Source organism: Pseudomonas sp. S37 (genome assembly GCF_016658545.1).
Lineage (GTDB): Bacteria > Pseudomonadota > Gammaproteobacteria > Pseudomonadales > Pseudomonadaceae > Aquipseudomonas.
The window spans coordinates 1-55637 of sequence record NZ_JACVZC010000027.1 but is presented as its reverse complement, the minus strand read 5'-3'; the positions used below and the strand labels follow the sequence as shown (position 1 = coordinate 55637).

Annotated in this window: 53 protein-coding genes; 31 read left to right on the top strand and 22 right to left on the bottom strand. The window is 62.2% G+C overall.

Features of this window, described 5'->3' with window-relative positions:
- Positions 1–55: 55 nt before the first annotated feature.
- The 5 genes from IAE39_RS11800 (at position 56) to IAE39_RS11780 (ending at position 6282) form a co-directional block, all read left to right on the top strand.
- On the top strand, positions 56–1372 hold the full coding sequence (locus tag IAE39_RS11800) for an MFS transporter (protein ID WP_201202483.1): 1317 nt from the start codon (positions 56–58) through the stop codon (positions 1370–1372).
- 14 nt (positions 1373–1386) lie between these two features.
- Positions 1387–2778, top strand: coding sequence for an FAD-dependent oxidoreductase (locus IAE39_RS11795; protein ID WP_201202482.1), 1392 nt, complete (start codon positions 1387–1389; stop codon positions 2776–2778).
- 98 nt (positions 2779–2876) lie between these two features.
- Complete coding sequence (locus tag IAE39_RS11790) at positions 2877–3587, top strand: YebC/PmpR family DNA-binding transcriptional regulator (RefSeq protein WP_201202481.1); 711 nt, start codon at positions 2877–2879, stop codon at positions 3585–3587.
- A gap of 153 nt (positions 3588–3740) precedes the next feature.
- Positions 3741–4685, top strand: a complete 945-nt coding sequence (locus IAE39_RS11785) for a LysR family transcriptional regulator (RefSeq protein ID WP_201202480.1) — start codon at positions 3741–3743, stop codon at positions 4683–4685.
- Between the two features lie 184 nt (positions 4686–4869).
- A complete protein-coding gene (locus IAE39_RS11780) occupies positions 4870–6282 on the top strand; it encodes a DOPA decarboxylase (protein ID WP_201202479.1) in 1413 nt (470 codons plus the stop codon).
- A gap of 138 nt (positions 6283–6420) precedes the next feature.
- Here IAE39_RS11780 and IAE39_RS11775 read toward each other — a convergent pair whose 3' ends face one another.
- A complete protein-coding gene (locus IAE39_RS11775; protein ID WP_201202477.1) occupies positions 6421–7794 on the bottom strand; it encodes an MFS transporter in 1374 nt (457 codons plus the stop codon).
- Positions 7795–8084: 290 nt separating this feature from the next.
- On the opposite strand from IAE39_RS11775, the gene quiC reads away from it, so the two are divergent.
- Entirely contained in the window at positions 8085–9992 is a 1908-nt protein-coding gene (gene quiC, locus IAE39_RS11770) for a 3-dehydroshikimate dehydratase QuiC (RefSeq protein WP_201202475.1), read from the top strand.
- 143 nt (positions 9993–10135) lie between these two features.
- Here quiC and IAE39_RS11765 read toward each other — a convergent pair whose 3' ends face one another.
- Positions 10136–10804 (bottom strand): class I SAM-dependent methyltransferase, encoded by a 669-nt coding sequence (locus tag IAE39_RS11765; RefSeq protein ID WP_201202473.1) that lies wholly within the window; start codon positions 10802–10804, stop codon positions 10136–10138.
- 90 nt (positions 10805–10894) lie between these two features.
- Here IAE39_RS11765 and IAE39_RS11760 point away from each other — a divergent pair, with 90 nt between their 5' ends.
- The 15 genes from IAE39_RS11760 to IAE39_RS11690 all read left to right on the top strand — a co-directional run bounded on the left by IAE39_RS11760 (position 10895) and on the right by IAE39_RS11690 (position 28776).
- Positions 10895–11407 carry a sigma-70 family RNA polymerase sigma factor gene (locus IAE39_RS11760; RefSeq protein WP_201202471.1) on the top strand — a complete coding sequence of 171 codons (513 nt, stop codon included), beginning with the start codon at positions 10895–10897 and terminating at the stop codon, positions 11405–11407.
- A complete protein-coding gene (locus IAE39_RS11755) occupies positions 11407–12384 on the top strand; it encodes a FecR domain-containing protein (RefSeq protein WP_442968437.1) in 978 nt (325 codons plus the stop codon). Before IAE39_RS11760 ends, IAE39_RS11755 begins: the two co-directional genes overlap by 1 nt.
- 99 nt (positions 12385–12483) lie before the next feature.
- Complete coding sequence (gene vgrG, locus IAE39_RS11750; RefSeq protein ID WP_236548530.1) at positions 12484–15084, top strand: type VI secretion system tip protein VgrG; 2601 nt, start codon at positions 12484–12486, stop codon at positions 15082–15084.
- Positions 14966–15601, top strand: a complete 636-nt coding sequence (locus tag IAE39_RS29650) for a DUF2345 domain-containing protein (RefSeq protein ID WP_236548535.1) — start codon at positions 14966–14968, stop codon at positions 15599–15601. Before vgrG ends, IAE39_RS29650 begins: the two co-directional genes overlap by 119 nt.
- Before the next feature lie 215 nt (positions 15602–15816).
- Entirely contained in the window at positions 15817–16794 is a 978-nt protein-coding gene (locus IAE39_RS11740; RefSeq protein WP_201202466.1) for a hypothetical protein, read from the top strand.
- Positions 16688–17338, top strand: a complete 651-nt coding sequence (locus tag IAE39_RS11735; protein WP_201202495.1) for a hypothetical protein — start codon at positions 16688–16690, stop codon at positions 17336–17338. Before IAE39_RS11740 ends, IAE39_RS11735 begins: the two co-directional genes overlap by 107 nt.
- Before the next feature lie 32 nt (positions 17339–17370).
- Entirely contained in the window at positions 17371–17637 is a 267-nt protein-coding gene (locus tag IAE39_RS11730) for a PAAR domain-containing protein (protein ID WP_201202464.1), read from the top strand.
- A complete protein-coding gene (locus IAE39_RS11725) occupies positions 17592–18857 on the top strand; it encodes a hypothetical protein (RefSeq protein ID WP_201202462.1) in 1266 nt (421 codons plus the stop codon). The genes IAE39_RS11730 and IAE39_RS11725 overlap by 46 nt, the downstream gene beginning before the upstream one ends.
- A gap of 305 nt (positions 18858–19162) precedes the next feature.
- Positions 19163–22195: an ImcF-related family protein gene (locus tag IAE39_RS11720; protein WP_236548533.1), complete on the top strand. Its 3033-nt coding sequence runs from the start codon at positions 19163–19165 to the stop codon at positions 22193–22195.
- On the top strand, positions 22192–23778 hold the full coding sequence (gene tssA / locus IAE39_RS11715; protein WP_201202458.1) for a type VI secretion system protein TssA: 1587 nt from the start codon (positions 22192–22194) through the stop codon (positions 23776–23778). The genes IAE39_RS11720 and tssA overlap by 4 nt, the downstream gene beginning before the upstream one ends.
- 23 nt (positions 23779–23801) lie before the next feature.
- Entirely contained in the window at positions 23802–25571 is a 1770-nt protein-coding gene (tssF, locus tag IAE39_RS11710; protein ID WP_201202453.1) for a type VI secretion system baseplate subunit TssF, read from the top strand.
- Positions 25535–26626 carry a type VI secretion system baseplate subunit TssG gene (gene tssG / locus IAE39_RS11705; protein ID WP_201202449.1) on the top strand — a complete coding sequence of 364 codons (1092 nt, stop codon included), beginning with the start codon at positions 25535–25537 and terminating at the stop codon, positions 26624–26626. Before tssF ends, tssG begins: the two co-directional genes overlap by 37 nt.
- On the top strand, positions 26607–27143 hold the full coding sequence (gene tssJ, locus IAE39_RS11700; RefSeq protein WP_201202445.1) for a type VI secretion system lipoprotein TssJ: 537 nt from the start codon (positions 26607–26609) through the stop codon (positions 27141–27143). Before tssG ends, tssJ begins: the two co-directional genes overlap by 20 nt.
- Before the next feature lie 4 nt (positions 27144–27147).
- Entirely contained in the window at positions 27148–27588 is a 441-nt protein-coding gene (gene tssE, locus IAE39_RS11695) for a type VI secretion system baseplate subunit TssE (protein WP_201202444.1), read from the top strand.
- Positions 27589–27609: 21 nt separating this feature from the next.
- On the top strand, positions 27610–28776 hold the full coding sequence (locus IAE39_RS11690; RefSeq protein ID WP_201202436.1) for an OmpA family protein: 1167 nt from the start codon (positions 27610–27612) through the stop codon (positions 28774–28776).
- A 242-nt stretch (positions 28777–29018) separates the two neighbouring features.
- Here IAE39_RS11690 and IAE39_RS11685 read toward each other — a convergent pair whose 3' ends face one another.
- The 7 genes from IAE39_RS11685 to purU all read right to left on the bottom strand — a co-directional run bounded on the left by IAE39_RS11685 (position 29019) and on the right by purU (position 36876).
- Positions 29019–29882 (bottom strand): sensor domain-containing diguanylate cyclase, encoded by an 864-nt coding sequence (locus IAE39_RS11685; RefSeq protein ID WP_201202434.1) that lies wholly within the window; start codon positions 29880–29882, stop codon positions 29019–29021.
- Between the two features lie 172 nt (positions 29883–30054).
- Positions 30055–30657 carry a sarcosine oxidase subunit gamma gene (locus tag IAE39_RS11680; RefSeq protein ID WP_201202430.1) on the bottom strand — a complete coding sequence of 201 codons (603 nt, stop codon included), beginning with the start codon at positions 30655–30657 and terminating at the stop codon, positions 30055–30057.
- A gap of 3 nt (positions 30658–30660) precedes the next feature.
- Positions 30661–33564: a 2Fe-2S iron-sulfur cluster-binding protein gene (locus tag IAE39_RS11675; protein ID WP_201202429.1), complete on the bottom strand. Its 2904-nt coding sequence runs from the start codon at positions 33562–33564 to the stop codon at positions 30661–30663.
- Positions 33561–33866, bottom strand: coding sequence for a sarcosine oxidase subunit delta (locus IAE39_RS11670; RefSeq protein WP_201202428.1), 306 nt, complete (start codon positions 33864–33866; stop codon positions 33561–33563). The genes IAE39_RS11675 and IAE39_RS11670 overlap by 4 nt, the downstream gene beginning before the upstream one ends.
- Before the next feature lie 12 nt (positions 33867–33878).
- Positions 33879–35120, bottom strand: a complete 1242-nt coding sequence (locus IAE39_RS11665; RefSeq protein WP_201202427.1) for an FAD-dependent oxidoreductase — start codon at positions 35118–35120, stop codon at positions 33879–33881.
- Complete coding sequence (folD, locus tag IAE39_RS11660) at positions 35102–36013, bottom strand: bifunctional methylenetetrahydrofolate dehydrogenase/methenyltetrahydrofolate cyclohydrolase FolD (protein WP_201202425.1); 912 nt, start codon at positions 36011–36013, stop codon at positions 35102–35104. Before folD ends, IAE39_RS11665 begins: the two co-directional genes overlap by 19 nt.
- Entirely contained in the window at positions 36010–36876 is an 867-nt protein-coding gene (gene purU, locus IAE39_RS11655; protein ID WP_201202423.1) for a formyltetrahydrofolate deformylase, read from the bottom strand. Before purU ends, folD begins: the two co-directional genes overlap by 4 nt.
- Before the next feature lie 237 nt (positions 36877–37113).
- Between purU and IAE39_RS11650 the strand changes: the two genes are divergently transcribed.
- The 7 genes from IAE39_RS11650 (at position 37114) to IAE39_RS11620 (ending at position 42779) form a co-directional block, all read left to right on the top strand.
- Positions 37114–37515, top strand: a complete 402-nt coding sequence (locus IAE39_RS11650) for a hypothetical protein (protein WP_201202409.1) — start codon at positions 37114–37116, stop codon at positions 37513–37515.
- Between the two features lie 294 nt (positions 37516–37809).
- Positions 37810–38031, top strand: coding sequence for an MbtH family protein (locus tag IAE39_RS11645; protein WP_003256222.1), 222 nt, complete (start codon positions 37810–37812; stop codon positions 38029–38031).
- Positions 38028–38771 carry a thioesterase II family protein gene (locus tag IAE39_RS11640; RefSeq protein WP_201202407.1) on the top strand — a complete coding sequence of 248 codons (744 nt, stop codon included), beginning with the start codon at positions 38028–38030 and terminating at the stop codon, positions 38769–38771. The genes IAE39_RS11645 and IAE39_RS11640 overlap by 4 nt, the downstream gene beginning before the upstream one ends.
- Positions 38772–38840: 69 nt before the next feature.
- The gene (locus IAE39_RS11635) at positions 38841–39710 is read left to right on the top strand and encodes a hypothetical protein (protein WP_201202405.1); all 870 of its coding nucleotides are present in this window, start codon (positions 38841–38843) and stop codon (positions 39708–39710) included.
- 27 nt (positions 39711–39737) lie between these two features.
- Entirely contained in the window at positions 39738–41072 is a 1335-nt protein-coding gene (locus IAE39_RS11630; RefSeq protein WP_201202403.1) for an endonuclease/exonuclease/phosphatase family protein, read from the top strand.
- 76 nt (positions 41073–41148) lie between these two features.
- Positions 41149–41700 carry a hydrolase gene (locus IAE39_RS11625; protein ID WP_201202402.1) on the top strand — a complete coding sequence of 184 codons (552 nt, stop codon included), beginning with the start codon at positions 41149–41151 and terminating at the stop codon, positions 41698–41700.
- Positions 41701–41726: 26 nt separating this feature from the next.
- Positions 41727–42779, top strand: coding sequence for a DUF1615 domain-containing protein (locus IAE39_RS11620; protein ID WP_201202399.1), 1053 nt, complete (start codon positions 41727–41729; stop codon positions 42777–42779).
- Positions 42780–42954: 175 nt separating this feature from the next.
- Here the strand turns inward: IAE39_RS11620 and IAE39_RS11615 are convergent, their stop codons facing one another.
- The 9 genes from IAE39_RS11615 to IAE39_RS11575 all read right to left on the bottom strand — a co-directional run bounded on the left by IAE39_RS11615 (position 42955) and on the right by IAE39_RS11575 (position 50499).
- A complete protein-coding gene (locus tag IAE39_RS11615; RefSeq protein ID WP_201202398.1) occupies positions 42955–43818 on the bottom strand; it encodes a metal ABC transporter substrate-binding protein in 864 nt (287 codons plus the stop codon).
- Positions 43815–44714, bottom strand: coding sequence for a metal ABC transporter permease (locus IAE39_RS11610; protein ID WP_201202391.1), 900 nt, complete (start codon positions 44712–44714; stop codon positions 43815–43817). The genes IAE39_RS11615 and IAE39_RS11610 overlap by 4 nt, the downstream gene beginning before the upstream one ends.
- Positions 44711–45460, bottom strand: coding sequence for a metal ABC transporter ATP-binding protein (locus IAE39_RS11605; RefSeq protein ID WP_201202390.1), 750 nt, complete (start codon positions 45458–45460; stop codon positions 44711–44713). Before IAE39_RS11605 ends, IAE39_RS11610 begins: the two co-directional genes overlap by 4 nt.
- Positions 45457–46359, bottom strand: a complete 903-nt coding sequence (locus IAE39_RS11600; RefSeq protein ID WP_201202389.1) for a metal ABC transporter substrate-binding protein — start codon at positions 46357–46359, stop codon at positions 45457–45459. The genes IAE39_RS11605 and IAE39_RS11600 overlap by 4 nt, the downstream gene beginning before the upstream one ends.
- A gap of 16 nt (positions 46360–46375) precedes the next feature.
- Positions 46376–46945 carry a DUF6162 family protein gene (locus IAE39_RS11595; protein ID WP_201202388.1) on the bottom strand — a complete coding sequence of 190 codons (570 nt, stop codon included), beginning with the start codon at positions 46943–46945 and terminating at the stop codon, positions 46376–46378.
- Entirely contained in the window at positions 46942–47262 is a 321-nt protein-coding gene (locus tag IAE39_RS11590) for a hypothetical protein (protein WP_201202387.1), read from the bottom strand. The genes IAE39_RS11595 and IAE39_RS11590 overlap by 4 nt, the downstream gene beginning before the upstream one ends.
- Positions 47259–47798, bottom strand: coding sequence for a thiamine pyrophosphate-binding protein (locus tag IAE39_RS11585; RefSeq protein ID WP_201202386.1), 540 nt, complete (start codon positions 47796–47798; stop codon positions 47259–47261). The genes IAE39_RS11590 and IAE39_RS11585 overlap by 4 nt, the downstream gene beginning before the upstream one ends.
- Entirely contained in the window at positions 47795–48988 is a 1194-nt protein-coding gene (locus IAE39_RS11580) for a PepSY-associated TM helix domain-containing protein (RefSeq protein ID WP_201202384.1), read from the bottom strand. The genes IAE39_RS11585 and IAE39_RS11580 overlap by 4 nt, the downstream gene beginning before the upstream one ends.
- A 176-nt stretch (positions 48989–49164) precedes the next feature.
- Complete coding sequence (locus tag IAE39_RS11575) at positions 49165–50499, bottom strand: lysine N(6)-hydroxylase/L-ornithine N(5)-oxygenase family protein (RefSeq protein ID WP_201202382.1); 1335 nt, start codon at positions 50497–50499, stop codon at positions 49165–49167.
- 172 nt (positions 50500–50671) lie between these two features.
- Between IAE39_RS11575 and IAE39_RS11570 the strand changes: the two genes are divergently transcribed.
- Positions 50672–51115 (top strand): hypothetical protein, encoded by a 444-nt coding sequence (locus tag IAE39_RS11570; protein WP_201202380.1) that lies wholly within the window; start codon positions 50672–50674, stop codon positions 51113–51115.
- A gap of 258 nt (positions 51116–51373) precedes the next feature.
- Here IAE39_RS11570 and pbpG read toward each other — a convergent pair whose 3' ends face one another.
- Both pbpG and IAE39_RS11560 read right to left on the bottom strand, forming a co-directional pair.
- Positions 51374–52300: a D-alanyl-D-alanine endopeptidase gene (pbpG, locus tag IAE39_RS11565; protein WP_201202378.1), complete on the bottom strand. Its 927-nt coding sequence runs from the start codon at positions 52298–52300 to the stop codon at positions 51374–51376.
- 457 nt (positions 52301–52757) lie between these two features.
- A complete protein-coding gene (locus IAE39_RS11560; RefSeq protein ID WP_201202374.1) occupies positions 52758–52994 on the bottom strand; it encodes a hypothetical protein in 237 nt (78 codons plus the stop codon).
- Positions 52995–53353: 359 nt separating this feature from the next.
- Here IAE39_RS11560 and IAE39_RS11555 point away from each other — a divergent pair, with 359 nt between their 5' ends.
- On the top strand, positions 53354–53716 hold the full coding sequence (locus IAE39_RS11555) for a chemotaxis protein (protein WP_201202373.1): 363 nt from the start codon (positions 53354–53356) through the stop codon (positions 53714–53716).
- A gap of 199 nt (positions 53717–53915) precedes the next feature.
- Here IAE39_RS11555 and IAE39_RS11550 read toward each other — a convergent pair whose 3' ends face one another.
- Positions 53916–54098, bottom strand: a complete 183-nt coding sequence (locus IAE39_RS11550; RefSeq protein WP_201202372.1) for a hypothetical protein — start codon at positions 54096–54098, stop codon at positions 53916–53918.
- Positions 54099–54192: 94 nt separating this feature from the next.
- On the bottom strand, positions 54193–54540 hold the full coding sequence (locus tag IAE39_RS11545) for a hypothetical protein (RefSeq protein ID WP_201202370.1): 348 nt from the start codon (positions 54538–54540) through the stop codon (positions 54193–54195).
- Positions 54541–54701: 161 nt separating this feature from the next.
- On the opposite strand from IAE39_RS11545, the gene IAE39_RS11540 reads away from it, so the two are divergent.
- Positions 54702–55523 carry a shikimate 5-dehydrogenase gene (locus IAE39_RS11540; protein ID WP_201202369.1) on the top strand — a complete coding sequence of 274 codons (822 nt, stop codon included), beginning with the start codon at positions 54702–54704 and terminating at the stop codon, positions 55521–55523.
- Positions 55524–55637: the final 114 nt, after the last annotated feature.

The window sequence follows — 55637 nt, the reverse complement described above, 5'->3', positions numbered from 1 at the left end:
AGACAGGCGTTTCTTCACATTCTGCCGGCACACTCAAGCAAGAGGTCAGACTTAAATGAATCAATCCCTAGCCGCGTTCAAACGTTGGCGCATGCAGATTTTCGCCATCACCTGGCTGGCCTACGCCGCCTTCTACTTCACCCGCAAAGCCTTTTCGGTGGCCAAGCTGGGCATCGCCGAAGACCCGGCCTTCATGCTCGACAAAGCCGCCATGGCCAACCTCGACGCCATCTACCTGGCCGCCTATGCCGTGGGCCAGTTCACCTGGGGCATGCTGGCCGACCGCTTCGGCCCGCGCGTGGTGGTGCTTGGCGGGTTGCTGATATCTGCCGTGGCGGCAGTGGTGATGGGCAGTTACGCCACCTTCCCGATCTTTGCCACCTGCATGCTGGTGCAGGGCCTGGCGCAATCCACCGGCTGGGCCGGCCTGTGCAAGAACATCGGCAGCTTCTTCCCGGCCTCGCAGCGCGGGCGGGTGTTGGGCCTGTGGAGTTCCTGCTATGCCTTCGGCGGCCTGGTGGCTTCGCCGTTCGCCGGCTGGTGGGCCTACACCCTGGTCGGCAGTTGGCACGCGGCGTTTTTCTCCAGCGCCGCAGTGGTGCTGCTGGTGGCGGTGCTGTTCTTCTTCCTGCAGCGCAACAAGCCCGAAGACGTCGGCCTGCCGGCGGTGGAGCCCGAACCGCAGAGCATGGCCCCGGCCGACAACCTGTGCAGCGTGTGGGCACCGCTGAAAGAAATCTTGCGCAACCGCACGGTGCTGACCCTGGGCCTGGCGTACTTCCTACTCAAACCGGCGCGCTACGCCATCCTGTTGTGGGGGCCGGTGATCGTCTTCGAGCAGATGCCCTCGGTGGGCAAGGTCGGCGCGGCGATCATCCCGACCGCTTTCGAACTGGCCGGGTTGCTGGGCCCGATCATGATCGGCCTGGCCTCCGACAAACTGTTTGGCGCCCGGCGCATGCCGGCCTGTGTGATCAGCCTGGTGCTGCTGACCGTGACCCTGGCGGCGTTCATGGCGGCCATGCACACCGGCAGCGTCATGCTTGTGGTAGGCCTGCTGTTTGTCATGGGCCTGACCCTGTACGGGCCGGATTCGATGATCAGCGGCGCCGCCGCCATTGACTTCGGCACGGCCAAGGCCGGTGCCACCGCAGCGGGCTTCGTCAACGGCTGCGGTTCGGTAGGCGCGGTGCTGGGCGGGTTGTTGCCCGGTTATTTTGATGGCGTCACGGTATTCATCGTGTTTGCCGGCTGCGCGCTGTTCTCCGCGTTGGTACTGCTGCCGCACTGGAACAGCCGCCCGGCCAGCAGCCCGCAGAGCAGCGACGTGGCACCGAACACCAGCATGGCAATCAAGCCACTGCGTACCTAAAGGAAAGCGAGCGAATGAGACCCTTCTGGCTGCAACAGGCCCTGGAATCGACCCAGGAGGCGGTGTGCCCGCCGCTGCAAGGCGACGCCCGTTGCGATGTGTGCATCGTCGGCGGTGGCTATACCGGCCTGTGGACAGCGTTGATGCTCAAGGAGGCGGTACCGGCGCTGGATGTGGTGCTGATCGAGGCCGACATCTGCGGTGCCGGTGCCAGCGGCCGCAATGGCGGGTGCGCGTTGTCCTGGTCGGCCAAGTACTTCACCCTGGAGCGCCTGTTTGGTGCGGCCGAGGCGGTGCGCCTGGTGCGTGAGTCGGAGCGCAGCATCGCTGAGATCGGCGCGTTCTGTGTGGCCAATGGCATCGACTGTGACTACCGCCTGGACGGCACGCTGTACACCGCGACCAATGCCGCCCAGGTAGGCGCCACCGATGCGGTGATCGCCGCGCTGGAACACCAGGGCATCAACTCGTTCCGCCGCCTGCCGCTGCAGCAGGTGCAGCGCCTGGCCGGTTCGGCGCGGCACCTGGAAGGCTGGTTCTCGCCGGCCGCCGCCACCGTGCAGCCGGGCAAGCTGGTGCGCGGCTTGCGCCGGGTGGCGTTGCAGCGCGGTGTGCGCATCTTCGAGGGCACCGCCATGACTGGCCTGGAGCATGGCACCCCGGTGCAGGTGCGCACGGCCACCGGTAGCGTGCGCGCCGACCGCGTGGTGCTGGGCCTCAACGCCTGGATGGCGCGTGCCTTCCCGCAGTTCGAGCGCAGCGTGGCGATTGTTTCCAGCGATATGGTGATTACCGAACCGTGCCCCGAACTGCTGCGCCAGATTGGCCTGGACAGCGGCATCAGCGTGCTCGACTCGCGCATCTTCGTGCATTACTACCACAACACCTCCGATGGCCGGCTGATGCTGGGCAAGGGTGGCAACACCTTTGCCTATGGCGGGCGCATGCTGCCGGTGTTCGATCAGCCTTCACCGTACCGGCCATTGCTGCGCGAAAGCCTGGGCGGGTTCTTCCCGGCGCTGGCCGAGGTGCCGCTGGCGGCCAGCTGGAACGGGCCGTCGGACCGCTCGGTGACCGGGTTGCCGTTCTTTGGCAAGCTGGACGGGCAGGGCAACGTGTTCTACGGCTTTGGTTATTCCGGCAGTGGTGTGGGGCCGTGCCACATGGGCGGGCAGATCCTCTCGTCGCTGGCGCTGGGCCTGGACAACCCGTGGACCCGTTCACCGCTGGTCAAGGGCCCGCTGGGGCTGTTCCCGCCGGAGCCGATCCGCTACCTGGGCTCGTTGATGGTACGCAATGCCATCCGTCGCAAGGAACGCGCCGAGGACCACGGCTTGCGCCCGCGCCGGCTGGATGTGCGCCTGGCGCGGTTTGCCGCGGCGGCAGGTAAAGCCGATAAAGGCTGATGAGATTTCTTGTCGATCCCATGCCTGAGGGCGTATAAACTGCACCCACTTTTGGCCGGTCGCTTCCTGAACCGGCCGCTGAAACAAAGAGAGTCGACATGGGCGCACAGTGGAAAGCCAAACATAGAGAAACAGCGGCCAATGCCAAAGGCAAGGTGATGGGCAAGCTGGCCAAGGAAATTCAGATTGCGGCCAAGTCTGGCGCCGACCCGGACATGAACCCGCGCTTGCGCCTGGCCATTGTCCAGGCCAAGAAAGCCTCGATGACCCGTGAAACCCTGGAACGTGCCATCAAGAAAGGCGCTGGCCTGGACGGCGAAGCCGTGCAGTACCATGCCGTCAGCTACGAAGGCTTCGCCCCGCACCAGGTGCCACTGATCGTCGAATGCCTGACCGACAACATCAACCGCACCGTCGCGCAGATCCGCGTGCTGTTCCGCAAGGGCCAACTGGGTGCCAGCGGTTCGGTGACCTGGGACTTCAACCACGTCGGCCTGATCGAAGCCACCCCGGAAGGCGACGCCGACCCGGAAATGGCCGCCATCGAAGCCGGTGCCCAGGACTTTGAAGAAGGTGAAGAAGAGGGCTCGACCCTGTTCATCACCGACACCACCGACCTCGACGCGGTACAGAAAGCCCTGCCGGAGCACGGCTTCACCGTGACTTCGGCGAAGATCGGCTACACCCCGAAAAACCCGGTGAGCGCGGCCAGCCTGAGTGCTGAAGCGCTGGCTGAGGTTGAAGCGTTCCTCGAAGCGATCGACGAGAACGATGATGTGCAGAACGTTTATGTTGGTCTGACTGACTGATCTGTGTAATTGGGGCCGCTGTGCGGCCCATCGCGACGCAAGGCCGCTCCTACAGGGACCGCGCAAGCCTCAGGCAGATGCGGTCCCTGTAGGAGCGGCCTTGTGTCGCGAAACGAGGGCGAAGCCCTCGCAGCGGTCCGGAGCCGAACCCCGATGAACCCCACCTTCGCCTCCCTCAGCCTCGCCCACCTGCGCACCCTCGACCACCTGCTGCAGCTGAAAAACCTCAGCCACGCCGCCGAGCGCCTGGGCGTCAGCCAGTCGGCGCTGAGCCGCCAGTTGGCCCACCTGCGCGAAGCCTTCGACGACCCCTTGCTGGTGCGCCAAGGCCGCGGATACGTGCTTAGCGAACACGCCGAAACCCTGGTCGAACCCCTGCGCCAAGTCCTGGAAGAACTGCAAGCCCTGCGTCAGCCCGCAGTCTTCGACCCGGCCCGCTGTGAGCGGCGCTTCTGCCTGGCTGCTTCGGACTATGTGGCCGAACACATGTTGCCGTTGCTGGTCGCTGCGCTGGAACAGGAAGCACCGGGCGTTTCGCTGGAGTACCGCACCTGGCAGGCCGGCCAGTATGCCTTGCTGGCCAGCGGCGAGATCGACCTGGCGACCACGCTGTTCGACGAGTCGCCGCCCAACCTGCACGGGCGCCTGCTGGGCGAGGACCGCGCGGTGTGCCTGATGCGCCGTGACCACCCGCTGACCGTACATGCCGCGCTCAGCCAGGCCGATTACCTGGCGCACAAGCACGTGCGCATCTCCGGCGGCGGCGACAAGGACAGCTTCATCGACCGCCACCTGCGCGCCCAGGGCCTGCAGCGGCGGGTCAGCCTGGAGGTGCCGTTCTTCAGCGCCACGGTCAAGGTCATTGCCAACAGCCAGGCCGTGGCCACCGTTCCCGAACACATTGCCCGGCAATTGAGCCGCTTGCATGATCTGGCCTGGCGGCCGCTGGGCTTCATCGACCACAGCCAGCGCTACTGGGTGGTGTGGCACCAGCGTTTGCAGGCCTCGGCCGAACACCGCTGGTTGCGCAACCGGGTGTTCGAGTTATGGCGCCAGTCGCAGTTCGGCGTGCAGGGTGGGCATGCGGGTTTGCCATAGCAGCTATGCGTGATGTGGGGTTATTCGTCTGGGGATAGCGGCCTAGACTGGGGCATTGTGTTGCCTGTGCCGGCCTATTCGCGGGTAAACCCGCTCCTACAAGGGCTTACGCTAGCCTGTGTAGGAGCGGGTTCACCCGCGAATAGGCCGGCACAGGCAACGGACAACCCACAGGAGAGCCAGCGTGACCCCCGAACAATTCCGCCAATACGGCCACCAGCTGATCGACCTGATCGCCGACTACCGCCAGACCGTCGGCGAACGCCCGGTCATGGCCCAGGTCGAGCCCGGCTACCTCAAGGCCGCCTTGCCAGATCAGGCTCCTCAGCAAGGCGAACCCTTCGCGGCCATCCTCGACGACGTCAACAAACTGGTCATGCCCGGCCTGTCCCACTGGCAGCACCCGGACTTCTACGGCTATTTCCCTTCCAATGGCACCCTGTCTTCGGTACTGGGTGATTTCCTCAGCACCGGCCTGGGCGTGCTGGGCCTGTCGTGGCAGTCCAGCCCGGCACTGAGCGAACTGGAAGAAACCACCCTCGACTGGCTGCGCCAGCTGCTAGGCCTGTCTGGCCAATGGAGCGGGGTGATCCAGGACACCGCCTCGACCAGCACCCTGGTGGCACTGATCAGTGCCCGTGAGCGTGCTACTGACTACGCCCTGGTGCGCGGTGGCCTGCAGGCCGAAGCCAAGCCGTTGGTCGTGTATGTCAGCGCCCACGCCCACAGCTCGGTAGACAAGGCCGCGCTGCTGGCCGGTTTTGGTCGCGACAACATTCGCCTGATCCCCACCGACGAGCGTTACGCCCTGCGCCCGGAGGCGTTGCAGGCGGCAATCGAACAAGACCTGGCGGCCGGCAACCAGCCGTGCGCCGTGGTGGCCACCACCGGCACCACTACCACCACCGCCCTTGACCCGCTGCGCCCGATCGGCGAAATCGCCCAGGCCCATGGCCTGTGGCTGCACGTGGACTCGGCCATGGCCGGTTCGGCGATGATCCTGCCCGAATGCCGCTGGATGTGGGACGGCATCGAGCTGGCCGACTCGGTGGTAGTCAACGCGCACAAATGGCTGGGTGTGGCCTTTGACTGTTCGATCTACTACGTGCGTGATCCGCAGCACCTGATCCGGGTGATGAGCACTAACCCGAGCTACCTGCAGTCGGCGGTGGATGGCGAGGTGAAGAACCTGCGTGACTGGGGCATCCCGCTGGGCCGCCGGTTCCGCGCGCTGAAACTGTGGTTCATGTTGCGCAGCGAAGGGGTTGAGGTGTTGCAGGCACGGCTGCGGCGCGACCTGGACAATGCCCAGTGGTTGGCGGCGCAGGTTGCGGCTGCGCCAGGCTGGGAAGTGTTGGCGCCGGTGCAGTTGCAGACCTTGTGCATTCGCCATCAGCCGGCAGGGCTGGAAGGGGAGGCGCTGGATGAGCATACCAAGGCGTGGGCTGAGCGGCTGAATGCGTCCGGGGATGCCTATGTGACACCGGCGACGCTGGATGGGCGGTGGATGGTGCGGGTGTCGATCGGCGCCTTGCCGACTGAGCGGGGGGATGTGGAGCGGTTGTGGGCGCGCCTGCGGGAAGTGGTTACAGGCTGAAATTGCCGGGGCCGCTTTGCGGCCCTTTCGCGACACAAGGCCGCTCCTACAGGGGTTCGCGTCGGTGCGGCCTTGCGCGGATCCCTGTAGGAGCGGCCTTGTGTCGCGAAAGGGCTGCAGAGCAGCCCCAGCGGGCTATCAGTGGCTCACCGCCTGAAAGCTACCTTTACGGTTAGCCTCATACGCTTCCTTTTCCATCGGCTTGGCCTCTGGGTTCCCCAGGTCTTCCATCGCCAGGCGGTGGGTTTCCGGGGCAATGTAGGCCGCCAGGGCGCACACGCAGGTGATGAAGAATGCCAGCCCGCCAATCACCAGCGGGATGTTCTCCGAGCCAGGTGGGGCAACCAGGGCGAACAGCGCTGGCAGCATGGCGGTCAGCATGGTGCCGATGTTCTGCGCAATGGCCATGGCCGAAACGCGGTAGCGGGTGTGGAACAGCTCTGGGTAGAAGCTTGGGAATACCGCGTTGTAACCCTGGTAGACCATGCCCCACATCACGATCGAGGCGGTGAAGGCCAACGGCACGTTCTGGATGCTGATCGCATACAGGTAGACAAAGGCCAGCAGGCCCGAGCCCAGGCAACCGGCAATCATGGTCGGGCGACGGCCGATCTTGTCAGACAGGTTGCCGACAAACGGAATCACCAGCACCGCGACGATGTTGCCGACCACCGGGATCCACAGGTACACGCTCTTGTCGAAGCCGATGCCATAGGCCGGCTGCACCGCGTAGGCCGCACCAAAAATGGTGGCCACTACCGGGATCACGTTCATCAGCGCCATGAACATCACCAGCACCATGTGCTTCCAGCTGTGGCGGAACGCTTCGCTGATCGGCGACTTGGCTACCTTGTCCTGTTTCTCTTCCTTCACGAACGCCGGGGTTTCGTGCACTTCCTTACGGATGATGAAACCGGCAATCAGTACGATGGCGCTCATCAGGAACGGAATGCGCCATCCCCATTCGGTGAAGGCTTCGCTAGGCATGAAGTAGGCCAGTGGCAGGAATACGGCTGCTGCCATGACCTGGCCGGCCTGTACGCCCTGCAAGGTGAAGCTGGCGTAGTAGCCTCTTCGACCGAACGGTGCGTGCTCCATGATCATGGAACTGGCCCCGGAGATTTCCCCGGCCACCGCAAAGCCCTGGATCAGGCGCAGTACCACCAGCAGGGCCGGTGCGAGGTAGCCGATGTCGTGGTAGGTCGGCAGCAGGCCGACGGCCATGGTCGACAGGCCCATCAGGAACATGCACAGCAGCAGGACGTTCTTGCGCCCGCGGGTATCACCCCAGTGGCCCAGCACGAAGGCGCCGACCGGGCGCGCCAGGTAGCCCACGCCATACGTGGCCAGCGAGGCAATGATGGCCATTTTCGGGTCGGTATTGGGGAAGAAGATCTGCGGGAAAATCAGTGCAGCGGCCTGGGCATAGATGAAGAAGTCGTAGTACTCGAGTGCCGAGCCTATCCATCCACTGGCGGTCGCTTTTTTCGCTTGCGAGCTGGAGTGAGCCATCGTTGTCTCCGTTGTTATTGTTGTTTGCGCAGGTTCCGCCAGGGGTTTTTGCCAAGGCAGGAGGCAGCGGTCGGTGTGCCTGCGTCTGTGGTTCATGTTGACCACGGGCCAGTGGACTGGCAATTCGCTAAATCGGGTTTTGTGCGATAATCGAACGCAAAACTAACCATTCCGTACAAAGAGATTGAAGCGACGACTTTACCTGCGAATAATCGATCGTGCCATAAACTGTGACAGTGGTTTTTTACCTGACTGGCACCGTACTCCTCTAACAAAAAGGAACTCCCGCCATGCAGCGTTCGATCGCTACCGTGTCCTTGAGCGGCACCCTGCCGGAAAAGCTCGAAGCCATCGCCGCCGCCGGTTTTGACGGCGTCGAGATCTTCGAAAACGACCTGCTCTATTACGCCGGCAGCCCGCGCCAGGTGCGTCAGATGTGCGCTGACCTGGGTATCGCCATTACCCTGTTCCAGCCGTTTCGCGACTTTGAAGGCTGCCGCCGCGACCGCCTGCAGAAAAACCTCGACCGCGCCGAGCGCAAGTTCGACCTGATGCAGGAACTGGGCACCGACCTGGTGCTGGTGTGCAGCAACGTCCAGGCCGATGCCCTGGGCGATGAACAGCTGCTGGTCGACGACCTGCGCCTGCTGGGCGAGCATGCCGGCAAGCGTGGCCTGCGCATTGGTTACGAAGCCCTGGCCTGGGGCCGCCACGTCAACACCTACCAGCAAGTGTGGAACCTGGTACGCCAGGCCGACCACCCGGCCCTCGGGGTGATCCTCGACAGCTTCCACACCCTGTCGCTGAAGGGCGACCCCAGCGCGATCCGCGACATTCCCGGCGACAAGATCTTCTTCGTGCAGATGGCCGACGCGCCAATCCTGGCCATGGACGTGCTGGAGTGGAGCCGCCACTTCCGCTGCTTCCCGGGGCAGGGCGAAATGGACATGGCCGGTTTCCTCGCGCCGATCCTCGCCACTGGCTACCGTGGCCCGCTGTCGCTGGAAATCTTCAATGACGGCTTCCGCGCCGCGCCACCCCGGCAAAATGCCGCCGACGGCCTGCGTTCGCTGCTGTACCTTGAAGAGCAGACCCGGCTGCGCCTGGAGCAGGAAAACACAGCGATCGAGCCTGGCGTGCTGTTCACCCCGCCAGCGGCCAGTGCCTATGACGGCGTGGAGTTCCTCGAGTTTGCGGTCGACGAAGCCGTCGGCGCGCGCCTGGGCAGCTGGCTGAAGCGCCTGGGCTTTGCCGAAGCCGGCAAGCACCGCAGCAAAGAGGTGCAGCTGCTGCGCCAGGGCGATATCAACATTGTGCTGAACGCCGAACCGTACTCCTTCGGCCACAACTTCTTCGAGGCCCATGGCCCGTCGCTGTGCGCCACCGCCCTGCGGGTCAAGGACCAGCAGGCTGCGCTGAAGCGCGCCACCGCCTACCGTGGCCAGCCGTTCCGCGGCCTGGTCGGCCCCAACGAATGCGAAGTGCCGGCGGTACGTGCGCCGGACGGCAGCCTGCTGTACCTGGTAGAGCAGGGCACCGCTGGCGCTACCCTTTACGACACCGACTTCAGCCTGGACCCGAATGCCAGCGCCACCGGCGGCCTGCGCCGCATCGACCACATGGCCTTGGCGCTGCCAGCCGAGTCGCTGGACAGCTGGGTGCTGTTCTACAAGAGCCTGTTCGACTTCGCCGCCGACGACGAAGTGGTGCTGCCCGACCCCTATGGCCTGGTCAAGAGCCGCGCCCTGCGCAGCCAGTGCGGCACCTTGCGCCTGCCGCTGAACATTTCGGAAAACCGCAACACCGCCATTGCCCATGCGTTGTCCAGCTACCGGGGCTCGGGTGTGCATCACATCGCCTTCGATTGTGACGACATCTTCCGCGAAGTGGCGCGGGCCAAGCTGGCCGGCGTGCCGCTGCTGGAAATCCCGTTGAACTACTACGACGACCTGGCGGCGCGCTTCGATTTCGACGACGAGTTCCTCAGCGAGCTGGCGTACTACAACGTGCTGTACGACCGCGACGCCCAGGGGGGCGAGCTGTTCCACGTGTACACCGAGCCGTTCGAAGAGCGCTTCTTCTTCGAGATCATCCAGCGCAAGGGTGGCTACGCCGGCTACGGCGCGGCCAACGTCGCGGTCCGCCTGGCCGCCATGGCCAAGGCCCGCAGCGGTGCGGCGCGCAAGCCGGTCCTCTGATCTCGACGCGGTCGGTGTAGGAGCGGCCTTGTGTCGCGATGGGCCGCCTAGCGGCCCCAAAATTCGATGTCGCGACGCAGAACCTGGGGCCGATTCGCGCCCCTTTGCGACACAAGGCCGCTCCTACACCGATCGCATATGGGTCAAGGGCGCTCCGCCACCAGCAACAACGACTGCGGCACCGAACTCTGCGGATGCTGCGGCTCCTGCAACCCGACCAGCCGCAACCCCGCCATGTCCAGCGCATTCAGCCAGCTGCTCAACGTCCGGAAGTACCAGGGCATCACCTGCCAATCCCCGGCGAACCCGGCAAATGATTCCTCCCGCCAACCATCCTGATAATCCCCGCCCGCGACACTCCATGGGTGCAAGGTCTGGATCACCAGTGCACCACCAGGCACCAGCAACGCATTCATCGCCGCCAGTAATGGAATGATGTCCTGCTGCAACAGGGCGAAGTTGGCGCAGACCAGCCCATAGCCTTTACCGACATCCACCTGCGCATCAGCCAGTTGCGCATAACTGGCCAGGTGCACCTCGGCAGACCCGCCAGCCCTTGCAGCCTCCACCAGCGCCCGGTCACCATCAACGCCCACCGCTTCGATACCCCGGTCGTCCAGCGCGCGCAACAACCAGCCCTCACCACAGCCAAGGTCGAGTACCCGTTCGGGCTGGCGCCCCAGGATGGCCAGTAAAATGGCTTGGTCAGTCACCTGTCGGCGGCTCTCGATGGCGCCGCTGCGCACCGCGTCAATCCAGGCCTGGGCGTTGTGCTGCCAGCTGTCGAGCAAGCGTTGTTCTGGAGTAGGCATGGCGATATCCCGGTCGTTGAACTTGCTTTGTATCGAAACGCTAACTTAGTATTGAAAACAGTTCTCACTTGCGTAAGCAGAACCGCCCCCATGAGCGACGTGCTACCCGCCCCCGACAATCACATACGCAATGTAGAGGCACTCTACAACGGCCATCAAGGCTGGCTGCATGCCAGGCTGCGCAGGCGGCTGGGCAATGCGGTCGATGCGGCCGACCTGGTGCAGGATACCTTTGCGCGCACTCTGGCCTCCAGGGCCGTGGTGTTCGAAGAGCCTCGCGCCTACCTCAGCTGCGTCGCAGGCGGCATCCTCGCCAACTGGTGCCAGCGTAAATCGCTGGAGCGTGCCTACCTCAAGGCCCTGCAAGGCTTGCCTGAGTCTCTGGTACCGTCGCCAGAAGCCCGCTACCTGATTCTGGAAACCCTGCACGAGATAGACGCGATGCTCGACACCTTGCCACCGTTGGTGCGGCGGGCATTTTTGCTGTCCCAGCTGGCGGGCATGAAGTACGAAGCCATTGCCGAACAGCTGGGGGTGTCGCTGATCACCGTCAAGCGCTACATGAAACAGGCGTTTCTGCAGTGCCTTAGGCTTGTGCAATAGTGTTGGGCATGCAGCGCGCCAGCCCGGCCGATAACGAAGCGCTTGAAGAGGCCGCCGAGTGGTTGGTGGCCCTGAGCGCCGGTGATGTCACCGATGAACAGAAGGCCCAGTGGTCTGCCTGGCGCACCAGCAACCCTGAGCGTGCGCAGGCCTGGGCGCGGGACGAACTGCTGCAGGGCAAGCTGGGTGGCCTGCCAACGGCGGTTTCGATGGCCGCACTGGACCGCCCGGCGGACCCGAGCCGTCGGGCCTTGGTCAGCCGCCTGGCATTGCTGCTGGCCGTGCTGCCGGCCAGTTGGGCAAGCTGGAAACTGGCTGAGCAACAAGGCTGGGCTGCGGATTATCACTCGGACATAGGCGAGTGCCGCCAGCTTACCTTGGCTGACGGTACGCAAGTCTTCCTCAATACCGACTCTGCCATTGATGTCCGTTTCGATGGCACCCAGCGTCTTATCCAGCTGCTACGCGGCGAAGTCCTGGTCCAGACCGCACCCGACATCGTCGTGCCTGCGCGGCCTTTGCAGGTGGCGACACAGGAGGGCCGCATGCAAGCCTTGGGCACACGGTTTACCGTGCGTGAGCTGGGTGGGCGAACCTGCCTGGCAGTGATCGAGGGCGCTGTGCGCATCCAGCCCGCGCATGCCGCCGCCGGTGCCGGCAGTGTCGTACTGGCCGGTGAACGTGCCGATTTCGATAACCGCACAGTGGGCAGGCCGCAGCCCGTCGACAGTACCGCAACAGCCTGGACCCAGGGCATGCTTCTGGCAGACAGCATGCGGCTGGCGGAGCTGGTTGCCGAACTGGCGCGCTACCAGCGCGGTTTCATTCGGTGCGACCCGCGCATTGCCGGCCTGCGCGTGTCCGGTGCGTTTCCGGTCAGCGACACCCGGCGCTGCCTGAGCATGCTGGAGGCGACCTACGCCTTGCGGGTTTCAACGCACATCAATGGCTATTGGACACTGCTTGCCCCCGCGTGAGCCCGAGGCAAAAAAATGCTGTCCGGGTGATACTTTTTTCAGCCTCGGCTGGCAATAGGGATGAACGCCTCCATTCCCAGCCAGAAGGACCCACCTGTCATGCCTGTTGCAAGCCGTCCATACCGTGAGCGTGCCTTAGCTGTTGCTGTGCGCAGCACTCTGTTCAGTGCTGTGATGCTGGCAGGGGCCGGCTACGTGGTATCAGCAGTCGCGCAGCCGCTGGATGCCGTGGCCACCCGCAATTATGAAATCGCCCCAGGCCCTTTGGGGCGAGTGTTGTCCAGTTTTGCCCTGGCATCGGGTGTTGCGCTCTCGTTCGAGCCAGCATTGACCAGCGGCATGCACAGCCCCGGCCTCAGCGGTGCCTGGTCGACCCGCGCGGGCATGGCACGCTTGCTTGCCGGCACCGGCCTTGAACTGGTGGCATTGGGCAATGGCAACTACACACTGGTCAGGCCGGCCAGCGGTGGCGATGGCGTTACGCTGGACGCCACCACCATCGATGCCAGCAGCCTGCGCGCCGACACGCTGCCTGAAGCCTACGCAGGCGGCCAGGTCGCCCGGGGCGGGCGGCTAGGCATGCTGGGCAACAAGGACGTGATGGATACGCCCTTCAATGTCACCAGCTACACGGCAAAAACACTCGCCGACCTGCAGACGGTCACCGTGGCCGATGCCCTTGAACGTGACCCTTCCGTGCGCTCTACCGGCCAGGCCGGTGGCATTGTCGACTCGTTCTTCATTCGCGGTTTTGCCGTGGGTGAGGGCAACCTTGGCGAACTGGCGTTTGATGGCGTGTACGGTGTGGCACCCAACTACCGGGTGTTCACCGAGTATGCCGAGCGGGTCGAGGTGCTGAAGGGGCCGGGGGCGTTGATGTATGGCATCTCGCCAAACAGCGGCGTGGGCGGCGTGATCAACATCGTGCCCAAGCGTGCGCTGGCCGAAGACCTGACGCGCTTCACGGCCAGCTACAGCTCGGATACCCAGGTGGGCGGGCACCTCGACATCAGCCGCCGTTTCGGCGAACAACGGCAATGGGGCGTGCGGTTCAACGGCAGCCTCGCCCAGGGTGACACGGCCATCGACGACCAGCAGCGCGCGCTGGATATCGGTGCCATCGCCCTGGATTACCAAGGCGATCGGCTGCGCCTGAACCTGGACTTCATCAGCCAGAAGGAGCGTTGGGACGCCGCCTCGCGGCCGTTCACCGTTGCCAGCGGTATCGATGTGCCGTCTGCCGCCAATGGCCGTACCAACCTGCCGCAAGACTGGGGCTGGTCCAATACCCGTGAGCAGTCTGCCTTGCTGGGTGGGGAATATGACCTCAGCGATTCGTTGACAGTGTTTGCCCACGCCGGGGGTGGCCGTGCAGATGTGAAGCGGATGTCCGACCAGGTGCCCCGGATTCTCAACGCGGCAGGCGATACCAGCAACATACCGGGCTATTACAAGTTCAATGTCGACCGCTCCACCGCTGATGTCGGCATGCGCGGGCTGTTCGAAACCGGGCCGGTCAACCACACCCTGACGGTGATGGCTACCCGTTACGAAGATGAGCTGTCACGCGGTATCAACAACGGCACGGAAATCCTCTCGAACATTTACCATCCGGTCGATGTGCCCAAGCAGTACATTGCAGCGCCCAAGGTGGACCGGGTATCTGAAGCCGAGTTGTCTGGTGTGGCGCTGACCGACACCCTGGCTGTACTCGATGACCGGCTGCAGTTGACCTTGGGTGTGCGCCGCCAGGCAATCGAATCGCGCAATTACGCCACGACGGGCGCGGTAACCTCGCGCTACAAGGACAGTGCAACCACGCCCGTGGCAGGGGTGGTGGCGTTGCTCAGCCGTGGCAAGCAAGACCGGATCTACCAGCATCAGTCGGTTCCGGAAATTGTCGAAAGCATCCTGCGCAGCCGCCACCAGTTCGAGGGGCAGCACTTTCTGTTCAACCTGGTACGCGAATACCCCAAACGCGAACAGGTCATGCAATACGGTGAAAGTGACCTTGCCTTCATCAGCCGCCTGTTGGCAGAGGTAGGCATCTGGTACCGCTTCACCCACAACGACAAGCTGTTTATCGATGTTGTCGAGTTTCACGATCACCAACAGCATTACCAGTTCGACGTCAGCCTGCCGCTCCGCCCCCTGTCTGGCCTGGCCAGCAACGGCCAGGATGGCGCCTGGGCGCTGCAGGTCAGCCATGAGGTGGTGGAGCAGCACATCAACGTGCGTGCTTATCACCACCGCGATGCCGGAGCTTTCCTTGACGGGGACGTGGATCACAGCCGGGGTGCGACGACCACCTATGGCGAGGGTTACCACTACGGCGAACCCTACACCGCGCTGGGTGACGCAATTGCCCAGGATGAGGACCTGGAAAGCGAGAGTGGCTACTTCTACGCGCGCCTGAATCATGAACGCTTCCTCAACGGCCAAACCCGCTGCAGCGGCATCAGCAGTAGTGTGGCACTCGCCCCAGCCCGCGGATGTTCAGGCTCAATTGGATCTGCTCAAGCAGGATCTGGAACAACTCAAGTCTTCCGTATTGTTGCTCAGTGCAAGGCAAGGTATCTCGCTGAGCAGTGGCGGGCATCTGCAACTGGCTGCCCAGAAAAACCTGATGCTCAACGCGGGTGCCGAAGCCGATATGAGTGTGGTCAAGCGCTTGTTCGTGGGTGTGGGGCAGGGGCTTAGTGTGTTTGTTCGCAAGTTGGGTATCAAGCTCATAGCCAACCAAGGGCCGGTGAGTGTTCAGGCACAGAACGATGCGTTGTCGCTAATGGCTCGACATGGATTAGAGATCGCTAGCACTGAAGATGAAGTACGAATTATTGCCAAGAAGAAAATTACGCTTAATGCGGGTGGCAGCTACATAGCGATTGATGCCTGCAGTATTGAATCAGGCACAGAAGGCGACTACCTAATCAGATCGGCGCACTTTGAACGGTTGAGCGCAACATCAAAAGATATTGCAGTTGCCAGTTTGCCAATGACGGTGGTCCCGCCGCTGGAATTTGATGAGCAATTTCAAATTTTCGATGAAAAAGGAAAGAATCCATTAGTAGGAATGCCATACAGAGTTGTCAGTGAGTCCGGTAAAATATGGGAAGGTATGACTGATGGGCAGGGGTGTACCGAACGAATAAGAACTTCAAAAGAAGAAGTCTTCTCGCTGGTTTTCGGTAGGGAAATAGTAAACAAAAATAATTAAAGGGGGCGGTTCGTGCTGGCAAGTTAATGGCTTAGGTCCTCTGTTCAATGGTTTGATGGTTTTCTGCGTCTCTTTGAGTCGACGCAAATGGGCGGCGTTAGTGGTTTTAGTTGTGCTCATTGCTCGTGTTGTCCTCCCTGGTTTGAGTGCGTTAAATATATGTGTCTGATTGGGTGGTTTGTCTAGTTCGCAAAATTATAATGTGTGAGGTTGTTATGCAGCAAGTTTCTAATGGTGCGAGCAGTAATGCGCGAGACGGAAGTCGTGTCAGGGTGCTCTCTGCGGGTGAAGGTTTATCTTGGGTGCGCCCTGCGGATAGTTCGATATTCAATCTGACAGATCAGGCCGAACTTCCAGACATTACTTTTGAGGTCAGGGGGAACAACGGAAATGATCTGAGTTGGTCTTGGAGTGTTGAATGGGAGGCGAAAGTTAGCGGTCTCAGAGAGCGGGCGCGTAAGAATAGTATCTTGCAGACGTTTAATCAGTCAGGCTCCTTTGTTACGCGCAATAATGTATGGGTCGCGGAATTTTCGGGAGAAGTTTTAGGTGGGCGACTAACTGTTGGTGTGACAAATGGGCGTGAGAGTATAAGGAGAACCGTTGTCATCAAGGGCGTGAATCCTTCTAAGGAGACGGTCGCTCAGTACGTTGCTGAACTGGAAGATATGGAAGGTTTCGAAAAGCTGTTAGAGCAAGAAACAAATACCAAGCATTTTATCAATTTAGATGGTGAGCCAATCGCCGCTTTTGATAAAGGGTATGGTATCACGCAGATGACTAACCCTGCTCCGAGCTACGAGCAGGTATGGAGCTGGAAAGCAAATATTCTGGGTGGGTCAACTATATACAAAGAAAAGGTCGCGGCAGCAAAAAAATATCTCGGTCAGCAAGGTAGAGAGTACACGGATGACCAATTAATGCATGAGATATTTAGTCGTTGGAATGGTGGCTCATATCATCAGTGGGACCAAGAGGCAGAAGTTTGGATTAGAAAGAAGAACTTATTATGTGACTCTGCGACTGGAAATATTGGTTGGTCTATGAGTAAGGATAAAAATGAAGGGAAGACAGAGGCTGAACTGCATGAGAGAGATAAAGAGAAGTACAAGGATGGCGGTAAGGGGCAGTCAGCGGATCATCCGTGGCAATACAGCGGGGTTTGTTACGCTGATCACGTCCTTAAAGAGTAAAGGAGTAGCAGTCTTTGCAGCTTTTTACTTGGCTGTGGCATGTGTCACTGCCTCCGCAAGCGAACTGCCTTGGTTTGAAGCAAAAAATGGCAAGGTGGTGGTGAAGACGAAGTCGGGCGGTGAGCAAATATTTAAAGTGCCTGTCGAAGTTAGGGGGGTATTCTTTGATGGCGTGCAGCACTATGTCGGTGTGAATGGATATTTTTCTGTTCTTCAGGTTGCAGATTCCAGTCCAGGCAACCCAGAGGGAGGGTGCGGTTCGGGTGCTGAGGTGTGGCTTCAGATAATGAGAAGCAATGGCAAGATGAGTTCCAGAATTTTGGTGAGCAGTTGCTTAGAGTCCATTTCGCTGGCTAGCCAGAACTCAGGGCTAGAGGAGCAAGATAATGACTTCTCCTCTATTGAATGGAATCAAGATGGCTTTTCGATTGAATGGTTTAGCAGGAAAGATACTTATGGTCGTTCGTTGAGCTCTACACTTTATAGAGTGTGTGGGGAGTTATTTTGTGCTTCGGATGTGTTTGAGTGTAGCGAGGCCGAGTAAGTGCGTTTTTAAACAGCTTTAGAGGTATAGCCATGAAAGGGATAATTCGAGTGGGGGATAAAAACACAGGCGGTGGTGTAATTCTATCCTCCTCGTCATCAATGATGTTCAACGGTGTTCAGGTCGCTCGTGAGGGCGATCCCGTATATTGCCCGGTTGTTGGGCATGGGAATGCGGCAGTTGCAGAAGGACGTCAAGATTTTATAGATGATGGCCTCCCGGTTGCTTTTGAGGGACACCGTTGTGGATGTGGATGCACTTTAGTATCGTCCTTGATGAGCGCCGGGGTGAGTGGATAATGGCTGTTGGGCTTGAGGATGTTCCAGGGTTGGCTCTAAGGCCGAAACGCCCCCGTTTATTACTGTGGGCAAGTTTTTTACTTGTGCTCATGCTTGTAGGTTTATTGTTTGATTTTTTATTTGCGAATTATTGGGGTCGAAGGGAAAACCTGTGGGCAGTGTTTGGTGTCTCATTTTTGATCTGGCTAACATCCGTCTGTGTGCGGGGGCTGACTTATATCAATCAGGTCCGCCTTGCTGATGGGTGGGACGACGCGCGTGCTCAAGATTTGAGGCTTAGGTATCAAAAAGGTCGACGCTCGTTACAAGTGCTTGAGGCTCGAATGTGCACGGCCTTTAGTCCACAGGGCGCAATAGACGAACAGCGAATGGCGGGCTTAATGTCAGGTGAGAAAGTGATCAGAACACAACCTTTCAGGCTGGATGGTGCTCCAGTGCGCCATAGCCGTTTACAAAGCGATGGTGATGCTGATCCTGAGAGTGTACTGATTGAAGCTCTTACGGTGGTTTTATGTGACCTGGCACGGACCTTGTCAAAAATGCCAGATGACCTAGTACTCAATTTTTTGTTGGAGTCGGACAGTGAACTGGAAGAGGGGAGATTGCGCCGTATCTGGCAGTATGTTTGGAGGCAGTCTGGCATAAGACAGTCCTTAGTGGCTATTGATGACTCGGGTTTAGGTGTTGTAGATAAATGGCTAGATCAAGATTGTGGGCAAAATGCCATTCTCCTTGTGGTCGCGTTTCAGTTTCTTCCTGAGCAACCCAAGGGAACTGCTGAAGTTGTAACAGGGCTGCTGCTTGGAGGCAGTGAGGCTCCGCGCTACCATACTCCGATTGCTTTTATACATCGCCCTGAATTGATACGAGGGCCTAGTTGCGAGGCTAGTGATTGCGCGCTGCAGGCGTTAGGTTGGGTACCCATAGAGGCCTCGTCGGTTGAGCATGTATGGAGGGTAGGAGTTGATGTTCACCTGAGTTCGTTGGTGGCAATGATGATTGCGGGCGCACGGTTGCCAGATAGCGTAGGTAAAAATATGCATGATCTGGATTTGCTTCTCGGACATGCAGGTAACGTGGCCCCTTGGCTGGTAATCACTATCGTAACACAAGCTATTCAGGCCGGGGCGGGCGCGCAGTTCGTTGTCAGTGGAGAGGTTTTTTCAAGATCTGATATATGGGTGTTCGTAGTCACACCTGCCTCACCACTTTTTCACTAGGGGTTCTTATGAATAAGAAGCGAGTGGGGCTGGTTGCGTTAATTTGCGCTCTAGTGTTTGTTGTGTTTCTGGTGCTATGCGGATTGCTATTGCTTCGTTTTGAGGGGGGTGGCGGTTTTTTCGGCTTTGGCAAGAGCGAAGAGTTATTTTGGTTGATTTTTGTTGTCGGTGTTTTTGTATTTATTGCAGGGGCCTGCGGCTGGATTTTCATACGTCGTATAGGGGGCTTGGCTTACGCCCGCTTAGTTGTAAAAAAAAGCGGCTTTGCATCGGAGAGCAAACCGGTGTTCGTTTCTCAGGATGATATGACTCCTGAAAATATCGCTAAAATTCGCTGGCTCTTGCACCAGCGCTACGGTTGGTTATGGCGCCGAAAGGTGGATTTGCTATTGGTGGTTGGAGGGCCCTCCGAGGTGAACTCCATTGCACCTGGGTTGGTCGATGAGCTCTGGCTGGAAGCGCGAAGCGTCGTACTGCTTTATGGGGGGAGCGTTTCAACTACTCTAGACACTCAGTTGCTCGAAAAATGGCGACGGCAGTTCGGTTGGCGGGGTATTGATGCGCTCGTCTGGGCGCTAACTGATCGTCAAACCGATGACCGCAGTTCAATGAGTAGCAGTTTTCGCCGACTGCAAGACATAGGCCGCTATTTTGGCAGGGCACTACCTTTGCACCTGTGGCGCGTCTGCGAAAGTGACTGGGAGCAGCCAGGGCGTAATGTGACAGCGGTCGGTTGTACGCTGCCAGGCCAACGATCTGTTGCTCACTGGGATGAACGTGTGGGCGACCTGCAACGCAGGATGCGCGAGCAGGGTTTGGCGCAGATGCAGAGCCGTGCGGACCACGACTTCCTGCTGCGACTTGCACGCGGCCTACAGGGCGACGGCGCAGTACTTTGGCGCCACGTGCTGGAATCATTGTCAGGTAGGGCCGTTCGAGGTGTACAACTCAGGGGCCTTTGGTTCAGCCTGCGGACTCGACGAAATTCGCCGAAGGTGCTTGAGCACCATTGGCCTGAAGATCCTGCTTGGTCTGGAGTTCTCAGTGACCGTTCTGCCCGACCTCGTAGATTGGGTTGGAACCCGCTAAGAATCGCCTACGCCTCGGCGCTCGGGCTAGCCGCTGTCTGGGGCATTGGTTTGTTGGTTTCATTCACCAGCAATCGTGTCGAAGTCGGCCGTGTGGAAGCTGCCTATCGGGCGCTGCAACAGCCAGAGGTCGGTAGCGATCCGTCGCACGCCCTGGCTGAGCTGGTACGTGAACTGTCCCGCCTGAGCTACCGCAGCGAGCATGGAGCACCTTGGTACCAACGCTTTGGCCTGAACCGCTCTGATGACCTGCGTACGGCGGTTTGGCCGCTGTATGTCGAAGCCAATGAACGCCTGCTTCGTGACCCGGTAGCGTCCGACTTGGAGAGACAACTCACCGCACTGGTCAAGCTCGCACCAGGTAGCCCGGCACGTGCTGAGCGAGCGCAGCAGGCCTATGCCCAGCTCAAGGCCTACCTGATGTTGGCCCGCCCGGAGAAGGCTGATGCAGAATTTCTGGTCGGAAGTGTGGGCGCAAACCAGCCAGCCATGTGGCGGTTCTACGCCGAGCACCTACCCAACCACCCGGAATGGGCAATCAAGGCCAACCCCAGGTTGATTGGCCAGGTTCGCCAGGTGCTGCTCGGTGAACTGGGGCAGCGCAACGCCGAAGCCACGCTGTACCAGCACGTCCTCGACACCGCCGCGAACCACTATGCCCCAATGGGCTTGCAGCAGATGGTCGGTGACACGGACGCAACCTCCCTGTTCACCAGCCGCGGTCAAGTCCCCGGCGTGTTCACCCGCGAAGCCTGGGAGGGCCAGGTCCGGTCTGCCATCGATGATGCCGCCAAGGCACGCCGTGAAGAAATCGACTGGGTACTGAGCGACAACGTGGGCGATGTCGCGGGCGAACTGAGCCCTGAGCAACTGAAAGAGCGGCTGACCGCACGCTATTTTCGGGATTACAGCAGTGCCTGGCTGGCCTTTCTCAACAGCCTGCGTTGGCAGCAGAGCACAAGCCTGCATGATGTGATCACCCAATTGACGGTGATGAGCGATGCCCGCCAATCGCCCCTGATCGCCCTGATGAACACCTTAAGTTACCAAGGCCAGGCAGGTGTCCGTGGCCAGGCGCTGGCCGACTCACTGATCGAGTCGGCGCAGAAGCTGGTCGGGCAGAAAGCCGCACCGATGGTCGACCAGCTTGTTCAAACCTCGGACGGCCCACTCGACAGCACGTTCGGCCCACTGATGGCCTTGCTGGGCAAAGACCTCGAAGGCCGATCCGGCAATGACCATCTGACCCTGCAAGCCTTCCTCACCCGCGTCACCAGCGTGCGACTGAAGCTTCAGCAGATCACCAACGCCCCAGACCCGCAGGCCATGACGCAAGCGCTGGCGCAAACCGTGTTTCAAGGCAAGGGCGTCGACCTGACCGATGCGCAGGCTTACGGCAGCCTGATTGCCGCAAGCCTGGGCGCCGAGTGGGGGCCTGTAGCCCATGCGCTGTTTGTGCAGCCGTTGACGCAGGCCTGGCAGCAGATCCTGCAGCCGTCTTCTGTTGGCCTAAACCGGGACTGGCAGCGCGCCATCGTCGATGAGTGGCACGCCGCCTTCGACAACCGCTACCCCTTTGCCGCTTCCAGCAGCGATGCATCGTTGCCCATGCTCGGGCAGATGATTCGCGCCGACTCCGGGCGTATCGAGCAGTTTCTCAATCAGCAGCTCAGCGGCCTGGTACGCAAGGAGGGCAGCCGCTGGGTCATCGATCCTCGGCAGAGTCAGGGCTTGCGTTTCAACCCTGCCTTTCTGGAAGCAATCAACCAACTCAGCCAGTTGGCGGATGTGCTCTATACCGACGGGGGCATGGGCATGAGCTTCGAGCTGCGCGGCAAACCCGTGCAGGACCTGGTGCAAACCAGCTTCGTGCTCAACGGCGAGAAGCATCATTATTTCAACCAGCGTGAGCGCTGGCAGCGCTTTAGCTGGCCAGGGCAGGGTGACCACCCCGGCATCAGCCTGACCTGGACCGGTATCCATGGTGGCGAACGGCTGTATGCGGACTACCAGGGCACCTGGGGTTTGATACGCCTGCTGGAGGAGGCCACCGTCACCTCGCTGGATGACGGCGACAGCCGCTTTCGGGTGGTACTGAGCGCGCCGGACGGCCTGGGCCTGACCTGGCACCTGCGTACGGAGCTGGGCGAAGGCCCGCTGGCACTGCTCAAGCTGCGCAGTTTCCGCCTGCCCAAGGACATCTTTCTTGTGGACGAAGCGCGTTTCGCCCAGAACGGAGGCCCGCAATGAGCCTCAAAAGCCTGGTCGCCAGTTGCCTGCCGGATCGCGACGCACTCGCCTTGGCCCGAGAACACGGCCAACGCTGGGAAGCCTGGTTGTCGCCCATCAGCGTCGACGCGCCCGTCGGTGAAGACCCGGGCTACGACGACGATTTTCAGCGCATGCGCGAAGAGGTCAACCGGCTCTCCGGGGCTGATGTAGAGCTGGTCGCACAGCTGGGGCAAAGGCTGTTGCAACATGCCTGCAAAGACCTGCGCGTCGCGACGTATTACCTCTGGGCTCGCCTGCACACCGATGGCGAGCCCGGGCTGGCGGACGGCTTGAGCCTGCTGGCCGCGTTGCTGGAGCGTTATGCTGCAGACATCCTGCCAGCGCGCCCCAACAGCCGGAAGATGGCCCTGGAGTGGCTGGCCGGCAGCCGGGTGCTGGCCAGGCTGTCGCTGTACCCCCAGGTGGTCAAGGCCGAAGTCCAGCGCACCGTGGCGGCACTGGTATGGCTGGAGCAGGGCTTCAGCAACTGGCCGGAAGACCACCGCCCACGCCTGGAAGGCCTTTACACCGCGCTGTCTACCCGCCTGGCAGTGGCGGGCGGCGTGGATGCGATTGTTCCGCAAACCAGCAATGAATCCGTGCCGAGCGACGCAGCCAACAGCCTGAAGCCGTCGTCGGTGAAGTCTGGGCGAGACCTGCTGGACAGTGGGCGTCAGTTGGCGAGCTACCTGCGCGATCAACCTGAGGGCTGGCTGGCCGCCCACCGGCTGATGAAGAGCCTGCGCTGGGACACTGTGCACCAGGTGCCACCGCAGGACGCCCAAGGTATTACCCGTCTGGCGCCCCCACGCGGCGAATACCGCGCCCAGCTCAAGCGCTTGCACGTGCAGCAACGCTGGAGCGAATTGATCGACGAGGCCGAGCGGATGTATGGCGAGGGCGTCAACCACTTCTGGCTGGACCTGCAATGGTATCTGCATCAGGCCTTGAGCAAATCTCCTCATCCGCACAGTAGCTGGGCAGCCATCGTCAAACACGACCTGAACACGCTGCTGCAGCGCTTGCCTAGGCTAGACACGCTGTATTGGTGCGATGGCTCGGCCTTCGCAGATGAAACCACACGCGAGTGGATCAACCAGCACGTCAGCGACAGCCACTCCGCGCAGTGGCTGCCTGCTGCAGCCTCGGTAACCCCAACGGCACCCTGCGAAATCCTCGCACTGGAACCCGAGGCGCTGGCACAAGCCGATGCCGAGGGGGTCGAGCAGGCGCTGGCCTGGCTGGCAAACCGGCCGGATACGCAGGCCGGGCGCCAACGCTGGTTGCTGCGCCTGCTGATGGCTCGGGTGGCCGAGCAATACGGCAAGGCCGAACTGGCTATTCATTTGTTCACTGAGCTGGATACCACCGCGCACCACCACGCGCTGACCGACTGGGAGCCCGAGCTGCTGTTCGAGGTCAAGGCACGTTTGCTCAAACTGCTGCGCTTGAAAGCCCAGCGCAACGATGCCGATCGGCCGGCCCTGGCACGGCAGATGGAGCAGCAGCTGGCGGCGTTGGTCGCCATTGACCCTGTACGTGCTGCGGTGCTGTGCAGCTAACTCACATTGATCAGGACCCTGTTTTGACTAAGGACAACCCAACCCTGCGATACTTTGATGCCGAGATGCGCTACCTGCGCGAAGCGGGTAAAGAATTCGCCCAGGCATTCCCGGACCGTGCGGCGCAGCTGAACCTGGACAAACCCGGCGCGCAAGACCCCTATGTGGAGCGACTATTCGAGGGCTTCGCGTTTCTGATGGGGCGCCTGCGTGAAAAACTGGACGACGATTTGCCCGAACTGACCGAGGGGTTGGTCAGCCTGCTGTGGCCGCACTACCTGCGCACCATCCCCTCGCTGGCCATTGTTGAGCTGATGCCAGATGTCAGCCAGATGAAGGGTAGCGAAACCCTTGCCAGGGGCTTCCAGGTGCTGTCTCAGCCAGTGGGTCCACAACGTACCCGCTGCCGCTATTCCACAACACAGGACTTGACACTTCAACCGCTCCTGCTGAGCGCCGTACGTCTGGACCATGAACCTGATGGGCGCGCGGTGCTGCGCCTGCGATTTGCCTGTGGGGACCTGGCCGACTGGAGTCGGCTGGATCTGTCCCGAATACCGCTGTACCTGAATGCTGATGCAGCGTTGGCCAGCGCATTGCATCAAGCACTGACCTTGAAGGTAAAGGCACTGTACGTGCGATTACCGGGCGAGGGAGAGCGCCAGATACTTGAAGGCCATTTCAAGCCCAAGGGCTTCGCCGACGATGACCGCCTTTGGCCCAAAGGCGACAGTGCCTTCAGCGGCTATCAACTGTTGCTTGAGTACTTCACCTTCCGTGAGAAGTTCATGTTCGTCACACTGTGCGGACTGGAGTCGCTTGCAATACCCGAGCAAGCCCCGTGGTTTGAGTTGGAAGTGGTGCTCGATGAAGCGTGGTCGCATGCCTTCATACCCAATCAGGATCACATTCGCTTGCACGCGGTTCCAGTAATCAACCTGTTTCCGCTGGAAGCCGACCCACTCAACCTGGATCCGCTGCAGAACGAGTACCTGCTTCGCCCGATGCGGCTGCAGGACGGGCACACGGAAATCTATTCCGTGGACAGGGTGTCCGGTTCGAAGAACAGTGTCCGGCAGGACTACGTGCCCTTCAGCAGCTTTCGCCACAAGGGCGGCATGCTCCGCGATCAAGCCCCGGAGCGGTATTTTCATACCCGCCTCAGGCAGGGCGCCAATGGCCTGCATGACACCTGGCTGATCCTGGGCGGGGAAGGCTTTGACAAGGACGTGCTGCTCCAGCGCAAAAGCCTGTCACTGCGCCTTACCGGGACCAATGGCCAACTGCCGCGCAAGGCGCTGCGCAGTACGTTGCTCGACGCTGCCGCGCAGTCCACCCAGGCCGGGCTGCAGGTGCGCAACCTGACTTCACCCACGCTTCCGAGCTATCCGCCGAATCGTGACCGTTTTCACTGGCGAGTGCTGAGCCATCTGGGCTCGAACTTCCTGCCCATGCTCAACAGTGCCGAAGTGCTGCGCGGCACGCTGGCCTTGTACGAGTGGACGGGTAGCGAAACCAATCGGCGTCGCCTGGAGGCCATCGTTGAGGTCAGGCATCACCTTACCCAGCGTTTCGAAAAAGGGTTTTTGCTGCGCGGCGTGGATATCGAGGTGACGATCGACAGCAATGGCTTTTCGGGGGAAGGGGACATTTGCCTGTTCGGTGAAATGCTCAGCCGGTTCTTCGCCTTGTATGCCGACATTCACTTGTGCACGCAATTGACGTTGATCCTGCAACCCACGGGGAGGTGCCTGCGATGGAGCGAACATCACAGTCAGCGTATTCCCGGCTGATGGCAGAAGGGCTTTTGCAAGTGCTGCAGGGGCAGGTTGCCTCGGCCAACGTGTATCGCGTGTGCCAGTTACTGGAGCAGGTACTGGCTGATCACCCGCCGTTAGGCAGTACCGCACACCCGGGTGATGACGGGGTTCGCTTTCGTCCCGACCCGGGCATGGGGTTTCCCGCAGGTGAGCTGAAGGCCATAGAGTTTGACGACACCTGCCCCGAACGCCCTATCACGATACGGACGCGGCTACTGGGTTTGTACGGCGTCGATTCGCCACTGCCAACAGCCTATCTGGACGACATCGCCCAGCACCGCGAGGGCCACGAAGCCGTAGAGGCGTTTCTCGACATCTTCAACCACAGGGTATTCACGCAGTTCTACCGGATCTGGCGCAAATACTCGTATCCCGCGACCTTTCAGGCGGGCGGCGGCGATACCACCTCGCAGTGCCTGTTGGGCTTGATCGGGCTCGGGATACCGGGTACGGCCGAGCGTATCGCCACGCCCATGTCACGCTTTCTGGCGTTGCTCGGCGTAATGCGCTTGCCCACCCGCAACGCCGAGGGCATTTCAGCGCTGGTCAGGCTGCTGGCTCCAGGCACACAGGCACATGTTTTCGGCCATTGGCCACAACGTGTGGTGCTTGAGCGGCCAGCCAGCCTGGCACTGGGCAGCCCGGTCAGTCTTTCCCAAGGCACACCGCTAGGCGCAGTCGGGCTTGATGCGAACAGCCAGGTGCGCCTGTTGCTGCACACCCATGACCCGGACGAGGCGTGCGAGTGGCTCCCTGGTGGCCAGTTGCTGCTCGACTTGCAAGTACTGCTGGAGGTGTACCTGGGGTGGCGCTGTACGGCCAGGCTACAGCTGTCGATTCCGCTGCGTCTGTTACCCGTACCGGTACTGGGCCGTACGCAAGCCAGGCTGGGGATGACGGCAGTACTGGGTTTGCCGGTGGACGAAGAAGCTACAGCCCACACCATCACCGTCAACCTGGGCCGTTATCAAGGCCTGAAAACGAACCCTTGCAACAGGGAGGTAGCACATGTGGCGTACCGCTTCTAAGCGCTTCACGGTCGTGGCGCTGGCAACACTGCTGGGCGGCTGTGGCCTCACCCAGAAGGTCGTGGACGGCACAGCCTCCACGGCCCATGCGATTTTCTACAAGCAAGTCAAAACACTGCATCTGGATTTCACCGGCCGTTCAGCAATGAATACTGACAGCATCGAGATGAGCGGGTTGTCTGTTCCGGTGCTGGTACGTGTCTACCAGTTGCGTGATCACAAGGCACTGGACCGGGCAGCCTACGACGATCTGGTCAGCCACGGCGAGCGCGTGCTGGGTGGCGACCTGTTGAACGAAAAGGCCGTAGTGGTCAAACCAGGCGAGGCGGCTCAGCTCAGCACGCCTATGAACAGGGAGGCTCAGTACATCGCCGTGATTGCCTTGTTCCGAAACCCAGATATGGAGGAAAACGCGTGGCGCCTGACCTTGCAGCGTGATGACCTCGACCCGGACCAGCCCAGAGTCGTTGAACTGGGTGACAACCGCTTGAAGTTGCGCCCGCGCACCGAGGACTGAACACATGATCGAGCCAAGCCCTTCGCTTTACGAAACGCTGATGCAGAACTTCAGCGGCGAGCTGGAGCTGCAGCGGGTCAGTGAGGATGACCAGTTGACGCTGTCGGTTCTGGACAATCTTCAGCGCATTCTAAACAGCCGGGCCGGAACGCTCGCCCATCTTCCTGATTATGGCTTGCCGGACATGGGCACAGTTCTGCAAGGGTTGCCGGCCTCTGCCCACGGTTTGATGAATGACATCGTGAGCACCTTGCGCAGGTATGAGCCGCGGCTCGAAGAGGTGCGCATCGAGTTGCTGACGCAGCGACGGCCAGGCCATCTGGAATACGCACTCGACGTACGCATCAAGGGCGGTGGTCGGGCCACCTTCGGGACCACGCTCGCACCTGATGGAAGGGTGGTTGTACGTCACCTGAAGCAGGAAGGCTATCTCACCAAGCCATAGACCTACAGACGAGGGGGCCAGATGACGGCGCTTTTTGAAATGCGGATTCGCCTGGGAGGCGACCCAGCCAGTTTTGATGAGTTCAACGTGTTGCGCGGCGAGTTGGCCAAGCTTGATCATCCCGCGTGCCCTGACGTCGACTGGGCAAAAGTCGAAGCATTGTGCTTGAGGCTCTTCGAGCGGAACGGGGTGGAGCTGCAGACGGCAGTGTCCTTTATCCTGGCGCGTAGCTACCGTGCGGGGCTCGCGGGTTTGACCGAGGGCGTGGCACTGCTCTGTACCCTCACGGATGAGTGGCCGCGCTTGTGGCCGGTGCAGGCGTCAGCCCGGCTCGATCTCATCGCCTGGTTGTTTGCTCAGTTGCATCCTCTGGTCCGAATGCTGGAATGGGGCGGATCGAGCCTGGCGACGTTGAGGGAACTGATCATTGAACTGGGGCGGCTGGAGCACCGCCTGGAGCAGCTTGCCCACGCCCCCTTGGCTTCGCTGAAGGTGTTTCGACAGCAGATCAGCAGCGTGATGCAGCGGGTGTCGGGAAGCAGGGACGTGCCGATGCCGCTTGCGTTGCAATCATGGGTATCACCCGCTGCGCCAGCGCTCAGCCCACCCATCGCCGCAGTTGTCTCAGCGCCACCGACCTACACCTTTGTGGTCGAGCCGGTGGTGCAGAAGCGCGCGGTGTTGCCGTGGCTGCTGACACTGACGGTCACCAGTGTCTTTGTTGGGTGGCTCGGCTGGCAAGAATGGGCATCCATGCAAGTCAAAGACGCCCCCATGCCTGAGCCGATCCAACTCGACAGCCTGAACCTGTTCGATCCGGGCAGTGCCGAGCTGAAGCCTGGTTCAACCAGGCTGCTGATAAATGCATTGGTTGGCATCAAGGCTCAACCGGGTTGGCTGATCGTGATCTCCGGGCACGCGGATGCGCGGGGTGATGCGATCAAAAACCTTGACCTGTCCCGTGCCCGCGCCTCAGCCGTGCGCGACTGGATGCAGCGTATGGGGAATATCCCGGACAGTTGCTTTGCTGTGCAAGGTGTCGCGGCCAGCCAGCCGGTCAGCAGCAACGACACCCTCGATGGCCGGGCGGAAAATCGTCGTGTGGACATTCGTCTAGTGCCAGAAGGCAACGCATGTGGCGAACTGGAGGCCGGGGGGCGTTCGGTCAGAGATGGTGGGGCGGTGTGAGGAGGGAGTCAATGCAAAAGGAAGAGCGGGTACAGGCACTGCACTACTGCACGCAGGCCATCGAACAGCATGCAGCAGAGAGGTTGTTGCGTGCTCGAAATGCTCAGTCGTGAAGCGACCCTGGTTGCGGAGATCGCCTCAATGCGGGCACAGGTCAAGCTTGCAGACAGACCAAGCACCCCCTGTTCCCGACACGCTGGCGTTGGCGCAAGCCTACCAGGACAGCATCATCGCAGCGTAGGTTAGCCGGCTGCGGAGCGCTGCCTCTTGATCCGGTACATGTGCCCGTCAGCATGGCGCAGCAGCATGTCGGCATCCGTGCCGTCTTCGGGGAAGCGCGCTACGCCAATGCTGCAGGAGGGCGCCTGGATGCCGGCCAGCTCGGCATCGAGCGGTTCGTCCATCACTGCCAGGATGTGCTGCACCTGCTCGGCAACGGCCTGCGCCGACGGGCAATCGGGCAGCAGCACGGTGAACTCGTCACCGCCCATTCGCGCCACCGTGCCGCTTGCCCCCACACAGCCTTCCAGGCGCCGGGCCAGCGTGCACAGTACCCGGTCGCCCACACTGTGGCCGTGGTTGTCGTTGATCTGCTTGAAGTCGTTGATGTCCAGGAACAGCAATGCCAGCGGGCGGTTGTGGCGCCGCGCCGCAGCCAGGGCCGTGTCCAGCCGTTCATTGAACATGGCCCGGTTGGCCAGGCGGGTCAGCGGGTCGTGATGGGCGAGGAAGCGCAGTTCTTGCTCGGCCTGGTGCTGAGCTGTCACATCCCGCGCCACGCCGATACGCGCCTGGGCCTCATCGGACCAGCTGGCGGCCCAGAGGATGTGCACCACACCGCCATCCTTGCGAATGTAGCGGTTGCGAAAGTCGTAGTGCGGCTGGCCGTTCATCACCCGCACGATCGAGGCGCGGGTGGCGGCCAGGTCGTCAGGGTGCATGTAATCGGTGATTGACGTGCCGACCAGTTCGCTGGCCCGGTAACCCAGCAGCGCTTCGCAGGCATCGCTGACGAAGACGATCTGGTTGTCCCGGTCGACCACGAACACCGTGTCGAGCATCAGGTGGATCAGCCTGGGGTACAACGCGTGCAGGTCTACGGGCATGGTTCAGGGCGTCCACGGCGGGGTGACCGATCATAGCCTGAAACAGCACTTGATGCGGTAGGCCCCCACAGGCTTCTGGCCCTTGCCATGCCAGTGGGGGCGGTTACCCCGGCTGTTGATTTTGCTTCCAGGCCCGCGATGGCTCAGGCGCCACAGTTGGCGGCCTCACCGTTTACATCAATTCATCCACCCCGACCCATCCACCGTTGAATTCATCCATGGCATCCAGCATCGCCTCGCGCAAGTACGCCAGCGACGCCCGATCAAACAGCAACTGCAGCGTCGACCGCTGATCACCACCGACATTCACCACAGTCACGTTGATCCGCGCCGCCGAAGTCTGCGCCACTGCGCCAACCGGGAATGCCCCAGCGCGCAAGTCCACCCCGCACAATTTGGCCATCACCGCACTGGCATGCACCCCCGACAGTTGCAGCCAGGCATGGCTGTCCTGACGCGGCAGCAGGTAATTGCGCTGGCCATCCTGCACCCACGCGGCTTCTTCGCCAGCCACCCGTGTACCGTCATCGGCCAGGCTGCCCAGCAGCAGGTACTCGGTCTGTGACAACCGTGCCACCCAGCCGCCATCCGCCTGGAGCACGGCCTGATTGGGCAACGATGGCAAGCGGTAGCCACGCGCCTGTAAATAAGCAGCGCTGTCACTGCCACGGAACCCGACCCGGGCCAATTCGGTCAGGTCAGTCAACGCACACGTGTGCAAGAGCTGCGCCCGTGGGCTGCGAGGAATAAACGCTTCGGCTTGCAAATGGGTCATGGCTCAGAGCTCCTGGCGCAGGTTGGCGGGGTCGTGGAATGGCAGTGGCACCACCTTGGCATTGACCATCACGCCGCCTTCCACACGGATCGGGATGTGCATGCCGGGTGTGGCCTGGTGGGCGCCGGCATAGGCCAGGCCGATGATTTGCCCGAGGGTTTGCGAGTACTCGCAGGAGGTGACGTTGCCACTGATGTCCGGGCCATCCAGTACCAGGTGACCTTCCAGCGGTTGCGGGCTGCCCTTGGGCAGCGTGAAACCGACCAGCTTGCGCTTGAGCGGCTGCGCTTCAAGGATCTCGATCGAACGCTTGCCGACGAAGAACGGTTTCTTGCGGCCGATGGCCCACTGCATGTCGATCTCCGCCGGGTGGGTCATGCCATCGGTGTCCTGGCTGATGATCACATGGCCTTTTTCCAGGCGTAGCAAGCGCTGGGTCTCGACGCCGAACGGGCGAATGCCCAGGCCGGCGCCGGCTTGCATCAAGGCATCCCACAGGCGTTCGGCGTGGCGTGCCGGTACGTGTATTTCGTAGCCTAGCTCGCCCACAAAACCGACCCGCAGCATCCGCGCGGGGATGCCGGCCACCTTGCCAAGGCGCACGCCCAGATAAGGAAAGGCCTCGGCCGACAGGTCGACATCGTCACAGACCTTGGCCAGCACCTGGCGTGACAGCGGCCCGGCCAGGTTGACCGCAGCCAGCGCGGCGGTGACGTTGGTGATATCCACGTCCAGGCGCCATTGCGCGTTCCACTTGAGCATCTGCTGGTAGATACGGTCGACGCCGCTGGTGGTGGCGCTGACGTAGAAGTGCTGTTCGCCCAGGCGGGCACAGACGCCGTCGTCGATCACCACGCCATGCTCATTGGTCATCAGCGCGTAACGGGTGCGGCCGATAGCCAGTTTGGCGAAGCCGAAGGTATACAGGCGCTCCAGCAGTTCGGCCGCATCCGGCCCGCGTACATCGAGGCCGCCCAGGGTGGAGACGTCGATCAGGCCAACTTTTTCGCGCACATGGCGGGCCTCTTCCTGCATGCAGCGCTCGCGGTCCTCGGGCTTGCCGTAATAGGCCGGGCGCTGCCAGATACCGGCGGGCATCATCTTCGCCCCAGCCTGCAGGTGGCGGCGGTGCATCGGCGTTTGTCGGTACGGGTCGAAGGCACGGCCAGCGACATGCGCGAGTTTTTCTGCCTGGAACGGCGGGCGGGCGGTGGTCACTCCGGTTTCGCTGATGCTGCGGCCGGTGGCGTGGGCAACCAGGCGCGCGGTAGGTAGCGCGGAATGGCGGCCCTGGGATGGCCCCATGCCAACCGTGGAGAAGCGCTTGACCAGTTGCACATCGCGGTAGCCGCTGCGGGTGGCGTTGACAATGTCGCGCACCTGCAGGTCTTCGTCGAAGTCGACGAAATCCTTGCCCTTGGGGTGCGGGAAGATCGGCCAGGGGAAGTTGACCCTGGGCTCGGCGCTGAACACTGGCAGCGCCGGTGTTGCAAGGCCCAGCGCCGCCACCGCTTCGGCAGCCCCTCGAGCGGCATCGGCCAGCACATTGGCCAGCGCGTGGCGGCCATTCACCGAGCCGGCGACATCCAGCCCGGCAGGCAGGTTGCTGATGGCGAACTCGTCGCGGTTGACGTCATAGGCCAGCTTGCCACCGGCCTGGCACAGCAGCTGATACACCGGCATGTAGCCTGCCGACATGCACAGCAGGTCGCAGGCTACGCGCAGGCCATGCGGGCCGACCTTGCCCTGGCCGGTGATCGGGCGAATGTCCACGCCACTGACATGGCGCATGCCGGCTTCGTGCAGCGCCTCGTACACGGTGCTGCCCAGGAGCACGGAGATATCGCGGCGCTTCAGTTCGGCGGCCAGCGCGGCATCGGCCGGCGCGGCACGCATGTCGACCACCGCCGCCACGGCCACGCCTTGCTCCTGCAAGTCGAGCGCAGCCAGGTAGCCGTCATCGTGGCCGGTCAGGATTACCGCGCGTTGGCCCGGCTTGACCGCATAAAGCTTCATCAGTCGTTGGGCGGCGCTGGTCAGCATCACCCCCGGCAAGTCATTGTTGCGGAATACCACCGGCTGGTCGAACGACCCGGCCGCCACCAGGCAGCGGCCGGCGCGCACCTTGTACAGGCGCTTGTGCTGGATCACGGGCAGGTAATTGTCGGTGAACCAGCCGTTGCAGGTTGCCTGCAGCAACACCTGAATGTTGGGGTGGCCCTCGACGGCGGCCAGCAGCTCCTGGCGCAGGCTGGCGGCGCGGGTGCCGGCAATGTCGAAGCGGGCGTAGGTCAGCGAACCGCCCAGTACGGGCTGCTGCTCGATCAGCAACACCTTGGCCCCGGCATTGGCTGCATCCAGCGCGGCACGCAAGCCAGCCGGGCCGGCGCCGATCACGGCCACATCGACAAACAGGTAGGCCTTGTCGTAGTACTGCGGCTTGAAGCCAAGGTCGAGCACGCCCAGGCCGGCCTTCTTGCGGATCAGTGGTTCCCAGACCTTCCACATGCCCTTGGGTTTGTAGAACGAGCGGTAGTAGAAGCCCACCGGCATGAAGCGCGAAAACTTGCCCAGGTAGGCGTCGCGGTCGTGCGTCAGGCTGCCGCTGAAGTTCTGCCCCTCCACCACCAGGCCGTCGCGGGCCGGTTCCATGTCGGCCAGCACGTTGGGTTCTTCTGGCAGTTGCACCAGGGTGTTGGCATCTTGCCCGGCCATGCTCAGCGGGCCGCGTGGGCGGTGGTACTTGAACGAGCGCGACAGCAGCCAGCGGCCATTGCCGAGCAGGGCGCTGGCAAGGGTGTCACCGGCAAAGCCCGGGCAGGCCTGGCCGTCGAATTCGAAGCGCAGGGGCCGCTCGCGGTCGATCAGCAGGCCCATGGGCGCGGGAAGGCGAGTGAGGCTGTTCATCCGGCGATCTCCGAAGTGGCGGCGGGGGTGAAGTCGACGCGGCAGTCGAACAGTTCCTTGGGGTCGAAGGTACGCAGCACCTGGTCGCTGACGGTGTGGCGCTCGGCCAGGAACCAGTAGCTCGAAGCGTTGTGCAGCCACCATTCGATGACCACGCCGGCCATGTTGTCGCTGTTGAACACGTAGTCGGCCCACTGGGCGTCACTGCAGCTGGCCGGGTCGGGCATGTGCTTGAATTCGCCGCCGTAAGTGAACTCGCTGATGTTGCGCGGGCCGTTCAAGGGGCAGATCAGGATCTTCATCGTCGTGTGCTCCTAGTGGCTGGCCGCAGTGGCGCCCATTTCGTTGACTTGCTGGAAGCGGCTGAAGCGCTCCAGGGCGAACGGGGCGATCAGCTCGGGCACCTTGCCACCACTGGCGACCAGTTCGGCCATGGTCTTGCCGCAGATTGGCGTGGCCTTGAAGCCCCAGGTGCCCCAGCCGGCGTCCAGGTAGTAATTGTCGACGGGCGACAGGCCCATGATCGGGCTGTAGTCCGGGGTCATGTCGGTCATCCCGGCCCACTGGCGCATCAGCTTGGCGTTGGCCATGAACGGGAACATCTCGATGGCATGGGCCAGCAGGCTTTCCTTGAGGTCAAGGGTGGAGCGGGTGTTGTACAGCGGGTAAGGGTCGGAGCCGCCGCCGAAGACGATTTCGCCACGGCTGGTCTGCTGCACGTAGCAGTGCAGCGCCGACGAGCTCACCAGCGGGTCGAGAAACGGCTTGAACGGTTGGGTAACCATGGCCTGCAGCGGGTAGGTGTGGATCGGCGCACGGATGCCGGCCTTGGCCATCAGCAGCGAACTGGCCCCGGCCACCGCCTGCACCACGCAGCCGCACTGCACGGTGCCGCGGTTGGTCTTTACCGCCTCGATGCGGCCATTGCGAATCAGCAAGTCCTGCACTTCGGTCAGTTGGTGTATTTCCACACCGCGCTTGGCGGCCTGCTTGGCGTAGCCCCAGGCCACCGCGTCGTGGCGCGCGGTGGCGCCGTCGATATGCCAAAGGCCGGCCAGCACCGGCAGGTGGCCGGGGTCCAGGTTCAGGTTGGGCACCAGCTCGCGGATCTGCTGGCGGTCGATCATTTCGGTACGGCCGCCGAAGTGCTTGTTGACCTCGGCACGCTGGCGGAAGGCACGCACGGTGGCATCGGTGTGTGCCAAGGTCAGTTGGCCGCGCTCGGAATACATGATGTTGAAGTCGAACTCGTTCGACAGGTTCTGGAACATGCGCACCGATTCGGCGTAAAAGCGCACGCCCTCGGAGGTGAGGTAGTTGGAGCGGATCACCGCGGTGTTGCGCGCGGTGTTGCCACCACCCAGGTAGGCCTTCTCAAGTACGGCGACGTTGGTAACGCCGTGGTATTTAGCCAGGTAGTAGGCGATGGCCAGGCCGTGGCCGCCAGCGCCGATGATCACCACGTCATAGCGTGGCTTGAGTTCGCACGGTGGCGGCAGGTCGACCTCCACCGGGTAGTCGGCGCTCAGGCCGTATTTCAGCAGGGCGAAAGGCATGCGGTGCGCTCCTGGTGGGCGGCCTGTTGCTGCAGGTCGAGGGCGAGCAGGGTGTTTTTCATCAGGTAGGCGATGGTCATCGGACCGACGCCGCCGGGCACCGGGGTAATGCCGGCTACCTGCGGCAGGGCGGCGGCGAAATCGACGTCACCGACCAGGCGGCTGTGGCCACCGTCCTCAATGCGGTTGATGCCGACGTCGATCACCACGGCGCCGGGCTTGAGCCAGTCGGCACCGATCAGCCGAGGCTTGCCTACGGCGGCCACCAGAATGTCGGCCTGGCGGCACAATGCCGGCAGGTCACGGCTGCGCGAGTGCACCACGGTCACCGTGCAGTCGGCCTGCAGCAGCAGAGCCGCCATGGGCTTGCCGACAATGTTCGAGCGGCCGACCACTACGGCGTGCTTGCCTCCGAGTTCGCCACAGGCATCGCGCAGCAAGCGCATGCAGCCGCTGGGCGTGCATGGGGTGAGCACGTCGCGGCCCTGGGCCAGGCCGCCGACGTTCGCGCTGTGGAAACCGTCCACGTCCTTGAGCGGGCTGATGGCCTGCAACACGCGGTGTTCGTCGATGTGCCCAGGCAAAGGCAGTTGCACCAGGATGCCGTTGACCTCGGCAGCGCGGTTAAGGCGCTCGATCAGGGCCAGCAGTTCGGCCTGGGGGGTGTCGGCGGGCAGGCGATGTTCCAGCGAGCGGATGCCCACTTCATCGGCGCGTAGCACTTTGTTGCGCACGTACACCTGGCTGGCCGCATCGGCGCCGACCAGCACCACCGCCAGGCCCGGTTGCACGCCGCCTTTGCGCAGCTGCTGCACTTGCTCGCGCACCTCGGCCAGTACCCGCGCCGCGGTGGCCTTGCCGTCGATCAGCTTGACGCTGGGAGTGGCGTTCATTTGAAGATCACCGTGCGGTCGTGGTTGAGGAACACGCGGTGTTCAAGGTGGTACTTGACCGCGCGGGACAGGGCGATGGTCTCGGTGTCGCGGCCGATGGCCACCAGGTCGTCCGGGGCATAGGCGTGGTCCACGCGCTGTACTTCCTGCTCGATGATCGGCCCTTCGTCGAGGTCGCTGGTGACGTAGTGGGCCGTGGCGCCGATCAGTTTCACCCCGCGCTGGTAAGCCTGGTGGTAAGGCTTGGCGCCTTTGAAACCAGGCAGGAACGAGTGATGGATGTTGATTGCCCGACCCGACAGTTGGCGGCACAGGTCGTCGGACAGGATCTGCATGTAGCGCGCCAGCACCACCAGTTCGGTGCCGGTGTCCTCGACGATGCGCAGCAGCGCCGCTTCCTGTTCGGCCTTGGTGTCCTTGGTCACCGGCAAGTAGACGAAGCGGATGCCCTGGCGCTCGGCCATCGGGCGCAGGTCCAGGTGGTTGGAGACCACGGCGGTGATGTGCATGTCCAGCTCACCCTTGGCATGCCGGTACAGCAGGTCGGACAGGCAGTGGTCGAACTTGCTCACCATCAGCAGCACGCGCATCGGCCGGGCGCTACTGTGCAGGCTCCACTGCATGTCGAAGCGCTGGGCGACATCGCCGAAGCCGGCTTCCAGCTGCGGGGTGTCGCCAGTGGTGCCGGTGTTATAGCGGAACACCGCGCGCATGAAGAAGCGCCCGTTGTCCTCGTCGTCGAACTGCGCCATCTCGCTGATGTAGCAACCGTGCTCGGCCAGGTAAGTGGTCACCGCCGCGACAATGCCGGACACGGCCGGGCAACTGACGCGCAGGATGAAGTGATCGGGAGCGGGGTGCATGTCGGATAGGCCTCGTGGTGGAGTGGGGCAGGTCGGGCACAAGGGCAAAAGAGGCTTCGTCAGAGGCGAAGGGTGTTTCTTGGTAGGAATATAACTTTCCTTTAGGCGATTTATAGGCGAAGTGATGGGTAGCGGTCTAGAGGTTTGTGAAATTTTTTATCCTGGCAGGAAAGTTTTCGGAGTTTCTGTGGGAGCGGGCATGCCCGCGAAGAGGCCAGTACAGGCTATGCTTGGCCTATGAGCACACCAGCCCCTTTACGCCAACCTTGCCCTCCTGGCGCCTGTATCTGCGGCCGCGAACACCTCGCCGAGCACCCGCAGACAGCCCAGCGCATCCTCCTGCTGACCCGCCAGGAAGAAAAACGCCTGCTCGAACGCCTGGAAAATCTCAAGGACCTGGAGGACCTGCAACGCCTGCAGCAACGCCTGTACGACAACCTCGGCATCCGCGTGCACATCGCCCCCGGTTTCAACGAAGTGCGGACCATGCGCGGCATCGTCATCGAACTGGATGACCAGCCCGGGCTGTGCCGCAAGACCCGGCAGTCGATTCCGGCTGCGATCAGGCGGGGGCTGGAGCGTAATCCGCAGGTGGCCTTCCGGTTGCTTGATACCCATGACCTGTTGCGGGATGCCTGAACTTATATCCCGCACGGGCTGCTCTTTGTGGGAGCGGCCTTGTGTCGCGAAAGGGCCGCAAAGCGGACCCAGGATTTCAGCGGTGATGCAAATATTGCTGGGGCTGCTACGCAGCCCTTTCGCGACACAAGGCCGCTCCCACAAGGGCCGGTACTGGTCAATAGATATACAAGGCAGTTGATCGCAAAGGAGGACCGCGTCAGTGCTGCTAATTTTTCCAGCGCTCACTACGTCTACTTGAAAGCCCCCCTGCGCCAAGCCCGCAGCGGCACTCATCATTCAAGGAGACAGGCAATGACTTCCGTTTTCGACCGCGACGATATCCAGTTCCAGGTAGTGGTCAACCACGAAGAGCAATACTCGATCTGGCCCGACTACAAAGCCATCCCCAATGGCTGGCGTGCCGTGGGCAAAAGTGGCCTGAAGAAGGACTGCCTGGCTTACATCGATGAAGTATGGACTGACATGCGCCCGCTGAGCCTGCGCCAGAAGATGGCCGAAGCCGCCGCCCAGTGACCGCGTTGAACCTGCTGTGCCTGCCGTACTCCGGGGCCAGCGCCATGGTCTACAGCCGCTGGCGGCGCAAGCTGCCAGCGTGGCTGCAGGTTCGCCCGGTGGAGCTGCCCGGGCGCGGAGCGCGTATGGCCGAACCACTGCACACCGACATGCAGGCCCTGGCCCGGCAACTGGCTGCCGAGCAACGCCTGGCGGCCAGTGCCCCCTACGCGCTGCTCGGTCACAGCCTGGGCGCGTTACTGGCCTTCGAACTGGCGCACGAGCTGCAAGCGCTGGGCTGCCCGGCGCCACTGGCGTTGTTCGCCTGCGGTACGGCGGCGCCGACCCGGCGCGAGGATTACGACGGCAAGAACTGGCGCGAGCCCAAGCGTGACGATGAGCTGATCAGCGAGTTGCGCGAGCTGCAAGGCACGCCCGAGGAAGTGCTGGGCAACGCCGAGTTGATGAGCCTGACCTTGCCAACCTTGCGCGCTGATTTCCTGCTGTGCGGCACCTATGCCTACCGCCAGCGGCCGGCGTTGCAGTGCCCGCTGCATGTGCTGGGCGGTGTGGATGACCGTGCCAGCGACGAGCAGTTGCGGGCTTGGCAGCGGGAATCGCAGGGCGCGTTCAACCTGGCAATGTTCCCCGGGGGGCACTTCTTCATTCATGAACAGGAGGACGACGTGCTTGCGCTACTGGCTTCAGCGTTGCAAGTTGCCTACGAACGCAAGCCTCTTTTCACCCGCTGCCAGGGCTAATCTGGCGACAGTCCCAGGCAATCAGGCGCGCTTTACTGGCACTTCATTGGTTAAATGCGGTGCCAGCCCATGTCCCTCCACTACAGCTTTATAGACAATGGTTTGCTCAACCACAGTGAGTCCTTGTCCAGCTCTAGCTTCGGCGCCTGCCGAGCGGTTGCCCTGAACCACAACCTGTATTGCACCTTCCGTAGCGAAACCCCGCCCAACAAGATTCGTTTTACCAGGTTGACGCCTGAGGGGGGCTGGAGCGAAACGCTCAGCGATCGTGTCGACGACCTTGAGGGCGACCCTGCGATCTTCACGTTCAAGGGTAAGCTCTACCTGCTTTCCAGTGGTGAGGAGCAGGGCGATGAGTATTCGACCGCGCCGCGCCTGGTCAGCATCGACCTGGACAACAATGTGGCGTCCAGCAGCAACTTCACCATCGATTTCCGCGGTACGCCAAGCTTGGTCGAATACCGTGGAGCGCTTTACCTGTTCTACAAAGGACGGGAAAACGGCGAGCTTCGTTGGAGTTCCACCTCGGACCTAGTGACTTGGGCTGCCTCCTCTGCGGTCTACTCCGACGCAGTGGAGCAGATCATTCCCCTCGACAATCCTGTGGCGTGTGTCTATCAGGGCCTGATCCACCTGATTCATCACAGCGAGTCAGGCATTTACCTTACGCGCTTCGATGGAATGCAGGGCTGGAGCCGTTCCACCCAGTTGGTCAGCAAGAGGTTTTCTCACCCACCTGCGGTGGTCGTTCACGATGGCTTGCTCAACCTGTTTTGCATCCAGCCTGAAGGGCGCCCGGTGGATACCGCAATCTATCGCTATCGCTACGACGGCAACACGGTGGGCCTGCCGGAGGTCAGCATCAACATGCAGGCCACCAACACCCCGGCAGCCGCTGTGCTGGACGGCCGCCTGTGCCTGGTTTTCCGTTCGCTTTGAGCCTTTTGAACCGTTCTGGAGGCTCACATGCCTGTCATTAGAAGAGTCCGCCTGGACCTGGATTACTTTGTTGCCGTTACTACTGCAAGAGCGGAACGGGTCTTTCACCTCAGTGCTTTTATCGACGATATTTTCCAGGCACTGAGGACTCAGCCAGATAACGCCGCCGCCACCGCAGCCTATCTGAGCTATCACTTGTCGAGCGTGTTCATCCGCAGAAACAACGATGAACAGCAGGCAGAGCTGGCAGAAGACCTGACCACGCTACTGGACGTCCATTACCAGGAGCCGCGGGTGCAAGCTATTCTCGCTGCTGCCCCGCGTGCGCAGGGTTTAGCGGTGCTTTTGCGCTTTTACAACATACATTTCGCCCTGCTTATGAACGGCCTGGGCGCGCCAAACGGGCCGCAGCGGCTCGATCCATTTGATGCCCTACGTATGTTGCAGCGGGCCGTCGGCGCTGTCTGGGGGCCATGGCAGGCGCTGATAGGGCTGGCCGGGGCCATTCGCGACTACCATCACGCGCGCATCACCGCCGGTGGTGCAGGGCCGATGATCGAACTTGGCAGGCGGGCGGTCCATGGCCCGGGCGTCGATCTGCGCTTGGCTACGTTCAATCTTCAGGGCTTGAACGAAGTGTCCAGCTCCAAGTACCGCTCGCACATACTGGCACTGGCGCGCCAGCACCATATCGTCGCCATTCAGGAGGCTGGCGATGCGCCGTCATCGGCCCAGCAGGTGGCAAGCCTGACTGTGAATGATCAGTTCGGCATGCCACATGAAGTCAATCAGTACCTGTGGCAGGCTGGCCGCAGCGGGCGCCGGGAGATTTATCACCTGTACGTGCTTGATGTCCAACGTTTGCGCGTGCGGCTGGCGATGGTGACTAGCGAGTCGCTGGATGTTCGCGACGTCGTGGTGATTGCCGATGGTACGCCCAGGATCGCCGGGCTGGCACCTCCCCGGCCCGTACTGGGGTTGCGTGTGAGCATGCCAGGGCTGACCGAGCCGTTATCCGTTTTCAACTTCCACGCCATTGCCAATGGCGGCGTGAACTGCCCCCGAGTGCTGCGTGAAGTGGCCTGGCACTGTGAGTCGCGCTATGCCCTGGTGGGCGATTTCAACCGTGACCCGCGCACGCCCACGCCGGCGTTTCCGAGTCGTGGAGACTGGGTGCTACCGCGTGGTATCGGGGAGTTGGTGCTAGCAAATGGCCCCACCCACCCAAGCTTCGGCCCCACTCAAATGCTCGACTACGCCATCACCAATGGTACCGCTGTGCCCGCGCAGCCTGGCAGGGTGGGGCCAGTCATGGACTCGGATCACCGCTCGGTGTCTTATACGTTCAGCTTCTCTGGCTGATTGACGGCATTTACCGTGTGAGAGAGGCTATGGCTGGCGCGGTTGTGCCTCTTTCCACATCTGTCAGGGAAACCCAATGCTGATCGATCCACACAAGGCCACGCTGCTGGTCGTCGACATCCAGGAAAAACTCATCGGCGCCATGAGCGACCCCGAAGGCACCCGGGCGCGGGCCCGCTGGCTGCTGGCGGCGACTGCCGAGCTGGAGCTGCCGACGGTGATTTCCGAGCAGTACCCCAAGGGCCTGGGCCATACCCTGGCGGAACTGCTGGCCGCTGCACCGGCCGCCGAGGTGGTGGAGAAAAGCCATTTTTCCTGCGTGGCCGCCGAGTGCCTGCCGGCCAGCCTGATGGCGCGTGAGCAAGTGATCGTGTGTGGCATGGAAACTCACGTTTGCGTGCTGCAGACCGTGCTCGGCCTGCTGGCGCTGGGCAAGCAGGTGTTTGTGGTCGAGGATGCCTGCGACAGCCGCACGCCGGCGAGCAAGGCAGCGGGGCTGGCGCGCATGCGAGCCGCCGGGGCGCAGGTGGTGACCCGCGAGATGGTGCTGTTCGAACTGATGGGCAGTGCCGGCCACCCGCTGTTCCGCCAAATCAGCAAAACCTACCTGGTCGGTGAACAGCCCTGAACGGCCGGTTACTGGCCGTTGGCTTGATGGCCCTGGCGCTGCTGCAAGGCTGCGCCGGGCGCCGCGAGGAAGCACCCGAAGCAGACCCGGCCAAGGTCCGTGCCCAGTTGCTGCGGCTGCTACCCGCCCAGGCCAAGGACCGCGAGGGCTGGGCACGGGACATCCAGGTGGCATTTGCCGCTCAGCGCATTGCCGCCAGCAAAAGCAACCTGTGTGCGGTGCTGGCGGTGACCGAGCAGGAATCGACCTTCAACGCCGACCCGCAGGTGCCCAACCTGGGGCGCATTGCCCGCGAAGAAATCGACCGCCGCGCCGCGCGCCTGCATATCCCCAAACTGCTGGTCGACGGTGCGCTGAAGGCACCTTCGGGCAACGGTCAGAGCTACCAGCAGCGCTTGCAGGCGGTGCGCAGCGAGAAGCAGCTGAGCGAACTGTACGACGAAGTCATTGCCGGGGTGCCCATGGGCAATACCCTGCTCGGCGGGCTCAACCCGGTGCACACCGGCGGGCCGATGCAGGTCAGCATCGACTTCGCTGAAAAGCATGCGCAGGATTACCCCTATAGCCGCAATGGCAGCATCCGCCAGGAAGTGTTCACCCGGCGCGGCGGCATGTACTTTGGTATCGCCCACCTGTTGGGCTATCCGGTCAGCTACGACCGCAAGTTGTACCGCTTTGCCGATTTCAATGCCGGTTGGTACGCCAGCCGCAACGCGGCGTTCCAGGCAGCGTTGAGCAAAGCGACCGGGGTGAAGCTGGCGCTGGACGGCGACCTGGTGGCGCCGGGGGCGATCATGCCGGGCACAACCGAAATGGCGGCGCGCAAGCTGGGGGTTAAGCTGGGTTTGCGGAACCCGCAGATACGCAGCCAGCTGGAGGAGGGTGACAGCCTGGCGTTCGAGGACAGCAGGCTGTACAGCGGGGTGTTTGCCCTGGCCGATGCTGCCGCTGGCAAACCGGTGCCACGGGCAATGCTGCCGGGGATTGAACTGAAGAGTCCGAAAATCACCCGCAAGCTGACCACGGCGTGGTTTGCCGGGCGGGTGGATGAGCGTTACCAGCGGTGTCTGAAGCGGTAACTTTCAGTCACCGGCTATGAGTACCCTGTAGGAGCGGCCTTGTGTCGCGATGGGCTGCGCAGCAGCCCCGGGGATTTCGAGGTACTGCACCATTTGGGGCTGCTGCGCAGCCCATCGCGACACAAGGCCGCTCCTACAGGGACCGCGCCGCGCCTGGGGGCCGGCACAGGCACCATCAGCTCTCGCCCAATGCCCCAACCACCTGTTCGACACTGGCCTTCAGCCCGGCAAACGCATCCTCAGGGTCACTGTCCAGCACCACCAGTTTCACCCCGGCCGCCTTGATCACCTCGGCCACCGCCGGATCAGGCTGGCGATGATCCAGCACCAGCGCCACATCCTGCGCCTTCAGGTTGTCGCCCAAGGCCTTGAGTGCGGCGGCATCCCACTCGGCCGGCAGCGGCTGCTCGACCACGTCCAGGTTCATCCCGCTGGCCAGGTAACCCAGGCGCTCCGACAGGCTCACCACGGTCAGGTTGTCGACCTTGGCCAGGCGTGTCTGGCTGTTGGCCGAAAGCTCCAGCAGTTGCCGCTTGAGCCCGGCCAGGTTGCCCTGGATCTTCGCCTTGGCGTCTGGCGCCAGACGCTCCAGGTCATTGGCCACCACGTCGGCCATGCGCCCGAGGTTGGTCGGGTTGAGCCACGGGTAGGCGCCGTAGGCATCATCGCCGCTCACCGCAATGCCCGGCAACGCGCCATCGACAGGCCGTGCGGCATCGATCTCGACAATGCGGATATTGCTGCGCCGGGCCATCGGGTACAGCGGGTCGTCACGCCAGATCGAACGCACGCCAATCACCGCGTCGGCCTGCTGCGCAGCTTTGTCCAGGCTGGCACCACCGCGCCCGCTGAAGTATGACGGCTGGCGGCTGGCCGGCAGGTTGGCCGGGGCGGCGCGGTTCAGCTGCACCGCCGTGCCGTCGAGCAGGGCACTGGCCAGGCTGTGGGTGACGGGCAGGGTGGTCAGCACCTGGGTGGCGAAAGACAGCGACGGCAGGCCGGCCAAAGCCAGTGCCAGGGTCAGGCGTTTCAGGTTCATGCCGGGTTTCCTTGCAGGCGGGGTACGAGGGCGCGGGCGAGCGCGGCCAGGGCGAAACAGATGCCGGCGACCAGGATGATCGCGGCACCCGACGGCACCGGCAGGTCGAACACGATCGGCAGCAGGATGCCGAACAGGGTGCTGATGGTGGCGATCAGCACCGACAGGAAGAAAAAGCCCTTCAGCGACTGGCTGACCAGGCGCGCGGCAGCAGCCGGGATCACCAGCAGCGCACCGACCAGGATCGCGCCGATCACCTTCACCGCCGCCACGGTCACCAGGGTCACCAGCACTACGAACAGGTAGTCCATGGTCTTCACTGCCACGCCGCGCACCGCCGCCAGTTGCGGGTTGAAGCTGGCCAGCATGATGCGGTTGTACAGCGGTACGGCCAACGCCAGTACCAGCACCGCGACCATGCCCAGCACCACCAGGTCCTGGCCGCTGACGGTCAGCACCGAGCCGAACAGCACGTTCTCGAGGATGTGCACGTTGATCTTGCCCGCCAGCATCAGCAGCAGGCTGGCACCCAGCGCCAGCGACACCGAAAGGAACACGCCGATCAACGTGTCCGGCGACAGCCCGGTGCGGTTACGCAAAAAGTTGAGCAGGATGCCGAACAACAGGCAGTAGCCGAACAGGCTGCCGTAAGGGCCGGTGTAGGGCTCGCCGAGCAGGATGCCGATGGCCACGCCGGTTAGCGCGGCATGGCCGACCGCTTCGGAAAAGAAGGCAAAGCGCTTGACCACCACCAGGGTGCCCAGGCCGCCCAGAACCGGGCCAATCATCAGGCCGGCCAGCAGGGCATTGACCACGAAGCCGTAGGCCAGTGCCTCGGGCAGGTAGCCGGCAGTGGCCCAGTCCTGGACCAGTTGGCGAAATGCTTCGAAACTCATGAGGCAAGGCTCTCGCTACGCGGGTGAACGGAGAACAGACCGAGCAGGCGCTCCGGGGTCAGGGCCTGGGCGGGTGGGGCGTCGAACAGCACCTGGCGGCTCAGGCCGGTCACCCGGTCGGCCAGGCGCAGCACCGCCTCCAGGTCATGCTCGATCCACAGGACGGTGGTGCCTGCCTGGCGCCACCCCAGCAGCAGTTGTTCGAACACTTGAATACCGGCTTCATCAAGCGCCGACATCGGCTCGTCCAGTACCAGCAGCTGCGGTTCGGGGATCAGGCCCTGGGCCAACAGCACGCGCTGGCGTTCACCGCCCGACAACGCCCCCATGCGCCGCTTGCGCTTGTCGAGCATGCCGACCCGTGCCAGGGCGGCATCGATGGCTGGCTGCGCTCGCCGGGACAGGCCGAGGAACGCCGGGCGGCGCTGGCACATGGCGGCCATGAAGTCGTCCACGGTCATGGGCAGGCCGCGGTCAAACTCCAGTGCCTGTGGCACGTAGCCGATCACCTCGCGCTCGGCTGGCCAGTGCAGGGTCAACTGGCCCTGATGTGGCATCTGCCCGAGCAGGGTCTTGATCAGCGAGCTCTTGCCGCCGCCGTTGGGGCCGACGATGGCATGCACGCTGCCGGCTGCGACGTTGAAGCTGACCTGTTCGAGAATGCGTGTACGGCCCAGGGTCAGGTCGATGCCGGCGAACTCGATGCGCGGCCCGCAGGCTGCAACCAGGTTGGCGGCGGCGGTCATGCGCGGTTCTCCTGGATGGCGCGGACCACGGTGTCGAGGTTGCGCTTCATCTCGACTTCATACTTGTCCTTGGTGTATTCACCGTAGGAAATGTGAGTCAGCGGGTACAGGCGCACGCCGGACTCACGCTGGATGGTTTCGACATACGCCGACGGGAAGTCCATCTCGGAGAAAATCACCCGTACATCCAGGGCCTTGAGCTGATCGATGGTCTTTTTCAGCTGCGCCGGGCTCGGCTCGATGCCATGGGCTGGCTCGACCACCGCGGTCACCTCCAGGCCGAAGTCGCGCACCAGGTAGTCGTAGGCCGCATGGATGGTGGCTACGCGGAAGGTGGCGCTGGGGGCTTCGGTCACCTTGGCCAGTGCCTCGGCACGCAAGGCGCGCAGGCGTTTGGCGTAGGCACGGGCGTTTTGCGTGTACAGCTTGGCGTTGTCCGGGTCGAGTTTGCCCAGCTCGCGGGCAATGTTGTTGACCTGGGCGATGGTGGTGCTGATCGACAGGAAGGTGTGCGGGTTGACCACCTTGCCGGCGCCGCGTGCGGCGATGCCGGTGGCTGCCAGCAGCGGGACGTTCTGGTTGGCCTCGATGGTGGCGATGTCGGGCTTTTCGCTGGCGGCGATCATGCGGTCGGCGAAGTCGTCATGACCAACGCCGTTGAGCACCACCACGTCCAGGGTGCCGATGCGCTTGATGTCCTCGGCCCGTGGCTCGTAGGCATGCGGGTTGAAGCCCGCCGGAATCAGCGGCACCACTTCGGCCTTGTCGCCGACAATGTTGCTTACGTAGCTGTAGTAAGGGTGCAGGGTGATACCGATGCGCAGCGGCTTGCCGTTATCGGCCAGGGCCAGTGCCGGCAGGGCAAGGGCCAGGAGCAGGGCGAGGGCGGAGCGGAACATGGGAAAGTCCTTGGGTTCAGTGACGGTGTTCGCGGGTAACCCCGGCGTCGTAGTGGCTGACCACCTGCTGCCAGCCGGCGGCGATCAGGGCCGCCTGGCCGAGGTCGTCCGGGATCACGGCAGCGCTGTCGCGGCGCAGCCAGACATCGGCCTGGCCGCTGCTGTCAGCGGGCAGGATCAGCAGCAGGCTGCCGGCCACTTCAGGGGCCTGGCTGCGGCCCAGGTAGGCGCCAGTCTCCAGCCATGACCATTGGTGGCCGCCACGGCTCTGGCTGCCGGCATCGACCACGAACGGCGGCAAGCCTTCTTCGGCCAGGGCCTGTACGCTGGGCACGGCGGTGTTTTCCTCGCGCAGCAACTGGATCTCGTCGAAAGCCACCCGCAGGTCGGTGTACAGGCCTTGCTCGGCGGCGGTAAGGTCGCGGCGGGCGTCGATCTGGTGGCTGGCGATGGCCTGTTCGTCCTCGCGCTCCCCCCGCAGCAGCACGACGCTGGCGGCGAGCACCACGATCAGCAGGCTGGCCAGCAGCACATACAGGGTTTCGTGCCCGGCACCGGCCGGGCGAATCACTTGGGCGCGGCTCATGGCTGGGCGATATCGGCGTAGTCGACTTCCACCACGTGGCCGGGGCCGGCGTCGAACAGCACGTAGAACTCACCGTCCGGGCGCTTGAAGGTCAGGGTCGAGTCGTCGCCGAGCTTGCCGCCGACCAGCACCTGCTCGTCATAGCCGATCACATCCAGGGTTACCCCAGGGGCGCCGCTGCCGTCCGAAAACCCGCCCGTGCAGGTGACCTGGCCGCTGGCCGTTTCTTCGCATTCGCACATCGGGTTGTGCGCCAGGGCGGGGCCGGCGGCCAGCGCCAGCAGGGGCAGGGCGAGGGTACGCATCAGGTGTTTCATTTCTTGCCTCCTTGTTTTTCGAGCCAGGCCACGGTGGCTGGCGATGCCTTGGCCAGCGGGACGGATGCCTGGTGCATGCTGCCGTCCCAGCCTTCCAGGGTGATCCAGATCTGGGCGTCGGGTTTGGTCCGTGGCGGGATCGGCAGCGAAGTGCCCATGTTGTACGGCGCGCCGAAGAAGATGGTGCCGGCGGCGCGCAGGCTGCGCGGCTTGCCAATGCGCAGGTAGGCAGCCTTGACGTCCTTCATGCAGGCTTTGCACAGCGCCGCATTGAACGACTTGAAGTAACCGGCCGGGCCGTCGGCGCGCGGTGCCTCGTCACGCAGTTCGGCCAGGTTGAGGCTGTAGGGGCCGACCTGGATGTCGCTGATTACATTGGCACCCAGGCCGGCGTCGCCACGGAACAGCTTGGCGTCGGCAAAGTACTTGGGCATGAAGCCCAGCGGGATCAGGATCAGCAGGATGTTCAGGTGAAAACGCCACTTCAGCCAGAACTGTTTCAGCGGGCTGGCGGGCAGGGCTTGGGCCTGGCTCATGGGTGCATCTCCACGGTGGTTTCACGGCGTGCCGCACGCGGTGCGCGCTCGCTGCGCTTGAGCGCGGCGGCGGTGGCCTGGGCGGTGCGTTTGGTCCAGATCAGCAGGCCGCTGAGCACCATCAGGGTGAGGATCAGGCCGAAGAAGAACCACACCAGCTTGATCGGCAAGCCGCCGAAATCGCCGGTGTGCAGGGGGCGCATGGACTCGGTGACGAACTCCAGCGCCGAGCGGTCGCTGATCACGAACTGGCTGTCGACATTACTGGTGTACGGGTTTACCGAGGCGCTCTGGAACATCAACGGGTACCAGCCCGGCCCAGACAAGGTGACATGGCTGTAGGCGGTGGCAGGCAGCGAGATGAAATTGACTTCCAGCCCCGGGATTGCCAGGCCGGCAAGGCGTGCCGCTTCATCCAGGTCGATGCGCGGCGCCGGGGTGCCATCTGGCGTTTGCGGTACTTCCTCGCGGGCGATCACCGGCACGATAGGCTGGCTGGAAATGGTAATCTGGTTGTCGAACAGGATCGCCTGGATCAGGAACCACGTGCCGGTGATGGAAATGACCGCAATGAACCAGATCGACCACACCCCGGCCAGGCGGTGCAGGTCACCCCAGAAAATCCGCGAGCCATGGCCGGTACGCACCGGTTTGAAAAAGCCCTTCCAGAACTTCTTGTACACCACCAGGCCGGTGACCAGCGAGGCCAGCATCGGCAGGCCCAGCAGCGACACCAGGTACCAGCCCCAACTGAAACCGTTGGTGAACGGCACCAGCCACCAGCCGTGCAGGGCGCGGGTGAAGGCCTCGAAGTTGAAGTCGGGGGTCTTGCCCTGGATGGCGCCGGTGTAGGGGTTTACATACAGGGTCGGGCTGGTGCCGTCTGGCAGGGTGACACTGGCCTTGACCGCGAAGTGCGAACCGTCAGGTTGGCTGAGGCGCTCGACTACCATGTCCGGCTCGGCCTTGTTCAAGGCTTCCAGTACTTTCTGGAAGCTCAAGCGCTCGACATCGGCGTCTGGCTTGTTGGCGCGCACGGCCGGGTCGGCCAGCCAGACGATTTCCTGGCTGACCACGGCGAGCATGCCGGTAAAGCAGACAATCAACACAAAGAACCATATCGGCAAGGCGAGCCAGCTATGGACCAGGAACCACAGCCTGGATTTGGATTTTTTCGGTGATTTGGCCATCAGACGGTCTTCTGCAATAAGTGGTCGAACGTAGGCCCAACCAAAGAGGGCTGTACTGATAAGGACGAATGAGAATTGAAAACCTGCCGTTTAAAATGAAAGCAAATGTTTCAAAAGACAAAGGCCGGCCTGCACACGAAGCGTCAGGCCGGCCTTGAAGGCTTATGTCAGAGCGGTCAGGCGCGGGTCATGGCTGCCGCTGCGTGTGGCTTGCCGTGCAGCTGCGCCAGGTCTTGATACAGCGCCCGGCCAATTTCTGCTGCACGGGCCGGCAGCACCGAGAGCAGGGTGTCGCTCAGGCCGTGGCTGTTCTCGCAGAAGCCTTGCAGGTACACCGACGCCTGCAGGTCGGGGCTGGCCAGCACACGGTAGTTACGGTCGACACTGAAGTCGTCCAGGTAACCGGCCAGCGGTGCCAGCAGGTCCCGGTGCGAGCGGCGTTCGTAACCGGTGGCAAGGATCACGGCATCGTAGCGGTGGGTTTGCTGCTGGCCGGTGGCGAGGTCGCGCAGGGTCAGTTCCAGGCCCTCGCGGGTGGCCACCACAGCTTCCACCTGGCGGCGGCACAGCACGTTGTGGCGGTGCTGGTGGGCGACCTTCTGCCGATAGAGGATGCCGTAGATGCGCTCGATCAGGTTGAGGTCGACCACCGAATAGTTGGTGTTGTGGTACTCGCCCAGCAGTTTGCTGCGTTGGTCGGCCGGTTCGTTGTAGACCAGGTCGGTGTAGTCCGGCGAGAAGATCTCGTTGACGAACGGGCTGTCGTCGGCAGGCTTGAGCGCCGAGCCGCGCAGGACCATGTCGACCTTGACCGACGGGTAGCTGTCGTTGAGGTCGATGAACGCCTCGGCGGCGCTTTGCCCCGAGCCGATCACCGCAATGCGCATCGGTTTGCCTTCAGTGCACGGCAGCTTGTTCAGGCTGCTCAGGTACTGCGAGTGGTGGAACACCCGTGGGTCGTCCTTGAAGGCACTGAACTTTTCCGGAATTTTTGGCGTGCCGCCACTGCCGACCACCACCGAGCGGGTGCGGCGGCTGTATTCGCGGCCTTGGGCATCGCGCGAAACCAGGCGCAGGTGCTCGACCCGGCCGCTGTGCACTTCCGGTTCGATGCGCAGCACTTCCTGGCCATACACCGTCTGGGTGGCGAAGTGTTCGGCGGCCCAGCGCAGGTAGTCGTTGTACTCCAGGCGGCACGGGTAGAAGGTGCCGAGGTTGATGAAGTCGGCCAGGCGCTGCTTCTGGTGCAGGTAGTTGACGAAGCTGTAGGGGCTGGTGGGGTTGCGCAGCGACACCAGGTCTTTGAGGAACGAGATCTGCAGCTCGCTCTGGGTCGCCAGGGTTTCGCCGTGCCAGCGGTAGTCCTGTTGCTTGTCGATGAACAGCGCATCAAGGGCATGGCCCTGGCTTTCGGCGAGTTCTTCCAGGGCAATGGCCAGGGCCAGGTTGGAAGGGCCGAAGCCCACGCCGATCAGATCTTTGATGGTTTCCTGCTGTGTGGGCTGGCTCATGGCAGCGATTCCCTGAATGGTTGAATATGGACGCCCGCCGGGGCTCCGGCTCCTGCGCAAGTACATGAATTGGAACGAGCCAGTCGAAGGGGAATTTAAGCGGGCTAAAGATCTGCGCGGGGCGGCCGATAGAGGGGTACGGCAAGGATCAACTTTCTGGCAGGGAATCGGCATGACATCCATCACGGCAAATCTACACATCAACGTCGTTTCGGCGCAGGCGCTGAGCGCTAATGCGGCAGCCGAAAGCGAACAGGCAACGCAGGCCGAGAAAGATGAGCCACTCGGCAGCAGTGGCGATACCTCCAAGGTGGGCGGTGCAGGGCAGGCTCTAGCCACGGAGGGCAGCGAGGAAAGCAGCGACTCGGCAGGGGTAACGGCACTGCGCGAGCTGATCAAGGAGCTGCAGAAACAGTTGGCCGAAGAGCAGAAACAGCTGGCTCAACTGATGAGCAGCAAGATGGAAGAGACGGCCAAGGCCACCGCGGCGACCGCCAAGCAAGCCAGCATCGCCACCATCACCGGGCAGATCATGACGGCCACGGCGCAATTACTGGAACTGTTGCAGCAAGAAGGTGGCAGCAGCGCGGGTGGGGTAGTCAGCACCACGGCCTGACCGACTACCACAGCACCACCTTCTGGCGCGCTCTTTTGTTACCCAGCCCTTAAGGCTGCGCAGTCGCGCAGGGAACAGAGCCCGCAAGCGTGTTGCAGACCTTGTGGGAGCCGGTTCACCCGCGAATGCGGCGGTAGAATCAGCATCGCATTCGCGGGTAAACCCGCTCCCACAGAGGTTGCGCAAGATTTCAGATTTTGAATAAGCCAGTTGATCCCACAGAAATCGCGACAGCTTCTCTGTTTCAGGTGACGATGGTTACTCCGCCACCACCCGCCCTTTGCCCTGGCGGTCAGCCTTGTACTGCATGGCCACGGCCGGTGCCGGCTTGGCTGCGCCGGTTTCCAGCCACTGACGCATGCGGCTGGCATCGGCGAAGTGGGTGTACTTGCCGAAGGCATCGAGGATGACCATGGCCACCGGGCGGTTGTCCATGCGGGTCAGCAGCACCAGGCAGTGCCCGGCTTCGTTGGTGAAACCGGTCTTGGTCAGCTTGATGTCCCAGTTGCTCTTGTTCACCAGGTGGTCGGTGTTACGGAAGCCCAGCGTGTAGTTGGGCTTGCGGAAGGCCACGGTCTTCTCGCGGGTGGTCGACAGCTCGCTCAGCATCGGGTACTTGCGCGACGCCATCAGCAGTTTGGACAGGTCGCGGGCGGTAGACACGTTCTGCGTCGACAGGCCGGTCGGCTCGACGTAGCGGGTGTGCGCCATGCCCAGGCTGCGGGCCTTGGCGTTCATCGCCTTGATGAACGCCGGGTAGCCACCCGGGTAGGCGTTGGCCAGGCTGTTGGCCGCACGGTTTTCCGACGACATCAGGGTAATCAGCAGGGTTTCACGGCGGTCCAGCTGGCTGCCCAGGCGCACGCGCGAATACACGCCTTTCATTTCCGGGTTGTTGGCAATGGTCATGGTGAGCATCTCATCCATGGGCAGCTTGGCATCCAGCACCACCATCGCCGTCATCAGCTTGGTTACCGAGGCAATCGGCACCACGCGGTCGGCATGGTTCGAATACAGTTCCTGGTTGGTATTCAGGTCGATCAGCAGGGCGCTGCCTGAAGCCAGGTGCAGTTTGGACGGGTCTCGTTGCACCTGGGCCGGGGGTTGTGCAGCAGCGGTCGACGGAAGGGTCGCGGTACCTGTGAGCAACAGCAGCAGGCTGAGGATGGACAGGGATGTTTTCACGTTGAGGCTCACTAAAGGTTGGTATGTCGTTGGCTGTGCAAGGGTTTTCCCCCTAAAACCGCTGCATTGTGGAGTATGGCCCATACCCTGTCGAATGCCTTATGACTAAAGGGCGCAAGGTGAACGAAATTTAATCCTGTACCGTTTTTGCCCATTGACGCAGTGACCATCCTGGCCAACCCCGGTCGATTGAGAAGAGGTGTTAAGCTTGGCGGCTTACATCACAAGGATCGTGGCAATGGGCACAAGACTGGAAAAAACGCGGGAGTGGTTTACGCCACGCAGGCGATTCTGCGTGGGGGTAGGGCTGTACGCCGCGACCCTCATCGTTCCGGCTGTCAGCCCGGGAACCAGCGTGGGCTGGCTCATTGGGCCGGCTGCCGTTTTACTCGTCGGCAGTTTCATGCCCGCCCCGGGCAGCAAGGAATAGGGCGTATGCGGTCAGCGCAAACGCAGATCAATCTGTCCGCAGTATCGGGAACAGTTCTGCTGGATTGCGTGACTCGGCGTTCATCAGGTCGCACGCTGCGGCAGCTTGCGACTTGTTGACGAAGCCACGCTTGAGCCGCTGCTTGTCCTGGTTGTCGTAGATATCAAAGCCGCCCGAAGTGGTGGCGGCGAAGAAACGGTTACCGATGCGGAAGGCCTCGCCTTCGACCGGCACTGCAGGAACGATAACGAATCTGGATTGCATGTTTCGCGCCTCCCCAGGCAGATAGCTAATTATTAGTCCGGGAGGGGGTAGGCAACAATATGACTCATCGGGACTAATCAATGGCGTGGCGTGTCACGCCTGTCGGCATGAGCTGAGCATTTATTTCTGTGAGTCATTACCTGCTGGCGAAAATTTTCCGCACACGGGGCTTTACGCTGGATTTGGCGGTGAGATAAGCTCTCCCTGGATACTGTACGAATATACAGTTATCGGGATGAGAGTATGTCTATGCGCATGGAGCCGGTAGCCCGGCATACATCGGCAAAGGAGGGATCTGGCCACTGTCCATGGCTGCCCGCACATCGTCCTGGGCAATCACCTTGAGGAATGAGGTTTACATGGATCCGACTGACCTCGGCCCGGGCACCGTCACTTGGCTGGGCGGAACGGGCACCGTGTTGCTGGGTGCATTTCTGTGGCTGCGCAAATGGTTGTCCAGGGATGCGGCAGACCGTGCAATGGACAGTGCAGACATTGCGGTAGTCCGGCGGCTGACTGAACTGCTCGATATCGAGCGCAATGCCCGTAAAGAGGCGGAAACAAAGGCTGACCAGCTCGCCAGGGAGCGCAACGAACTGGTGCTCAGCGTAGGTCGGCTGCAAGGCAAGGTCATCGCGCTGACCGCCCAATTGGCCGCCGCGAGATCGCCAATGGGCACTCCCCCCGATGTCAAAGGCATCGAGCAAGGCGAACAGCGGTGACCTCACAGGCGTGACTGGCGCGAAACAGATGTAGGAGCTCGCTCGCGATGCGCCGCGCGGGCGGCGCTCGATCTAAAAAGCGATAAAAAAGGTGCGACCAGCGCCTCTCAGCCAAGATGCTTTATAAGTGCAAGCAAAAAAAAGCCCGCCAGTTCGGCGGGCCATAAGGGCGTAGGGAGCAACGCACAACAAATTCGGGTCAGGCAACCAGGGTGCCTGGTTGCAACTGTTCAACCAGGGCCTGGGCCGAGGCAAGGCTTGGCATCGGGCCGCTTACGGCTTCGCCGTTGCGCACCAGGTACCAGCACGCCAGCAGGCCCTGTTCACGCAATGAAACGGGGACGGCGCTGCCGACAACGGACATGATCTGGATAGTGGCCATGTGGACCTCCTTTAAAACATGGCTCTACGATACGCAGCGGCCGGAACGGTTTGAAATCAACTTTGTCGATAGTGGTCATTAGTTCTATCAACCCTTACCAGCGTGGCGGGCCGTAGTACACCGGCGGTGGCCCGTAGTAGGCGCGGTAACCTGGCGATGGCGGTGCCGGCGCATAGTACGGCTGGTAGTAGACCGGCTGCGGTGGCGGTTGCACGTAGACCGGCTGCGGCGGGTAATAGACCGGCTGGCGCTCCACGTAGACGGTACGGTCATGCCCGCCATAAACCGTTGCCCCGACCACGGCGCCAACCACTGCCGCACCCAGCAGCGGCCCCGGGCCATACCAACCGCCGCCATGGCCGCCATAACCGTGGGCAGCAGCAGGCCCGCTGATGGCCAAGGCGCCGACCAGCAGGGCGATTCCGGGAATGAGACGGTTCATGGACAACCTCGTAGGTAAACCCCCTGGAGTGGGGTGTTACTAATATGACTCCGGTCTCTGTCAAGTGAGCACAGGGGAACGGTAAAGGTTGTGTAAGGGACGACCAGCGGTTGCCTCTGTTACGCTGCACAAACGTTTCAGTTATGACAAAGGAGCAGCTTATGTCGACAACTCCCAGCAGGGATACCGTGCTGTGCATCTCCCTGGCAGGCCGCCCCGGCACCTTCGGCGTGCGCTTTCACAACCACCTGTACCAGCAGCTGGGCCTGGACTTCTACTACAAGGCCATGCGCACCGATGACCTGCCGGCGGCGGTGGCGGGCATACGCGCCCTGGGTATTCGCGGCTGCGGGGTGTCGATGCCGTACAAGGAAGCCTGCATGGCCCTGGTCGATGAAATCGACCCCTCTGCGGCGGCCATCGAGTCGGTCAATACCCTGGTCAACAGCGATGGCCGTTTGAAGGCCTACAACACGGATTACCTGGCCGTGCGCCAGTTGCTGGCACAGCACAAGGTTGACCCGGCTACCGCCTTTGCCCTGCGTGGCAGTGGTGGCATGGCCAAGGCGGTGGCCAGCGCCCTGCGCGATGCCGGGTTTGCTGAAGGCATCATCGTTGCGCGTAACGAACAGGCTGGGCGGCAACTGGCGGATGTTTGCGGGTATCGCTGGGTGGCGGAACTTGGGGATGTTTGCCCGCCGATGTTGGTGAACGTGACACCTATCGGCATGGCGGGAGGGCCGGAGGCTGACCAGCTGGCGTTTTCCGAGAACGCCATCGCGGCGGCGGAGCGGGTGTTCGATGTGGTGGCGATGCCGGCGCAGACGCCGCTGATCCGCCGGGCGCAGGCGTTGGGCAAGCCGGTGATTACCGGGCTTGAGGTGATTGCGCTGCAGGCGCTGGAGCAGTTTGTGCTGTATACCGGGGTGAGGCCGACGCGGGCGCAGGTGGATGCGGCGGTGGCTTACGCCCGGGATATCTGATCATTCCTGTACCGGCCTCTTCGCGGGTAAACCCGCTCCTACAACGATTGTGCGATCAGTCGCGGTCGTTGTAGGAGCGGGTTTACCCGCGAAGAGGCCCGCACAGGCAATAAC

What these genes read in the sequence shown, in the direction of transcription:
- IAE39_RS11550 (WP_201202372.1), bottom strand. Translation starts at nt 54,098, where the DNA reads ATGGCCACTATCCAGATCATGTCCGTTGTCGGCAGCGCCGTCCCCGTT.
- IAE39_RS11615 (WP_201202398.1), bottom strand. Translation starts at nt 43,818, where the DNA reads ATGAACCTGAAACGCCTGACCCTGGCACTGGCTTTGGCCGGCCTGCCG.
- IAE39_RS11610 (WP_201202391.1), bottom strand. Translation starts at nt 44,714, where the DNA reads ATGAGTTTCGAAGCATTTCGCCAACTGGTCCAGGACTGGGCCACTGCC.
- IAE39_RS11735 (WP_201202495.1), top strand. Translation starts at nt 16,688, where the DNA reads ATGAGAGAGATAAAGAGAAGTACAAGGATGGCGGTAAGGGGCAGTCAG.
- IAE39_RS11775 (WP_201202477.1), bottom strand. Translation starts at nt 7,794, where the DNA reads ATGGCTCACTCCAGCTCGCAAGCGAAAAAAGCGACCGCCAGTGGATGG.
- quiC (WP_201202475.1), top strand. Translation starts at nt 8,085, where the DNA reads ATGCAGCGTTCGATCGCTACCGTGTCCTTGAGCGGCACCCTGCCGGAA.
- IAE39_RS11760 (WP_201202471.1), top strand. Translation starts at nt 10,895, where the DNA reads ATGAGCGACGTGCTACCCGCCCCCGACAATCACATACGCAATGTAGAG.
- IAE39_RS11600 (WP_201202389.1), bottom strand. Translation starts at nt 46,359, where the DNA reads ATGTTCCGCTCCGCCCTCGCCCTGCTCCTGGCCCTTGCCCTGCCGGCA.
- IAE39_RS11620 (WP_201202399.1), top strand. Translation starts at nt 41,727, where the DNA reads ATGGCCCTGGCGCTGCTGCAAGGCTGCGCCGGGCGCCGCGAGGAAGCA.
- IAE39_RS11585 (WP_201202386.1), bottom strand. Translation starts at nt 47,798, where the DNA reads ATGAGCCAGGCCCAAGCCCTGCCCGCCAGCCCGCTGAAACAGTTCTGG.
- IAE39_RS11680 (WP_201202430.1), bottom strand. Translation starts at nt 30,657, where the DNA reads ATGACCCATTTGCAAGCCGAAGCGTTTATTCCTCGCAGCCCACGGGCG.
- IAE39_RS11595 (WP_201202388.1), bottom strand. Translation starts at nt 46,945, where the DNA reads ATGAGCCGCGCCCAAGTGATTCGCCCGGCCGGTGCCGGGCACGAAACC.
- IAE39_RS11545 (WP_201202370.1), bottom strand. Translation starts at nt 54,540, where the DNA reads ATGAACCGTCTCATTCCCGGAATCGCCCTGCTGGTCGGCGCCTTGGCC.
- IAE39_RS11740 (WP_201202466.1), top strand. Translation starts at nt 15,817, where the DNA reads ATGCAGCAAGTTTCTAATGGTGCGAGCAGTAATGCGCGAGACGGAAGT.
- IAE39_RS11795 (WP_201202482.1), top strand. Translation starts at nt 1,387, where the DNA reads ATGAGACCCTTCTGGCTGCAACAGGCCCTGGAATCGACCCAGGAGGCG.
- IAE39_RS11630 (WP_201202403.1), top strand. Translation starts at nt 39,738, where the DNA reads ATGCCTGTCATTAGAAGAGTCCGCCTGGACCTGGATTACTTTGTTGCC.
- IAE39_RS11645 (WP_003256222.1), top strand. Translation starts at nt 37,810, where the DNA reads ATGACTTCCGTTTTCGACCGCGACGATATCCAGTTCCAGGTAGTGGTC.
- IAE39_RS11625 (WP_201202402.1), top strand. Translation starts at nt 41,149, where the DNA reads ATGCTGATCGATCCACACAAGGCCACGCTGCTGGTCGTCGACATCCAG.
- IAE39_RS11690 (WP_201202436.1), top strand. Translation starts at nt 27,610, where the DNA reads ATGACGGCGCTTTTTGAAATGCGGATTCGCCTGGGAGGCGACCCAGCC.
- IAE39_RS11785 (WP_201202480.1), top strand. Translation starts at nt 3,741, where the DNA reads ATGAACCCCACCTTCGCCTCCCTCAGCCTCGCCCACCTGCGCACCCTC.
- IAE39_RS11665 (WP_201202427.1), bottom strand. Translation starts at nt 35,120, where the DNA reads ATGCCTTTCGCCCTGCTGAAATACGGCCTGAGCGCCGACTACCCGGTG.
- IAE39_RS11720 (WP_236548533.1), top strand. Translation starts at nt 19,163, where the DNA reads ATGACTCCTGAAAATATCGCTAAAATTCGCTGGCTCTTGCACCAGCGC.
- IAE39_RS11635 (WP_201202405.1), top strand. Translation starts at nt 38,841, where the DNA reads ATGTCCCTCCACTACAGCTTTATAGACAATGGTTTGCTCAACCACAGT.
- IAE39_RS11570 (WP_201202380.1), top strand. Translation starts at nt 50,672, where the DNA reads ATGACATCCATCACGGCAAATCTACACATCAACGTCGTTTCGGCGCAG.
- IAE39_RS11560 (WP_201202374.1), bottom strand. Translation starts at nt 52,994, where the DNA reads ATGCAATCCAGATTCGTTATCGTTCCTGCAGTGCCGGTCGAAGGCGAG.
- IAE39_RS11675 (WP_201202429.1), bottom strand. Translation starts at nt 33,564, where the DNA reads ATGAACAGCCTCACTCGCCTTCCCGCGCCCATGGGCCTGCTGATCGAC.
- IAE39_RS11605 (WP_201202390.1), bottom strand. Translation starts at nt 45,460, where the DNA reads ATGACCGCCGCCGCCAACCTGGTTGCAGCCTGCGGGCCGCGCATCGAG.
- IAE39_RS11555 (WP_201202373.1), top strand. Translation starts at nt 53,354, where the DNA reads ATGGATCCGACTGACCTCGGCCCGGGCACCGTCACTTGGCTGGGCGGA.
- purU (WP_201202423.1), bottom strand. Translation starts at nt 36,876, where the DNA reads ATGCACCCCGCTCCCGATCACTTCATCCTGCGCGTCAGTTGCCCGGCC.
- vgrG (WP_236548530.1), top strand. Translation starts at nt 12,484, where the DNA reads ATGCCTGTTGCAAGCCGTCCATACCGTGAGCGTGCCTTAGCTGTTGCT.
- IAE39_RS11575 (WP_201202382.1), bottom strand. Translation starts at nt 50,499, where the DNA reads ATGAGCCAGCCCACACAGCAGGAAACCATCAAAGATCTGATCGGCGTG.
- IAE39_RS11790 (WP_201202481.1), top strand. Translation starts at nt 2,877, where the DNA reads ATGGGCGCACAGTGGAAAGCCAAACATAGAGAAACAGCGGCCAATGCC.
- tssJ (WP_201202445.1), top strand. Translation starts at nt 26,607, where the DNA reads ATGTGGCGTACCGCTTCTAAGCGCTTCACGGTCGTGGCGCTGGCAACA.
- tssA (WP_201202458.1), top strand. Translation starts at nt 22,192, where the DNA reads ATGAGCCTCAAAAGCCTGGTCGCCAGTTGCCTGCCGGATCGCGACGCA.
- IAE39_RS11765 (WP_201202473.1), bottom strand. Translation starts at nt 10,804, where the DNA reads ATGCCTACTCCAGAACAACGCTTGCTCGACAGCTGGCAGCACAACGCC.
- IAE39_RS11800 (WP_201202483.1), top strand. Translation starts at nt 56, where the DNA reads ATGAATCAATCCCTAGCCGCGTTCAAACGTTGGCGCATGCAGATTTTC.
- tssG (WP_201202449.1), top strand. Translation starts at nt 25,535, where the DNA reads ATGGAGCGAACATCACAGTCAGCGTATTCCCGGCTGATGGCAGAAGGG.
- IAE39_RS11730 (WP_201202464.1), top strand. Translation starts at nt 17,371, where the DNA reads ATGAAAGGGATAATTCGAGTGGGGGATAAAAACACAGGCGGTGGTGTA.
- folD (WP_201202425.1), bottom strand. Translation starts at nt 36,013, where the DNA reads ATGAACGCCACTCCCAGCGTCAAGCTGATCGACGGCAAGGCCACCGCG.
- IAE39_RS11590 (WP_201202387.1), bottom strand. Translation starts at nt 47,262, where the DNA reads ATGAAACACCTGATGCGTACCCTCGCCCTGCCCCTGCTGGCGCTGGCC.
- IAE39_RS11650 (WP_201202409.1), top strand. Translation starts at nt 37,114, where the DNA reads ATGAGCACACCAGCCCCTTTACGCCAACCTTGCCCTCCTGGCGCCTGT.
- IAE39_RS11580 (WP_201202384.1), bottom strand. Translation starts at nt 48,988, where the DNA reads ATGGCCAAATCACCGAAAAAATCCAAATCCAGGCTGTGGTTCCTGGTC.
- tssE (WP_201202444.1), top strand. Translation starts at nt 27,148, where the DNA reads ATGATCGAGCCAAGCCCTTCGCTTTACGAAACGCTGATGCAGAACTTC.
- IAE39_RS11540 (WP_201202369.1), top strand. Translation starts at nt 54,702, where the DNA reads ATGTCGACAACTCCCAGCAGGGATACCGTGCTGTGCATCTCCCTGGCA.
- IAE39_RS11725 (WP_201202462.1), top strand. Translation starts at nt 17,592, where the DNA reads ATGCACTTTAGTATCGTCCTTGATGAGCGCCGGGGTGAGTGGATAATG.
- IAE39_RS11670 (WP_201202428.1), bottom strand. Translation starts at nt 33,866, where the DNA reads ATGAAGATCCTGATCTGCCCCTTGAACGGCCCGCGCAACATCAGCGAG.
- IAE39_RS11685 (WP_201202434.1), bottom strand. Translation starts at nt 29,882, where the DNA reads ATGCCCGTAGACCTGCACGCGTTGTACCCCAGGCTGATCCACCTGATG.